Genomic DNA, 57,671 nt, shown 5'->3' with positions numbered 1-57,671 from the left:
GTCAACTCAACGGCTGTACTGATGTTCCCCCGCGGCTTTCGGCGCCGATCCGGTACCCGCCAGATCGGATCCGTCTGGCGATCAACCCCTGGATTCAGGAGGATCCCTCTCGGCAGGCCGGTGCACCGGGTGTACTGACCCTCCAGTGGCCGGCTTGCTGTTGCAGAAGCGTGTGCCCTCCGGGGCTAGAATTGCAGAGTTCTGCAATTCATAAGGTTCATGTGAGCGTGTGGGGGTGGCGGTGTGTCCCGGTTCGCGGAAGCGGTGAGGGAGCGTGTGTGGGCGGCGCGGGCTCGAGCGGCGGCTGCCCAGGAGGCCGGTGATGTCGTGGGGGAGGCTGAGGCGGCTGACGAGCTTGATGATGCGCTGCGTATGGCCCGCGAACATGGCGTAGATGTGGACGCCGCCGGGTGAGCCGCTCCGTAAGCCTGGTGTGCGACACCACGGTTGGAGTTTCGCTGTGGAACGGTGCCCGCTGGTGCTGGCCGAGGTGTGCGAGCGTACGGAGTGGAGCTGCGGTGTTTCTGATGATCAGCGAGCCGGTGAGCAAGGTGGTACGGCACGCCGAGCAGTCCCCGGCCGTCATTTTCACTGTGGTGCGGGCCGGCAGTGTGCTGGCAGCCGTACCCCGGCCCTAGGTCGCCGCCCGCTATGCCGGATCCGGATTCGGCAGCCGGGCACGCGCCCGTGCGGAGCGGGCGGTTCGGGGCCGCCGGGGCCGGCCGGACAAGAACGTCGCTGTCCGGGTGGCCAAGAGGTCTGCGTCCCGCGGGAAGAAGGAGTCATGTACGAGATCGGGTACGCCTCTGTGCCCGGTGCGCTGGCCCGGACGCTGGTGGCGGCTGGGCGCGTCTCGGAGACTGTCGCGCAGGCCGACCGGGATGGGGTGCGGGTCTACGTCCGGCCGTGTCCCCCGTGCTCAGGCCGGCCGGCTGCAGGAAGGGAGCCATTGTGAGTAGCGCGAGTCGCGACGAGGAGTGGAAGGGGAAGGGCGTCGCGCTGCGCGCGTTCTTCTGTATCTTCGGCACGCACGTGTTCGCCGGCTTTGTGTGGCTGCTGTTCTACGTGGGCCAGCACGCCCAGAAGTAGCCCGCCGCGCAGGCGGTCGCCCCGTGGTGTCGGACACGGTGATGCTGCTCGCTGCGGAAGCCGGATCGTGGGGCGCGGCAATGGGGGTGGCGGGCTCATCCCGGCTTGACCCCGTGCTGGCGGAGGCCGTGGTCGACACGCCCCTTGAAGATTCTCTGACGCGCCATGTGATGGTCATGCGTCTCTTCGCCCTACAAGGGGAGGGTGATCCAGATTCCTTTGCCGTGGCCGTCGGCGTCTGCGCGGACTACGGTGGTGCCGCCGAGGCCGAGGGTGAGCTCGACGACGGTGGCCAGGCCGCCGTGGTGGGTGGGATGGGCGTGCAGCAAGGCTGGCTGGTAGGGGTGGCGGTCGTGGACTGCGAACGCGAATGTGTCCGGGGCCCCGGCGTAGATCACTGTGATGTTGGGTGAGAGGGCGGCGGCGTGCCGCACGCTGTTGGTGACCAGCTCGGCAAGGATGAGCAGCGCCGGCGCTACGGCGTGGTGGTGGCGGCTGATGCCCCACTCCATCAGTAGTTGTTCGGTGGTCTCGCGCGCTGTCCGCACTGCGGAGCCGACAGCGGGCATCGTCAGCACGTGGCGGTAGGGCAGATCGCTGATCGCAGAGAACATCTCACGGGTTCCCGTTCACCATTTGGAAACCGGTCCGTACCCGGCTCAGCTGGCTCCCCGGATTCACACGGCGCGGTTGGCCGAGAGGCGTTGCGCCGCCCGGGCCGTACTTGGGGACGGTCGGGGCGAGGGCCGCGGTCATCGCCCCGACCGGGCCCGCCGCTTGGAGATCCGAACTGCCGAACGGCTCCGCGAGCGCACCGGCCAGGACTGCAGTTGCCCCGCCCGCTTCAGCTCCGAACCCGGGCGACTGCCTGAAGTCGAGCGCGAAGGGCAGCGCCACAAGCACCAGCCCGGCCTGCGGATCGCGGGGTGGAATCGGTTGCGTGCTTGCGAGACCGCGCGCGGGTAGCAGGCCGGGCACCGGGTCCCAGGGCAGGGGTGTCAGCCTGTTCACCGCGCGGCGACCTCGGATTCCTGCAGCTCCGTCAGCAGTTTGTTCTGACCGGCCAGCATTACGGTGAGGATCCGCCGTGCTGCCCGCAGCAGATCCGCCACATCGCCGCCCGCCAGCGCGTAGACCACCGTTGAGCCCTCCCTGGCCGAAGTGACGATCCCCGAGCGTCGCAGCACGGCCAGCTGCTGCGACAGTGCCGGCGGCTCCACTTCGATCGCCGCCAGCAGATCCCGCACCGGCATCGGCCCGTCCTGCAGCAGTTCCAGCACTCGGATACGCACCGGATGACCGAGCATGCGGAAGAACTCGGCCTTGGCCTGATAGAGCGGAACCGACACCGTGAGGCCCCTTTCTCCTCATTCGCCTCAGATGGCCAGGCGTCCCATCCGGCTGGCACCCGCAGACACCTCCATGATGTATGGAATTGCAGAATTCCGCAATCGTCCGTCCTGGGTGTGCGGCCGCTCGTTCGTCCTGCATCCAGGCGAGGTCGAGAGGTTCCGCTACACGCACCGGGGCTCCGAAACCGGGAGCAACGGGACGCCACGGGCGGCTGCGTTCCGAAACGCACCGCCATGCAGTCCGAGGTGGCAAGAATCGCCTGCCTTGTACCTGCCGAGGGCTTGATCGAGCGGGATCCCGGCCGGCAGCCACAGGGCGCCCCAGGTCCGGGCGGTGGCGGAGATCGGCGCGGCAGCGAGTGCGAACTCGTAGGGCAGTAGCGCGAGCTCCACCCGCGGGTATCGGAGCGTCAGATCTCCCTGAGGGCCGTCCCATGCCCGCCGCTGCTGCCGCACGGCGTCGGTGGCCGGCAAGGGTGCGCTGATGGGGATGCGTGCCCATGGCACGGCAACATGCAGGGTACCCCTGTGACCAGCATCAGCCCGAGTGACTGCCCGTCCTGCGAGACGACGTAGACGCCGCAAGCCCGTGCACCAGCGTCGGACCATGCTTGAGACAGCAGCGTGTCGACATGTCCGCTGTCTGCCGTCTCCGCTCCAGAAGCCTGCGTGTCCTGGAGAGCTGGTTCCTCGAACGTCCGCCGAGCAGAGCGATGATGCGGGCTTCGCGTGTTGCACACCGTCAAGTGCTTGTTCGATCTTCGCGAGCGACGGGTGCAGACGGGTCTCGCGCTCCGTCTCCGGCAACACCGTCTTCCGTCCTGCCGGAGCCACCCGCCCGTGCGCTGGTCACCGCCTCCCCCAGGTGGCAGCCTCGGGGCGCATCCGCCACGCTCAGGCAGGGGTCACCGAGACTCGGGCGCCCGCGGGCGCGTACTGTAGCGCGATCCGCATGAGCCCTCACCTGCTACCGGGATTCTCCCACCCGCCTCGCACACGATGCGTAACTTCACCGTCACCCAATCGGCGGGCACGTGCAGAGCGCAGGTGCCCTGGCGAAGAGTGAGGACGCAGGCTATGGCCAACATAGAAGTCTCTCTCAAGGAGACCGTGACATCGATCGAGGGCAGCCTGGGGGCCGCCCTCGTCGACTACACCAGCGGGATGGCACTGGGCACGATCGGCGGTAGCAAGGATCTCGACCTGACGGTGGCTGCTGCGGGTAACACCGATGTGATCCGCGCCAAGGCCCGCACCATGGAACTCCTCGGCCTCGACGACGAGATCGTCGACGTGCTGATCACGCTCAGCAGTCAGTACCACCTCATCCGGCTGCTCAAAGGCCGCAGCGGCGACGGGCTGTTCCTCTACCTTGTCCTGGACAAGGCGAAGTCCAACCTGGCCATGGCCCGGCACCAGCTCAGCCGCATCGAAGCTCACCTGGAGCTGTAGCGCCTGACCCGTATCCCGGGACGCAGCATGCCCGATAATTGAAGATTTCTTCAATTAGTCACATGACGAATCAGGGCAGTTGCTCATGTACACGACCCCAAAACCGGGTCCGAGCGGATGACACCGCGTGCGGCGGCCATCACGGCCGCCGCACCGGCGTGTCCCGCAGGGACCCGGTTTTGGGGTCGCAGGGCTGGCGCCCGGGGCGCAAATGGCCGGGTCTGATCGCCGTGCATTCAGGGCTCTGAGGGTGAAGGAAACGACGCGGCTGCCGGCAGCGTCATCGAGGAGTTGGCAGGACTCGTGGGGGATCTCCAGCATCATCCGCTCGGCGGGAAGGGCCCTCGGAGCCCCTTCCGAGCCCGGTGCAGGTGCACGTGGCGGCGGTGCGGGACGAGTCCGGCCTGTTCGAGGCGTTTCCGCGCCGCGGTGATCGCCTCCGGGGTGGTTGCATATTCCTGACCGTCCGGCTGCAGCAGTTCCAGGGCCCCGACCGAAGCAAGGACCTGGCGCTGGCCGGGCCGGATCCCGGAGGCCAGCACGGTGACCCCCCGCCGGTGCAGCTTCTCCACCACGTCCTTCAGGACCAAGGCGCCGGTGGCGTCCATCGTGGTGACCCGCGACATGCGCAGGATCACCACTCGCACGTCGGCAACCTCTGATAGCTCCAGCAGGAACCGGTGCGCGCCGGCGAAGAAGACCGGGCCATCGATGCGGTAGGCGACGATGTGTTCGGTGAGCAGGGCGTGTTCCTCGTCGCTGTGTTCCCCGGGCAGATCCGGGCGGAAGTCGACCTGATCGAGACGGGCTTGGAGTCCGACCGCGCGTAGCGCCAGCGCCCCGGCCACCACCAGGCCGATCATCACCGCGTAGACCAGGTCCAGGGCCAGCGTCGCGGCGGCCGTCAGCACCAAGACGGCCGCGTCGGACCGGGTCGCCCGGGCCATGGCTCTCAGCGACCCGACCTCCACCATCCGGACTGCGGTCGCCAGCAGCACCCCGGCCAATGCAGCCAGTGGGATCCGCGACACCAGCGGGGCGGCGGCGAACACGATCACGCCAAGGATCACCGCGTGGGTCAAGGCTGCGAGCCGGGAAGAGGCACCGGTACGTACGTTGACCGCCGTCCTCGCTATCGCCGCGGTCGCCGGCACCCCGCCGAACAGCGGGGCGGCAAGGTTCGCCACCCCCTGCCCGAACAGCTCCCGGTCCGGATCATGCCTCTGGCCGACCGTCATGCCGTCCGCGACAGTCGCCGACAGCAGCGACTCCAGCGCGGCCAAAGCGGCCACCGCCACCGCCGGGCCCAGCAGCGACCCCAGCGCAGAGACGTCGAGGAAGCCAAGCGACGGCGCGGGCAGACCCGACGGCAGCGCACCGATCGGCGCCACCTCCTGAAGGTGGAAAACCTCCACCACGATCGTCGCCGCGATCACCGCGACGATCGAGAACGGGACCGTCGGCCGCCACCGCGCCCCGACCAGCATCACCACCGCCACCCCGACAGAGAGGCCAAGCGCCATCCAGTTCGGCGCCTCAGTGAACGCCACCACTGACCGCCACGCCACCGCCAGGACCTTCTCGCCCTCCGGCTTGTCCACTCCCAGCGCATTCGGGAACTGCTGCAGACCGATCACGCACGCAATGCCGAGGGTGAACCCCTCCACCACCGGGGCCGGCACATACGCCATGTACCGGCCGGCCTTCACCAGCGCCAAGCCGATCAGCAGCACGCCAGCCATCAGCCCGACCGTAAGCACCCCGCCCGGACCGTACTCGGCAACGATCGGGACCAGCACGACGGTCATCGCCCCAGTCGGCCCCGACACCTGAAGGTTCGAACCGCCCAGCAGCGCCGCCAGCGCGCCCGCCACCACCGCGGTCGCCAGCCCCGCCTCCGCCCCCAGCCCCGACGAGACACCGAACCCGAGCGCCAGCGGCAAGGCGACAATCGCCACCGTCAACCCCGCCAGCAGATCCCGGCGCGGATCCCGCGCCATCACCTGGTAGTCAGCCCGGGTCGGCAGCACAGCCCGAACCCGCAGCAGGACCTGGCTCACGACACGACCCCGCTCCCCCGCACAACACCGAGCAACTCCGCCCGCTCGGCACGCACCTCTGTCAGGACCCGCCGGGCCCCGGGCAGCGATTGCCGCACAGCACCCCCGGGCAGCTCGCACACCACCCCCGAGCCGTCCCCGGCGGACCTGACCACCCACCGCCGCAGCACCGCCAGCCACTGCGACAGCACCGACGACTCCACCTCGATCGCCCCCAGCAGATCCCGCACCGAATCCTCCTCCAACAGCACCAGCACACCTCTGCACACCACGCGCGGCAGCATTCGAAAGAAGTGGATCTTCGCCTGCCGCAGCGGAACTGACATCCCGCCTCCGACCCTTCCCGTCGCCCCGCACCCCCAGCACGGGCCGCATCATCACACGCGACCTGGGAACTCAATAATATGAGAATGTAGCAAATTGCAAATCTCTGCAATTAGTGTAGCGGCGATCTCGGCATAGCCGCTGGTCATGAGGCGGCCATCGCGCAACTCTCCGAGTAGGAAAACTCGTTGAGAGAGGTCGCGCGATGGCCTTGTCCCGGCATGACTTACTCCGGCTGATGGAGTCACTGCGTACGGCGGACGGAATCGAGTCGATCAGGGTCCCGGCCCGGCGGATCCTGCAGGAACTCATCGAGGCCGAGCCCACCGCTCACATCGGCGCCGAGCCCGGCGAGCATGCCGAGAGCCGTACGACCTGGCGCAGCGGTCACCGCGACAGAGTGCCGACCCCGCAGGCCGGGGACCTGGACCCGGCCCGTGGTCATCGCCACCGGCATCACCGAGGACGGCGGGCGCGAAGTGCTGGGCCTGATGGTCGGCGACAGCGAGACCGAGGCGTTCTGGAGCGAGTTCCTGCGCTCCCTGCGCGAGCGCGGTCTGTCCGGGGTCCGCCTGGTCATCGCCGACCACCACTTGGGCCTGGTCAAGGCCGTGCGCAAGGTCATGCTCGGCGCCGGCCACCAAAGATGCCGCGTGCACTTCCTGCGCAGCGTCTTCGCGATGATCCCGAAGGGCTCGGCGGAGATGGTGGCCGCGACCATCCGCACGCTCTTCGCCCAGCCCGACGCCGCAGCCGTCCGGCCCGGCTCGACACCGCGTCTTGAACGGCCCGTACGGCGACGTGTGAATGGCCAGGTTGGGGTTCACGCCGACGTCGCGGTGTCCGGCGGTGTCGAGGGCCTGGCGGACTGCCTGGATCGAGCCGTCCGGCACGGCCGTGGGGGACTCGCAGTCCGCTCCGGCGTCCGCGTGCATGACTGCGATGGGGCCCATGAGGCGCGGAGAGCCGGACGGCGCCGTGCAGCGAGCCCGAGTGGGAGATGATCATGGCGTGGTGCTGCAATCAGGCGCTAGGAAGTGCTGGCTGGTGCTACATGTGTGGCCGGGGCTCAGCCTGTGGATTCGCCCGCGTGGGGACTCAGCACACCTGCTCCCACCAGCGCAAACAGTGCAATTCCCAGGACAATCCGGTACCACGCGAACGGCATGAAGCTCCGGGTTGTGATGAACTTCATGAACGTAACTATGTCGATGTGTCCTGAGCGGTTTTGACCTGCTGTTTTCCACCACTTTTCAAGATCGAATGGGAGGGCGGTGGGAGATGGCGCCTTCCAGTGCTCTCTCTCGCCGGCCGCGAAGCGCAGCCACCTGGTTTGCAGCGAATCGGCAATCTCCTGCTCCATGGCCAGGGCAACGTGCGAGTAGAGACCTTCCACGCCGGCTACGTCGCGGCCCATGCGGGTCTCCATGGCGATGCGACTGTGTCGATCTTCATCCAGCCATTCCTTGCCGCTGTGGCGAAGCAGGTACAGCCGCTTTCCGGCGTTCGTGGTCGCGGGGAACCGGCCCCTGACCCGCGGCCAAACTGTCCAACAAGGCACTGGCCGTAGTGCGCGCCTCGGTCGCTCACCAGCCCGGATGAGATTTTCGGCAAGAGCAGGATGCATGAGGCCGACTGGGGCGACAGCGGTGCCCCGGATGAGCTGATCGGCACGTGAAGAGCTGTGCCGCGGTGACCTGCATGCCCTGGCGGTCGCCGGAGGCGCTCCAGCGGTCACTGCACCCCAGCGGGCGCTGGCCGCGTTTCTGCGTCTGCCCGCCGGGTGATCCCCGCACCGGGGCACCGCTGCTCTGGCACTCGTGCCCGTACAGGGCGGTGTAGCCGGTGGTCGGGTGCACGGTCGCCTCAGGTTGTCGGTGCCGTCGGCTAGCGTGCGAGGTATGCGCTACTTCAATACGGCCGGGCCGTGCGACCCCACGCGTCACTACATGGTGCCGGCCCAGGAGCGGCTGCCCAGGGCCCGCGGGTACATCGAGCAGGGCCAGTACTTCGTGGTGCACGCGCCACGGCAGACCGGGAAGACGACGGTGCTGGCGGCGATGGCCCGGGAACTGACGGCCTCGGGCCGGTACGCGGCGCTGCACTTCTCGTGCGAGAGCGCGGAGGTGGCTGGGGAGGACTACGGCCAGGCCGAGCTGCTGGTGCTGGAGGCGATTCGGCGGTCCGCGGAGTCCGCTGGGCTTCCTGATGAACTCGCGCCCCCCGCCTCCTGGCCCGACGCGGTGCCCGGGTCCCGGCTCACGCGGGGGCTGGCTGAGTGGGTGCGGAGCTGTCCGCGTCCGCTGGTGCTGTTCTTCGACGAGATCGACGCGCTGCGGGGGGAGAGCCTGCGCAGTGTGCTGCGCCAGTTGCGCGATGGCTTCACTGTCAGCCGTGGCGGCTTCCCGCATGCGGTGGTGCTGTGCGGGCTGCGGGATGTGCGTGACTACAAGGCGGCCTCGGGCGGGGATCCGGGGCGCCTTGGTACGTCGAGTCCGTTCAACATCAAGGTGGCGTCGCTGCGGTTGGGCGACTTCACCGAGGCCGAGGTCGCCGAGCTGTACGGGCAGCACACCACGCAGACAGGCCAGGATTTCACGGTGGATGCGCTGGAGCGTGCCTTCAGCTTTACCCAGGGACAGCCGTGGCTGGTCAACGCGCTGGCCCGGGAGGTCGTCGAGGAGATGGGGGTGCCGTCGGACACGCCGATCACGGCCGAGCACATGGAGGAGGCGAAGGAGCGGCTGATCCTGGCGCGTGCGACGCATCTGGACTCGCTGGCCGCCAGGTTGGGCGAGGACCGGGTGCGGCGGGTGATCCAGCCGCTGATCGCGGGCGAGCTGCTCCTGCCGACGGACACGTACGACGACGATCTGGCGTACGTGCGCGACCTGGGGCTGGTCGCTCCCGACGCGCCGGTGCGGGTGGCCAATCCGATCTACCAGGAGGTCATTGTCCGGGTCCTGGGAAACAACACGGAGGGCCAGGTTGTCGCCGCCCCGAGCAGCTTCCGGCTACCGGACGGCCGGATCGACATGGACAAGCTGCTGTGCTCCTTCGCCGAGTTCTGGCGGGAGAACGGCGAGATCCTGGCCACCGCCTCGACCTACCCGGAGGCCGCAGCACAGCTGGTGATGATGGCCTACCTGCACCGGATCGTGAACGGGGCGGGTTTCATCGACCGGGAGTACGGGGTCGGCCGGCGGCGCGTGGACCTGCTGATTCGCCAGCCGCACACCGCTGCCGACGGTTCGCGGGCGGTGCAGCGCGAGGCGCTGGAGCTGAAGGTGTGGCGCCAGGGCCGCACAGACCCCCTCGCCGAGGGGCTGACACAGCTGGACGACTACCTGGACCGCATGGAGCTGTCCACGGGCACCCTCGTCGTCTTCGACACCCGCCCGCAGGCAGCCCCGGTCCACGAGCGCACCGCCTTCTCGCAGCAGACCACGCCCTCCGGGCGCATCGTCACCCTGCTGCGCGCCTGACGGCCGGGAGACCTCAGCCAGGAGCGCCCCCGGATCTTCCTCCCGTGGCCGTGTTCCCGGAGCAGCACGGGTTCGGTGCGGGAGCTGGAGGGGCTTGGCAGCCAGGAATCGCGGCAGTTCGGTGCTGACACGTCAGCACATGAAACCCTGGGGGCGGGCCGCGGCACGTTCTTCGACAAGCGCGCCGACGGCACCTTCGGTCCCGTGGAGGACATCAAGATCGATGTTCCGACACCCCCGAGGAGTGGGACGCCCTGGGCCGCATCAGCGCCCCAGGTAGCCCCGCCTCCGGTGCCCAGAAGGCCATGGCAGCCGGGGCCGGTCTCTCGACCAGCTATGAGGCGGCAGAGCACCCGTTACCTCGTCCCCGGAACCACGGTCAGGAGTACGCCAACCCTCGTCAGTGTTCCGAACCGTCGTGTGGGGACGGTGGTGACGCGGGCCCTGGAGGTTGCTGCGGGGGCTCTTGATGCTGCGCTGCTCGAGTGAAACGGGTGGCGCGCTGTCGCTCCAGACAGGGTACGCGCAGCGACCAGCGGTCTTCGGCGCGCGTTGGGAAGGTTGCGCCGAAGACCGCATCCAGCTCCAGGCAACGTCAGCACTGTCCCGGCCAAGAGCCCTCAGCCACTGCCTTACCTACTGACGAGGCAACAAGGTGAGGCGGCGCGCACGCTGTTGAGCTACATGGCCTCACTAGAACTGCCTGGTGGCTTTGTCAGTGATCTCCTTGCCAAGGTGTACATCCTCGACGGCGGCGGCCGTGATGCTGGATCGCGGCATCACTGGGCCGGGCAGTTCGCGGCATACATTCCGACGGGGTCGGCCGGCAGGGGAGCGAGGCAGCTCCGGAGGTTCCGACGGCGCCGGCTCGTCGTCCGGCTTCCCGGTGACCGAAGCGTCCTCGGGGCAGGGCATGGGCATCCGTGCGCTGTGCGGCTGCGGACTGGGGCGTTGGTTTGCGGCCGCTGTGGGTTGAGAGCGGTGCCTGCCCGGCACCGGCTGCCGTTTTGTGAGCCCGGCCTGCCAGGGCTGTCAGCCCTGCGCGGTGTGCGGCTGTCGCAGCGGCGACGGCGCCCCCGGTTTGGATGGCCGGTGCGGGGATCAGACGGTCATGTCCACTGTGGTGGTGTAGCCGGACCGATCTGGTCGTTGTTGGGGTAGATCTTGTCCATGCTGCCTTCGGGGAGGTAGCGGCCGAGCATGTCGGCGACGGTGTCGAGCTGGGCCCGGACGGCTGCGGCGTCGGGCTGGGCGAAGGTCGTGCGGATGGTCGCGGCCACCATTTCCGCGGAGTCCTTCGGGATCATCGCGAAGACGTTGCGCGGGAAGTGAACGCGGCATCTTTGGTAGCCGGCGCCGAGCATGACCTTGCGCACGGCCTTGACCAGACCGCTGTGGTGGTCGGCGATGACCAGGCGGACCCCGGACAGACCGCGCTCGCGCAGGGAGCGCAGGAACTCGCTCCAGAACGCCTCGGTCTCGCTGTCGCCGACCATCAGGCCCAGCACTTCGCGTCCGCCGTCCTCGGTGATGCCGGTGGCGATGACTACGGCCTGGGACACGATCTGATGGTTCACGCGGGCCTTGCAGTACGTCGCGTCCAGGTAGATGTAGGGGAAACGGGTGTGATCCAGCGGCCGGGTGCGGAAGGCGGTGAGTTCGGCGTCCAGCCCGGCGCAGAGCCGGGACACCTCGCTTTTGGAGATGCCGCTGTCAGCACCCAGGGCCCTGACCAGGTCGTCGACGCTGCGGGTGGACACTCCGTGGACGTATGCCTCGACGATGACGGCGTAGAGGGCCTGGTCGATGCGGCGGCGGCGTTCGAGCAGGCTGGGGAAGAAGGTGCCGGTGCGGACCTTGGGGATCGCCAGGTCCAGGTCCCCGGCCTGCGTGGTCAGTACTTTGTCGCGGTGACCGTTGCGCCAGGTCGTACGGGTGTCGGCGTGCTCGCCGGGCTCCGCGCCGATGTGGGCGGTGGCCTCGGCCTCGATGAGTTCCTGCAGGATCCGCTGGGCCAGGACCCTGATCAACTCGATTCCGTCCGCCGTACGCAGTGACTCCATCAGCCGGAGTAAGTCATGCTGGGACAAGGCCATCGTGTCACCTCTCTCAACGAGCTTCGCTACTCGGAGAGTTGCGCGATGGCCGCCTCATGACCAGGGGCTATGCGGAGATCGCTGCTACACCACTCGGCGGGACACCATCAGCAGCGGGGAGTCGTGGCGGTTGGCGCCGGCCAGGACGCGGCCCAGCGGAATGCCGCATCCGTCCGTCATGCCGGAGCGTTCGAGGCCCTGTTTGCCGCGGTCGACCGGTGAGCGTCCGGCCGCCTCGCCGCCTCCGGGAGCCTTGGTGATGGAGCCGTCGACGGCGATCTGTTCCAGGACGAGGCCGACGATCCGGTCGTAGGAGGCCAGCGCGATCTGCTTGAGCCGGGTGAAGACGCCGAGTCGTATCCACTCGTCGCGGCGGCTGCGGATCGTGGTGGCCGAGCAGGTCGTGTCGGCGATCGCCTCGTAGGAACAGCCGAAGCGCAGCAGTTGCAGCATCTTGTCGAAGACGATCCGGTCGCTGACGCGCCGCCGGTGGCAGCCAAGTGGATGGTCCGGGCGGTACTCCGGCCGCTCGGGAAGCAGGGCTGCGAACTGGTCCCAGAGCGGTTCGGTGAGCCATGACCTCATGTATTCAGCTACGGCCGTGGCTTGATGCCCCGACAGAAGAAGGGTGCCTCCCACCTGCGGTGATCTGATTGCTGAGATCAAAAACCGTCGCAGAGAAGAGGCACCCAAGAGGTGCAGGCTACCGAATGGGATCACCGGCTTGCCGTGCGGGCCGATGGCAAGAACCTGACCGGCCACGCGGGCGTGGTGCTGCTGCGGAAGGTCGCCGACCGCGTCGGCCTGGCCACCGTGCTCAGCGCGGCGCTGCCGAAGGGCACCGGGCCTGGCTGGCGTGACCGGGGCATGGCGCTGGTCCAGCTGGCCTGCGCGATCGTGCTCGGCGCGACGAACATCCTGGAAGCCGAGCAACTACAGCACCACTGGAAGAGCCTGTTCCCGCGGCCGGTCTCGGACAGCACCCTGCGCCGCACTCTGGAGGCGATCGACGGTCCGGTGGCGGCGCGGATCGAGCGCGTGCGCGCCGTGGTCCGGCGCATGGTGTGGACCGTGCTCGCCCTGCGCCCCGGCGGCTTCCCTTGGATCGCGGTGTGCGGCAGAGAACTCACCGGCTGGTACGTCCTCGACCTCGACGCCACCATCGTGACCTGTAGCAGCAAGAAGGAGGGTGCGGCCGGCACCTTCAAGGGCAGCTTCGGCCACATGCCGCTGGGAGCGTGGGTGGCCAACACCCGCGAGTGTGTCGCCATGCTGCTGCGACCCGGCAACGCGCCGCCGAACGATGTCGACGACCACAAGAGTGTCCTGGCCTCGGCGTTTGGGCAGCTCCCGCTGCCGCTGTGGTCGAAGCTGCTGATACGGATCGACGGCGCGGCCTTCAGCCACGACGTCCTCGGCCACCTCCAGAGCCTGACCACCAGCCGGCGCCGGGTGCGCTGGGTGACCGGCTGGGCCATCAACGACGCCGACGAGAAGGCCATCACCCGGCTGCCGGAGAAGGTGTGGACGGCGGCGCTGCGGCAAGACGGCCAACTGCACGAGATCAAGGGCCCCGACGGCGAATGGCTGTCCTACCAGGTCGCTGAGCTGACCTGGGTCCGTGACCTGACCGGCTGGCCCGAGGGGATGCGGTTGATCGTGCGCCGGGTCAAGCCCTCGCGCCGGGATGCGAAGAAGCTGACCGCCTTCGAGAAACGCACCGGCTGGCGCTACCGGATCGTCGCCACGAACATCCCCTCCCACCAGGGACTTTCCGGGGTACCCGGCTCCGGCCAGGTGTGGTTCGTCGACGCCCTGTACCGCGATCACGCCGAGGTCGATGACCGGGCGCGTACAGGCCGCGGGCAGTCGTGATGGTGCGCGTGAACACCGAGATGGCACACTTGCCGGGCAACGGGACCCCCGAAGCAGGATTACTTGGTCGTTCTCCATCCTTCCACCGGGGGTCCCGTTCCAGCTCCACCCAAGAGCCTTGCCTCGTAGCGACGTTGGCCTACGCTCCGAACCATCACGACGCCATGACCACGACCACTGGCGCCGATTTGACCTGCGGCGTTTCCGCTTAACTTCCGGGCATTGAGCCCTGGACGGCAGCGTTCACCGCCGCCTGGAAGCACGCCACCGAACTCCCGGCCCGTACCTGACGACCGGCCACCACCCCGACGACACCGGAGAGGAGAGGACCGCAGCCCCCCGGGGCCCGTGGAACCCGACGCCCCGCAGCGTCACGCGACAGCCAGTCCCGATACGGCATGGGACATACCGGGCAGCCAGCCGCACACGGCGAAGCCGTCACTCCTCGGAAGAATCGAGGCTGAAGCTCTCATACAGGTGCTGGGCTCAGTCAAAGTGCAAGGTCGCCACAGGAAGGCCGGGATGTACGGACCCGTAGTCGTGGCACGCTTCCCAGTGCTCTATTGACTTCGCCAGAGATCCATCTGCGCATCGAGCCGGTGAAGGCATCTGCACCCGAGCAACCTCCAGAGGCGACTTCTCGATGCGCTCAGCCGCCTCCACGAGGCCCGGTACCTTCATACAGCTCTGGTGTTCCAGCACGACTCTTGCCGCTTGGCCTGCGATCTGGCGCCTTAGCTTGTAGGCAGCGGCAATCTCGTGCTCCGTCGCCTTCTCGGACAGCAAGTCCAGGTCTCCGAGATTTATGTGAGTACCCCGCAGTTGCAGATTGAGAATCGGCGCGTCGTGGGGATGAACCATGGGAATCCGCACAGCACCCGCCTTTCGGTCAAGTTCCAGCGCCCGATCCCGCTGGGCCTCGCACGCCGCTTCCCGCTGGCGTTCCTGTCGTTCCGACCAGTTGATACACGAGGGTATGCCAACCATCATAAGGATTGCCAGGCAGGCAAGTCCGATAAGCGTCGCGCGTCCCTGCCGCCGATCTCTCCGCTCCTCCCTGGCGGCCTTGTCGCGTTCAACTTCGGCATAGGCTTCGAGTTCGCTCTGCGTCACGTGATACCGGCAGGCCTGGCCACCCACCTGGGGGAGTCGGCAGGGCGTGCCCTGGTTGGTCAGGCGGCCACAGCGCGGCGTCATGGCAGGTATCCCGGAGAGGGCTTACCAGTGACACGCCGTGCGTTCCGCGACAGCCACTGGGACCTGGCCGCATCCCTCTTCGAGTGCGTGAACGGGGCGCAACCGCGAACGAACTCCTCAAGCTCTCCGGTGGCGGACACGATCAGCGGTTCTGACCCATTTCCTGTGGATCGGGGCCTGGGTATCAGCATTTCAATCCCCTCGATATGTGGAGAACTTGCAAGCGGCCAGCATAGGGCGGCGTTGGCCCGGTGGACGTGTCCGTAGTCGATCAGGCTGCGGTACCCGCACACGATGTGTGGTCGAGCGGGTGTTGCGGAAGCCGGTGATCCACGTGGCGATCTCCCAACCGGGCCTCGGCCGCCGCTTCCTCCGATCGGAGTCCCAGGGCGATCGCCCGGAACCGGACCCGGTCCTCCCGCCACGCGACCGTTGGCCGGCCCGGCGACGGCATTTGTCCCCCTGCACTCGCGAGCCCTGCATCGCTGCGGGCCGACACCCGTCGCACCACCTCCGACCACGAGGTGGTGCGACGATCAGTCGGAACCACCCTCCGACCCCCTGTGAAAGACCACGAACCTGACGTCGCCGCCGCGGGGGCAGCAGCCATGTACAGCGAGACCGGAAGAGATCGGCATCGTGGCGCTCGCCCATCGCGTAGCCGAGGCAGACTGAGCGAGAACAGAGGAGTCCCTCAGGGCGCCTTCCTCACCGGGGTGCGACATCGCCCGCACGCTTGAGCTTCTGCCAGCGCAGCCGGCCGCCGGTCATGGCGGTGACGCAGGAGTGGATGAGGACCAGGTACATCAGCTGCCGGTAGGCGATCTGCTGGAGCGGCATCACCAGTAGATGGCGGTACTGCTCCTTGTCGATCCTGAAGGCGTACCCAGCGCAAGCCAGTTGGAGGCCGAGTACGGCGAGCCAGGCCAGCAGCGCGGCCTTGAAGTCGATGAAGGTCATGGCGTAGATGGTGAACACGTCGATGAGCGGCGTGACGATCTGGAAGAGGACAACCAGCGGCATGCCGATCCGTCCGAAGCGGCCCGAAGCTCCCGTGTCCGTGAGCGACTTGCGGTGCTTCCACAGTGCCTGCATCGTCCCGTACGACCAGCGGTAGCGCTGCCGCCACAGCTGCTGGACCGAGCCCGGGGCCTCGGTCCAGGCGCGGGCATGTTCCTGGTAGACGACGCGCCAGCCCTGCCGGTGCATCGCGATGGTGATGTCGGTGTCTTCGGCGAGGGTGTCCTCGCTCATGCCTCCGACGGCGAGCACGGCGTCCCGGCGGAAGGCGCCGACGGCGCCGGGGATGGTCGGCATGCAGTTCAGCAGGTCGTACATCCGGCGGTCGAGGTTGAAGCCCATGACGTACTCGATGTGCTGCCAGGCCCCGATCATTTTGCTGCGGTTGCCGACCTTGGTGTTGCCCGCGACAGCGCCGATCTCCTCGTCGGCGAAGGGCTGCACCAGGTGTTTGACGGTGTCCGGCTCGAAGACGGAGTCGCCGTCCATCATCACGATGATGTCGTGACTGGCTTTGCGTACACCATTGTTGATGGCGGCCGGCTTGCCCGCGTTCTCCTGCCGGATGCCCCGGATGTTCGACATGCCCAGGCTCGCGGCCGCGGCGGCGGCGATCTCGTAGGTGCCGTCCGTCGAACCGTCGTCGTCGACGACGACGATCTCGATCGGATGGGTGGACCGCGCCAGCGACTCGAGGGTGCTGGCGATGCACTCCTTCTCGTTGTATACGGGCACGATGACACTCACCGGACGGGTGATCTCCGACCCCCACGAATAGCGCCGCCCCCTGTCCCGCGGGTTGCGGATCCTGTAGTGGCGACGAGCGAGTACGAGCATCATCAGGAACCGGCCGATGACGGCGAACCCGATGACGGCGAGGCCGACGGACAACCCTGGCACCACGATCTCGGCGACGGCCACCGCGCCGAGGAACGCCTTGCCCTGCCACTGGCTGGTGCCGGACACGGGCCGGTGGGCGGAAGCCTCGCCCATGGCACCGCTGACGGTGGTGAAGGTGTAGCCCCTCTCCTTCATCTGCCTGATGTACGTACCGAGCGCGTCGATGGTCTGCCGGCGGTCGCCGCCCGCGTCGTGGAAGAGGACCGTGGCACCCTTGCCGTCCTCCGGCATGGCACTCTCGATGATCTTCTTCACACCGGGCTCCTGCCAGTCCTCGCTGTCGGTGTCGGTGAAGACCGAGGTATAGCCGTCGGCGCCGATCTTCTGGTAGACGGGCCAGCTGTGGTTGTCGATCGCATCGATCTCGGAAATGTAAGGGGCGCGGAAAAGCGTGGTGTTGATCCCCGCGGCTCCGGCCAGCGCCAGCTGGGTCTGGTTGAGTTCGCGCTGGATACGGCCGTCGCTCTGGTACGAGGGGTCGACGTGGGTGAAGGTGTGGATACCGATCTCGTGGCCCCGCTCGACCATCTGCTTCACCACAGCCGGATAGCGGGACACCATGGAGCCCACGACGAAGAAGGCGGCGGGAACGTCGTGCTCCTCCAGGACCGCGATGGCCTTCTCGCTCCACTCGGGGTCGGGGCCATCGTCGAAGGTGAGGACGATCGTCTTGTCCGGAACGGTACGGGTCCGGGCCTTGCCTCCGCGGAAGGTGAGGACGGGGGGCCGCCCGACAGGACCTCTCTGGGTACGTCGTTGTAGTTCGCGTCGCTGCGCACCCGGTCGTCGCTTCCGACCTCGGAGCGCAGATAGCCGTCGAGCAGCATCATGCAGGTCAGCGCCAGCAGCAAGAGCAGGGCAAGGACGACCCGCGGCTTGGGGACAGCCTGCCGGCCGACGCGTTCGATCCGGCGGGGCTTGGCGTGCCTGGCATGCCGGGACGGCGAATGGGGAGTGCTCGTCGTCATGATGTCATCTCGCGCTTCCTGCCGTTGCAGCAGTTTCGGAAGAGCACGGGGGTGCGGCAGGAGCGCCCGATGGCGGGGTGCCCGTGGGCACGCTCTTGGCCGGGACGCTTGAGGGCTGCGGGTTGGGCATGGCCGTCAAGGAGTCGCTCCACCACACGAACACCATGCCGAGCACGGCGACGTAGCCGAGGCAGAGAACGCCGATCAGCATCCCGGCGCGGCGCAGCCGCCTGGCGCGACGGCCGGAGGAGTCGACGAAGACAGGGGCTTTCCGGGGTTTTGGACCCGCGCGCCGCCTCGATCAGCGCCTCGGCACATCGGGTGCGGTAGAAAGTATTGAGTTCATCTACGCATGCCATTCACGGGTTGCTTTCCCAGGTCTCTGGATGTGGATATCTCTTACACGTTGCCGATCGCGCCTTCCTGCAGGAGTGTCACGGGGCATTCAACGGGGCCGCGACGTCCGTGCGTACTCAAGTGTGGTTAGCCTCGCGGTGCGGAACTGGCCAGGAGGACCTGGAGGTTGAGGTCAGTGTCCGCGACGAATCTGCCACCTTCATCGCCCCATGCAACATGGCGCTGGCTCGAAAACGACTTCCGTTCCTTGGTACGGCCGGTGCGGCTCCCTTGGCGTACACGGTCGGGGGCCGCCTCAACACGGCACAGGCGGCCAGGGCGAGCACGGCGGCCAAGCGGTGGCGCCGCTCCGCCCGGAAGATGCGTCGGGCACCTCGGCAAGCCGCTCCAGCTGCCCCGGCAGCTATTCGTAGTGGCGCAGGTTCAAGCTGAACCGGTGGTAGAGCCACGGGCAGTGGGAGATGACCTCCGGCGAGAAGCGGAAGCCCCGATACGCCGACATGTACACGAGGCACCCCTCCAGCGATCCGACCAGACAGATGATCATCACACCGGAGAGGGCTCCCGCTCAACCTGACAACGCCCGTCGCAGCCCTATCTCACTTCTTCATCGGCGGGTTGTATTCCCAGTGCCATGGTTCACCTTTAGCTGGAGTTCCTGGAATTGCCTTGTATTCATAGAAGCCAAACCTTTCCGCATTTCGCAGCATCCACTGGTATGCGGCGGTCGTCTTGTGCTGAGGGAGGTACTCGGAATCGGTTGGGTATCCGTTGTTGAAATCGAGTGCCCTGCCAGAGTGGTGCGCACTTCCCCCCGGCTTCGCCACCCACAGTCTTGCCGTGGCCTCGTCGCCATACTTCTTCAGCGCCTCCGCCCACTTGGCCTCTTGGATGCCCGAGTCTCGCGGGCGGTAGCCGTCACCCGGCACGAGGTAGGGAGCCGGAATTCCATCCGCTCGTGCGGATGCCACCAGCTTCTGCCACTGCTCTGCCACAAGCTTGTGAAGGTAGACGCCCGTCCCGGGATACTTGACCAGGTCCGCCGGGTCGGGGCTGCTCTTGTCCTGTATGCGGCCACCTCCTGGACTTTCCATAGCAGGCGGGACTTCGTCACTGGCCGCTGAGCCAAAAATGTTCGGGGGGGCCAGCGGCGAGAGAGACAACGTCATACCCCCCAGAAGATCTATGGATGACCGCCACTCGATCTGGAAGGTGATCGGTGCGAGGACGAATTCCGCGGTACTTCCCTCGCCAGCCGCCGAAGTGAAGGAATCTTCCGTTGACTGCGTGGGCTCCTCCGGGGCCGCGACTGCGAGATTCCCGATGCAGGCGTAGCACTGGGCGAGGGGTGGCGTGGATGCCGACACATCTGGAGTCTCAATTTCCGGGATCTCGATGTCCGGGATTTCGAAGCCCGGCCCGTTGCCGCTCTCCCCGAGGCTGGGGTCGTAGCCGGTGGGGTCGGTGCTGTTGAGGGGGTTGTTGTTGACGTAGCTGTAGGGGTTCCACCGCTGGCCGAACAGCGGGTTGCCGTTGACGGGGTCGGGGGTGGTGAACCTGCGGGTGGCGGGGTCGTAGAGGCGGCCCTTCATGTTGATCAGGCCGAGGTCGGAGTCGTGCTCGTGCCCGGTGAATCCGCGCCTGACACCGCCGGTCGGGCCGGTGGTGGGTGCGCCGTCCGCTTCGGTGGTGTGCCCGAAGGGCTCGTAGAAGGTGGTGCTCACTTGCCCGCCCGGGGCGATGACGGCGGAGGTGCTGCCGAGGGCGTCGGGCTGGGTGTAGGTGACCTGCGGCTTGCTCCCCGCGGCGTAGGCGATCTCGGCGACGGGTCCGTCGGGCCCGCTGACGTGGTAGATGTGGCTTGCCTTGTCGCCCTTCTGACGCTTTTCGTAGATGCCGCCGATGTAGGTGGTGGTGTGGGTGCCGTCGGACTTGGAGAAGCGGCTTCCGTCGGCGTCGTAGGTGAACCTCCACTTGGTGTCGCCGGCGGTGATGGTGGAGGGCAGGAGGTTCAGGGAGCGGTAGCTCCAGGTCCGTCCGGCGCCCGTCTTCTGGCGGCCGAGAGCGTCGTAGGTGTAGGCGCCGACTCGGGTGGGGCCGGCGTAGCCGGTGACGGCGTCGGGGTGGGAGGGGTCGGTGTAGCTGTTGGCCTCGACGATGTCGCCATTGATGGAGACCTGGGTGAGGTCGCCGCCGATGGTGTAGCCGTAGCGGACGGTGCGGCCGCCGACGTCGGCAGAGGTGGCGTCGTCGGTGTGGGTGGCCAGGGTCCAGTCGGTGAGCCGGGCCATGGGGTCGTAGGTGAAGCTCTCCTTGCGGTGGTTGCGGTCGTCGACGCGGGTCTTGGTGAGTCCGTTGCCGTAGTAGGTGTAGTGCAGGTCCATGACCGGGGTGTCTTCACCGCGGGTGACGGTGATGCTCTTGAGGCGGCCGCTGCCGGGTTCGTAGGCGCGTTCGACGTCGGCCTCGTCGCCGAAGGTGTCCTGTTGGCCGAGGGTGCCGTGTTCCAAAGCCAGGTCGTCGGTACGGGACTTGACCGTCCACAGGTTTCTGAGGACTGGGACGGGCGTTCCGCCCGGTGTGGCGTCGGCGATCGACGTCAGATGCCCGTAGGGGTTGTAGGTGTTCTTGATCGTGAGTCGTCGGCCGTCCTCGGCCGCGGGGTAGACGAGGGTCGCCGTCTTGCCGGTGTCGGGGGTGTAGGTCTGGTCGACGCTGTAGACAGTCCCGGCCGGGTCGGTGTAGTCGGTTCCGGCCACCCGGCTGTAGGAGTCGTATCGGTAGGCGGTGGTGACGTCATCGGGGCTGGTGGTGCTGGCGAGCTTGCCGATGCCGTGCGGGCTGCTGTCCCATTCCCAGGTGGTGGTGGCAGCGGTGTCCGCGCCGTGGTTGGCGTAGTCGACCACGGCGGTCTTACGGCCCAGGTCGTCGTAGGTGTAGGTGCGTCCGATGCCGCCGTCCTCGGAGCGGGACTGGCGGGTGGGGTCGCCGAAGCCGTTGTAGGCGACGCCGGTGGTTCCGGTGTTGGGTTCGGTGACGCGGGTGGCCCGGCCCAGGGTGTCGAACTCTCTGACGGTGACCCGGTTGCCGGGTGCGGTGACCTTCTCCTGGACGTCGAACGGCTCGTACTGGTAGGCCGTGGGCACGTCCTTGCCGTCGTGGCCCTTGATGTTCACGCTGGAGACGGTGCGCCCGTCCAGGTCCGTGGTGATGCGGCGTTCGTTGTTCTCCGCGTCGAAGGTGCGTGTCTCGAAGAAGGTGTGGGTGTTGCGGACGGTTCTCCCGTCCGGGCCCGTGGTGGTCAGCAGCCGGTCCAGGGAGTCGCGGACGTTCTTGGTCCACTTCGACGGGGACTGGTTCGCCGGGTGGGGCCTCGAGACCAGCTCGACGCGGCCGAGCCTGTCGTAGAGGGTGTCCGTTTGCAGCAGGGCGCCGTCGAAGCCCTGGTTCAGGGTGGCGACCGTGCGGCCCAGCGCGTCGGTGACGATCCGGCTCTTCTCCTGTCCGCGCTCGGTCGTGGTCTCCACACCGCTGACACCCTGGTAGCTGTCGGAGTGGGCGGCGTACGAGGTGGCCACGGGCGTCTGTCCGGCGGGCCGGCTGCGGACGACACGTCCCAGGTCGTCGTAGTGGGTCGAGGTCTCCACGCCGTTGGCGTCCATCTCCGCCAACGGCACGCCGAAGCCGGGATGGGTGATGGTCCAGGTGCTGGGCCGGTACTCGGCCTTGTCGTGCGAGGACCACACCTGGGACGGGTAGATCTTCTCATCCGGGCCCAGAAGCGGCGCGTACTCGTGGTGCGTCGACCGGGCCGGAGCGCCGGGGGACTCGTCCTTGACGTGCCGCACTTCGCCCTGGTCGCCATAGGTGGTGGTGGTGGTGCGGCGGACCCCGGGGTCGGGGTTGCCCCTCTCCACCCACGTCGTGGTCGGCCGGCCCGCGTCGTCGTAGTCGTGCTCGACGGTACGGGTGGTGCGATGGGGCTTGTCCGGGGTGTCGTCGGCCTCGATCCGGGTGGTAGCGGTCTTCGTGGGCAGACCCAGCAGCCAGTCGCCGACCCGGGTTTCGTAGTCGGTGGCCATCTCCTCGGTCACCCCGCGCTTGGAGGCCTCGGCGTTCTCGGTCCTGCGCTGGCTCTTGCGGACGTTCCCCCACCCGTCGGTGTCGCTCGCGTAGTAGGTCACCCGGGCAAAGTCGTGGGCAGCCGGCAGCCAACTCACGTCGTAGATGTGGGTGCGGGGAGCGGGACTGCGTTCATCGTCCAGGTTCCAGTCGATCGTGACCGGCTGCTCCCACTCCTCGACCTTCTTGTTGTACTTCTTGCTGCCGGATTCTCCGTCCAGCGCGCTGTCGGCCGGGTGCGTCCAGTAGGTCTTGCCGCCCGAGTTGTTGACGGCGTACGTGAAGGTGGTCCGGGTCACGCGGGCGTTCGCCTCACCCGGATTCTTTATCTTCCGATCACCGTCCAGGATCGGCGTGGCCGTGGTGACCGTGCGCGGCACCTGGGCGAACGGGTAGTACTTTCCACTCACACGCGTGAGGTTGTCGTACTCGGTCACCGTCTCCGAAGGGCGCTGGGAATCCCACACACGCACACTGCCGAATCCCAGGAACCCGCGGCCGCGGAGATCCAGCATCGGGTTCTCGTACGAGTACTCCATGACCCGCGTCTTCGACGCATCCAGCTCCGCGCTCGCCGGATGCAACCAGTGCGCGCGGGACTCGACCTTCCGCGCGAACATCATCCCGCGTTGACGCAACGGCACCGTCGGGTAGGCGCCGGGCGCCGCGTTCACGGCACGTGGCTGACTGGACCACTCCGTGGCGTAGGTGATCTTCTCCCGAGGCCAGGAGCTGTGCTCGTCGGACACCTCGGTCAGCAGATCCACCGCCTGGCCGCCGTTGGTGAGCACGTCCAGGCCGCCATCGTCGTAGGTGACGATATCGGTCCAGCCGTCGCCGTCGAAATCCCCGAGCTGGGAAAGCCTCCAGCCGCGGAAGGACGTGGCAGCATCGGTCAACTGCTTGCGAGCGCCCGTCGCGTACAGAATCGTGATGCCCGCATAGTTCTCCCCCCACGGATTGGACTCGGTCTTGCCGTGGAAGATGACGAAATCGTCCCGGCCGTCGCGGTCCATGTCCGCGACGCGCACCCCCATGTCTCGTTCTGGCCCCCAGCGGGCTTGCGGGAATTCGGGAAGCACGGAAAGGCGTACAGCCGGCCCGAAACCTGCACCTGTGCTGTAGCGGACGCGTATCTCGCTTACTCCATCTTCGTCCGTCCAGTGAACCGACGCCGCGTCCAGCAGGCCGTCGCCGTTGACATCGCCCCACACGAGCGTGTCAGGGGCTGTCGCGAGAGGGGTGGAGTCGGGAAGCGGAGTGGCGGGCACCGGGTATCGCTTGCCCGCGGGGTCGTTGCGGATCGATCCGTCGTCTCTCAGCCCGACGACCCGCGTTCCGTCGTTGATGTCGATCCGCCCGTCCCCATCCACGTCCACGAAGGACAGGCGCTTATTGCTCCCCTGGAGTGGAAGGACTCGAGAACTGGAGAATTTCGTCCCCTCGTTGATCTGGAATCTCCACGTCCGCGAATGGTCCTCGTCGGCCTTGCTCCAGATCATATCGGGGAGCCCATCACCGTTGAGGTCCCCGAAGTCGACGGAATCGGCTTTCGGGAGGCTGAACTTATCGAAACCCTTAACCGAGGAAGCCGGCTTGCGGAACAGCATGTCCCACTGAACGAGGTCGAAGGTCCCGTTGATTTCATCCTCGGACGCACGCCTTCGGACAACAAACTCGATCTGCCCGTCAGCGTTGAGGTCCACCGGTCGGCTTGACGCCATGTCATATTCAACGTCGGCTGCGTTTCCGAAGCCGGAGACCATAGGCCATGCCATGCTGGACACAGGGCTCACCGAGCCGGTTTCAGCCTTTTCTCCCCACTTGAAGGTAAGTTCTTCTTTCCCAAACCACGCCGCCCTGCCGTCGGAGAAGGCCAGGTCGTCCGCACCGTCACCTGACATGTCAACGGGTCTCACCATGGGCTGGAAGGGGAGGTCGTCCGTCCCGTCGGGAAAGAACTCGTCCACGACCTTCTCCACCTTGAAGGGGGCGGACTCCTGGTCGCTGTAGCTGAACTTCTTCTTCCACAGGCAGCCGCCGCGGTGGCCGCACTTCTGGACGGAGGACAGGCGGCTGTGCTTGGACCACTGGCCGGTCTCGTAGTCGAGGCGGTAGCTCCACAGCAGTTGCGTGGTGTCGGGATTGGGTCCGTGCATCTCGACGGCTGCCAGGCGCTTGTGCAGGTGCTGGCGTACGCCGGATTGCCAGGCGAAGCCCTTGTCGTCCGGGCGATCTTCGTACTGGAACTTCACGTACCGCCGACGGGTGTTCCCCTGGGGGGTGGAGTAGCGGATCTCGTCGGGGAGGAGTTGCAGGCTGAGGTCGTCGGCGACGCTGTCGAAGGGGGCTTTGTCGTAGGTGTAGGTGTAGTCGATGCTGTTGCCGGAGCGGTCGCTCTCGCGGGTCAGCAGCCATGCCGGTCGTACGGTCGTGGCTGTGGCGGTGTGGTAGGCGTCCTTGTCGGCGGACATGCGTGCGGCGGTCTGCATCCGGTATTCGCGGATCCGTCCGTCGCGGGTCCACACCTGGAACCAGCGGGGTCCGGAGTCGTCGCTGTCATGGGAGACCACCTTGGTGAAGGTCTCCTTCTCGGTCCGGTACTCGGTGCCGGAGGCCCCGTAGTCGCCGTTGACGGCCATGAGTTTCTGGCCGTCCAGGCAGAAGCGGTCGGCGTCCCAGTCGGTGCCGTCCTTGTCCTGGAAGTGGACGCCGGTCTGCTTGCCCTCGGTGGAGAACTTCCTGCCGCAGCGGTTGATGCTCGACAGGCCGCTGATCGACCAGCCCTTGCCGAGCAGGCCGTTGCCGCTGCGGCTGGAGTACGTCAGCTTCAGGGTCGGAGTCGTCTTGCCAGGGCCGTCCGGGACGGTGAGCGGCACCGTGTAGGTCGCCTCGCCCGTGGGCGAGACCTCCAACTCGCCCGGAAGATATCCGGCTGGATCGGCCGGCTGGAAGGTCTTCGTCTTGTAGCCGAAGTTCCTCGGCGGCGCAGGAGGGGTGTCTCCCCCGGCCGCGGCCCAACTCGTGGCAGGCGCCAGCTGGATCGAGGTGACCAGGGCGGCGAAGGAGGCGATCAGAGCGACCGTGATCCGTCCTCGTCGCCTTCCCCGCCTTGCCGCGGGTGAAGGGGACCCGGCGCGCGGGGTGTGCGATGCCGGGCTCCCCCCTTGAGGGGGTGGCGCGGGTCTGTGAGACGACATATGCGTCCTTTCAGAGGGCGATGACCGCGAGTTGGATGCGACGGTGGTCGCAGGACGTGCGCGAGGGTCCGACTGGGGTGGGAAGAGGATCCGTCGGGAACGGAGCAGATGCGGGCGCGGGCTCCGATGCCCCTGGCCTGCAAGGAAGCCTCTTCATCGGCTGTGCGTGGGTCCGTGAGGCCGTGTCGGCCTCGTCCCGCCCGTCCGTTGGGCAGGGGTCCGGGGGGAAGAGGCGAGGTGCGTCAGGAGCAGACCTGGGCGATGCGGCGGGCATCCCGTTCCGCTAGGGGAGCGAGTTGGGATACCTCCCTGGAAGCGGCGACCGGGTCGGAGGCGTCGATGGAAACACTGCGCCAGGCTGCCGACATCTCCCGCAGGGCGGGCTTGGTCTCATCCTCCGCGGTGTCAGCCAGGCGGCCGAGTGTGCTGCCCAAGTCGTGGCTCGCCGCGGCAAGAGCACCGGGGCTGGTGGCGTCCGCGACCTCGGCCTGGTAGCGGGCGAAGGCCGCGGCGGCGGACCCGCACTCGGGGGGCGCGCTGCAGGCTGCCGTCGCCGGCAGAAGGCAGGCGACGGCAACGAGGGTACGGATGCCGGGTGAGGATCGGTTCACGTGCGCACTACCTTGCGGATCGTTCGGGTGGCGGGTGGCCCGACCTCCTTGAGATGGGTGGGCCTCTTGAGAACCTACGGAGCAGACCGGTCGAGGCGCTATCCGAGAACGTGCGCTCGACTGTCGCTTTGTGGATAGACGGCGGCCGGTAGAGACGTGTACGTGGCACGCCTTCCGGCTCGCTGGCGGGGTCGGCACCGGCCCCACGGTGGGATCGGTTCCTGATCTCGTCGTCCCGGGCTGGACAAGGTCACGACGACGGGCTCGGTGCGCGGCCCGGGGGGCCTGGCGTACGACGGTCGGGCCGCCTGCGGCACCCATCTCCCTGACGGTACGTCAGTCTGCAGGGGCGGTGGAGATGGCCATCGGCTCCCCTGCGAGGGACAAGCCCCGAGACCGCCCCGGCAAGGATCGCTGGTGCACCGCTTGGCCGGACGCGATCCTCATGAGCCATCGACCCGCCGCAGTCGACCGCATGCGCGGGTCCGTCCGGCCGCGGCCAGTGCGGTGGTCACCGCCAAGGCGGTAGCAGCCAGATCCACTCGCCTGGGACGTCGAGGTAGACCAGAGCAGCCGTGGTAGCGAGACCCACGCCCCCAGAGGCCATCCACGCCATCTTCGCGGTCCGGTGCGGGGTGTCGCAGGGGACGGGATGGCGGAGGCGGCACCACCCGGCCGTTACCGCCCAGCACACCGTACCGACCAGCACGAACCCGAACCCGGCGAGGAACAGCGGTTTATCCACGGGAGAAGCCTCGGTCCGCTGGACGGCGGCCCCGTGCCGCACCGACACGACCTCGCCGCGCCAGAACTCCCCCAGCACCTGGTCGCCCACCCGAAGATGACGGAAGACGGGCCCGGCGCTGTCGAACCCCGCCCGACCGCCGGTCCCGTCGGCACCGGCCAAACGCACAGAACGCACCATGTCCTTCCCCCGCCTACGCTCATGCCGCTCGGTCACCGTGTACCGCGCGGTGCGGACACAGTCACCATCGGCCCACGCGGCACCCTGCTCGCAGGCCGTGGCACTCCGGTAGCGACTGAGGTCGTCCACCGCACCGGCGGTTCTGACCAGCACCACAAACGCAGCGGACAACGCACAGCACGCGGCCAGGAACATCCATGTCCCCAGGACGCGCGTACGCAGTACCGACCTGCGGGACGTGCGGCCGCTGTCGGCCCGAATCACCACGCCATCCACCCGGTGGACCCCGTCGGCGACTTATCACACCGCGGGACGCCGGACCGATCCGGGTGCGGACCATCGCCGGGGACTTCCCCTGTGGTGAGTTCAGCGCAGCACACCAGAACCTCCCATCCGCAAAAGCAACGTCGATTCCTCCATCGCCGACCAGACCCCCGACACGCCTCGGTGGACGGCACACACGCCCTGACTCCGCCCACGTGTGAACACGCGGGTCTCCCGCGGTCGGCGGTGCCGCCGGTGTCGTGGCGAGGAGGGGGCGTGACGGTTCGACACGGCGGCGGCCATCCGGTCCGGCTACTCAGGGCGCAGGGGCGCTCCGGCCGTAAGGCCCAGGCGGGCCTGTTCCTCCTCGACGATCCGGCGCGCCATCTCGGCGTCCGATGCGTCGACCGCGTCCGGGGTGGCCTCCGCCACAGCGCTGCGGCGGACATACGCGTCGAACAGGCGCGTCTTCCTCTCGAGCATCTCGCGCACGCGTTCGTCCACCCCGCCGGTGGCGAGGAGGCGGTGCACCTGTACCGGCCTGACCTGGCCCATGCGGTGGGCACGGGCCACCGCCTGGTGCTCGATGGTCGGCTTGATCTGGGGTTCGCAGATGATGACGACGGAGGCTGCCTGCATGTTGAGACCGACACCGGCCGCCTGGATCTGCGCCAGCAGCACCGCGGGACCCGAGGCTGCCGCGAAGTCGTCGACGAGCCGCTGCCGCTGTCCAGCCGGGACGCTTCCGGTCAGCGGGCCGAACACCGCCGGGCCGTCGGGGAGCTGGTCGGCGAGCGCCTGTTTCACCACGCCCAGCACGTCCTTGAAGTGGGAGAAGACCACCGTCTTCTGTCCGTTCTCCCGGGCCTCCTGCACGATCTCTTGGAGCCGTCCCAGCTTGGCCGACTTCTCGGGACGCATGTATGCGGCCCTGCGCATCGCCATGAAATTGCCGGCGTGCACGGCTTCGAAGTAGGCGTCCTCGTCCGAGGCGCTCAACTCCTCCCACTCATCCGTCTGCTGGAGGCTGGGGAGCTCCCTCAGCACATCCTTCTGGTTGCGTCGCAGGTAGACCGGGGCGACCGCCTTGCGGAAGGCAGCGGATGTGGCCAATGCGTCCCACTCGTCCATGGACTCGGCGAGGCCGGGGTCGAGCATCCGGACCAGGTTGCGGAACTCGGCGACCCGGTTCTCCATCGGGGTACCGGTCATGAAGAGGGCACGGTCGCAGCGCTCCGCCCATTGGGCGACCGCCTGGGACCGCAGGGCCTTCGGGTTCTTCACACAGTGCGCCTCGTCGACCACGAGCATCCCGACTTCTCCGCCGCCCGGGGCAGGGAACCCGCGCAGCGCTTCGAAGGTGGTCACCGCGACCCCGCCGCGTCCCTTCCAGTCGGCGAACGCGAGGTGCCGGTCGGGGCCGTGGAGAAGCGCGGCGCGCAAGGTGCTGCGGGCTTCGATCTCCCGCGTCCAGTTCACCAGCACGCTCGCCGGGCAGACGACCATGAAGTGGCTCTGCCCCTCGGCAGCCAGGTGCGTCAGCGCGGCTATCGCCTGGATGGTCTTGCCGAGACCCATCTCGTCACCGAGGACCACCTTGCGCTGAGCGAGGGCGAAGCGCGCACCGAACGCCTGGTAGCCGCGCAGGGAGACCCGCCGGTGAGAGTCGTCGAGGCGCTGGGTCCGTACCCGCTCGGCGATCTCGTCCGGGACGAAGCCCTCGGAGGCGGCCGAGTCAGTCACCCGCCCGGAGATCCCCGCCAGCAGGCCGTAGTACTCGGCGGAGCGGAGTTCGAAGTCGACCCAGGCCGCGACGTCGCTCGAAGGTCCCCGCAGCAGATCCACCGACGCCTGGGCGAACAGCCCGGGCACCCCGGCCTGATCCGCCTCGTCCAGCAGCGACCGGATCTCCGCGACGGCCGCCAGCGCCCGGGCCCTCTTGTCCTGGCCCGCGAGCAGTGTCCGGAACCGTCCGGCGACCAGCTGAGCGTCAGCCAGCAACGGACCCAGTCGCGCCGAGAGGACGGCGGCCCTGTCGACCGCGCGCCGGGCGTCCGGGCCGGCCTCCACCAGCACGTGCAGGGCTGTGACCAGGGCGGTGGTCCGCGGCTCCGGCCGGTCCACGTCGATGTGGACGGCGACGCTCTCGTGCGCGGCGTCGGCCAGTCTTCGAGCGGCGGCGAGGAGCTGGTCGACCGTGACCTGCCCGACACCGGGTATCTGCCGCAACCGGTACGGCCCCGCCTGAAGTACACGGCCTACCGTGCGCAGTCCGCTCCTCTCCACGATGCCCAGGCGCAGCCGCGCTTCGGTGGCTTCCTGCAGTCGGGCGACGGGGATGGCCTCGAGCTCCCGTCGCACCTCGGCGTCATGGATCGGCTTCAGAGCCTCCCGTACCGCCCCGACCGCCCTGTCATGGTCGCCGGCCACTGCCCGCGCCGCCTCATACAGTCGCGCTCCCTTCGCGAGCGTCTCCCGCTCCCCACGCCCCACGCGTCCCCCTCTTCCGCCCACCCTCCACCACCGGCAAGGGCCAACAACACTCGCCAGCCAGGTCGAAGCGGCACCGCCGACCTGGGGAACACGACTACCACGATGGCTGCCCGACCGGCTACGTCGCAGGCCACATGGGCTCTCGCCGGGCAGACCCCGACCGCGCAGGCCCCCTTGGTCCCTGTCGGCTGCCCGGCACAGAGCTCTGGTTGTCGCCTCGCAGCCTGGGGTCAGAGCAGTCCAGGGGCGTACCAGGCCGCGAAAACCGATCCCATCGCAAGAGCGAGTGATGCGACGAGAACTCGTTGGCGAGGAAGAGGCGGCTTACGCAGCGTCTCCGTCGACGCCGATGAAATCCGGGCAGCTGCTGCACGTTCCGCCCAGGCGAACGAGGGTCGAGAAGCAACTCGAATCCGCCAGAGGTGCTTGGGGTCGTAGCGCACGACAATTATTTGACCCTTCTTAAAGGTGTCGAGGTCCAGCAAGTCAACGATGGCCTTGCAGCCCGCGCGAAAGGCAGGGTGATCGCCATCAGGCGCAACAGCGACTTCGAGCCGGAGTGTCACATTAGGCCCTTCGCTGAGCGCGTGTGACGATTCGACCTTTGCGAGGGAGAGCTTCATCGACCCCTGCCGGGAAGCCGAGCAAATAGCGCACGGTACGCGATTACCGCAGTCCACGGCAAGAGGTTTACGGCTATTACGCTTGACGCGAGAGCCTTGCTTCCGCTAGCTCCACCGCCACCCCCCCATGAAGGAGTCCTGAAATAAGCGCCGCAATTTCTCCTCCCAGACAGGCGTACGATATCGCCACTACTAGAATCCACACGATCGCCTGCCGCACAGTCTGAACTTGCAGCAACGACCTCGCGAGTGCTCGCTGATGCTCTTTGAAAGGCGACCATCATGAACCTCGGCATTGCCTGGTATCGTCAAATTTTCCATTCAGCCACTTCCTTCTGCGTGCGAAAGTTATTTCAGTCTTCCGTGAGGCACAGATCCTGGATAGGATTCCATTTCGAGAGCTTGGCTGCCGCCTGGTGGGCGGTTTCCGATGTCAGGTGGGACTCACCCGGATCTGTGGATGTGAGGATGATGCTGTGATTGTGTTCCGCTGCCGTCATTGCCGATCTCACGTGAGTCGGGCTGTGCGAGAGGTCGCCCTGCCCGATCCGAACGACGCGCCGATGCCTTTCCGCATGCCCGAAGGGCAGGAATGCCCCCCTCGCCTGGCCCCGGGCACGTATGCGGTCGAGCCGGAGACCCCTTTGAGTAAGTACGGGGTGCTGGGCATCGATATGTCCTGGGTTGTCCCTGCCGCGTTCGTCCTGTGCCCCGGAGACGCGCGAGGTCTGGAACCGGTTCTCGGCAAGGGGCGACGCTCGGGCTGTTGCGGGCCGGCTGGACTGGACGGCCCGAATCTGGCATGCGAACGGTGCCATGCGGAGCTCGGCACCGAGATGGCGGACTGCTGCACGTATCAGCAGATAGCTCTGCTTGCCGATGCGGTGGAACGTGCAGACGCAGACCCGGACGAGACGAGCGCGTAACCGCTGTCGGGTTGCCGACCCCACCACGGCTGGCCACTGCGTACTCTGCCGGTTCCTGCCGCACTTCCGGCGCCGGCCAGGACTCGGCCAACTAAGCGATCACGACGAACGCGGTCGGGGTGTCCGCCTCTGAGCGTCTGGGAGGGCGTGTGGCCGTAGACGCTCTTGTAGAACGCCGCAAAGCGGCCCAGGTGGGTGAATCCCCAGCGCAGGGCCACCAGTGTGACGTCTCCGGCCGCGTGGCCGCCGGCGATGGCAAGCAGGTCCTGGTGAGCGTGATCCAGTCGAACGCGGCGCAGGTGCTGCAACGGCGTCGTCCGCAGTTGTGTACGGAATTGCCGTTGGAGGGTCGAAAGGGGCACCCGAGCGGCCAGAGCGATGTCGGCCACCGAGATCGGCTCGTGGGCGTGCTCCTCGCAGTAGGCCACGGCCCGGCGCAGTGCGCTGGGCGTGGCCCGGTGCAGCAGCCGGGTCTGCGATGCGAGCTTGCGGGTGAGGGTGTGTTTCTGCGTATCGACCAAGGCGTGGACCAGTGTCTGCTCGAAGCTGCCGGCTGCCAGGGGAGAGCGGTGGAGCAGGCCGCTTTCCGCGGCGTGGGCCATCGCGCGCAAGATGGCGAGAACGGGCTCTGCCCCATGGTGCACTTCGGTGGCGAATCGCACCGATACGGGAGGGGCGTCGCCAAGACGCAGACGCAGCGCCTGCTGAACGGCGGACGCGTCGATGATCGCGAACAGGATGGCGCTGCCGGCGCTGTTGTCGAACCGTACGGACTGTTCCGGGCCGACCAGATGGGCGGGAGTCCGGACGGTGTGGCCGTTCACTTCGGCGCTGATGCGTCCTGCGGTGGCCATGCGTAGGCCGAAGACGGGCAGGTCTATGGGCCAGACCTCCGTGGCAGCACTGCATGTGACATCGAGCAGGGACACGGCGCCCCGGTGCAGCCTCCTCAGTACCGCCGACCGCGGTCCCGGGCCGGTGCGCATGCGGTTGGGGCCGAGGTGGAGGTTCGTGGCCTGGTGGAAGGCTTCGAGGTCGTCACCCCGGTAGAGGACCTCGTTGCCCCGGGGTGGGGTTGTGTGGATGGACATGGCACTCCGAGTAGCGCAGCTTGCTGGTGGGAACTGGATCACTCCGGGTCTTTGGGGGAACTGATCCCTGGTGGCGCGGCGAAGGGTTGTTTCCGCAGTGCCCTCTCTCGCACTCGGCCCGCCCGGGAACCGGCGCCACGCCATCCCCGAGCAGTCGCTCGTCTCACGTGTGCGTGGGCACCGAGCTCTTGGCGGCGTGCTCGACCGCCGCGGCCGCCAGCGCCCGGATGATCGGGTGGACCCGGGTTCCGTCGCCCGCGAGCTCGGGCTGGAACAGGGTCGCGAGGAAGAACGGGTGGCCCGGCAGTTCGGCGATACGCACGTCACCTGCGTCATCGGCGCCGCTGAAGCGCAGACCGTGCGCGCGCAACGCATCCAGATGGGGCGTGCCGAGTCCGTACGAGCAGTGGTACCGCTCCAGGGTCCGCTCGGCTCCCAGGACACGCTCCGCCAGTGATCCCGCCTCTACCGTGACCGCTCCCTCGTGACCGACCAGGGAGCACGCCAGAGGAACGATCAGCAAGTCCTCGGCCTCCGGCTGGTTCTCCGCATGTTCAAGGCCGACGAGCCCGCAAACGTCACGCGCGAACTCCAGGACCGCGTGCTGGAAACCACCGCAGGTACCCAGAAACGGGATCCCCGCCTCACGGGCGGTGCGGACGGCCGCGATCGCCCCGGCTTCGCTGTCGTACGGGCTGCCCGGCACCAGCCAGACGGCATCGAACCCGGCGAGGGAGCCACCGGATTCCGCTTCCCGGGTCGGAATCCAGTAGGCGTCCAGGGCGAGCTGGTCGCGCTGGACCAGTGCGTCGAGGAGTTCAGGGATACGGGCGTGGGCTCGCACGCCGGGCGAACGGTCGCCCACCAGGGCGAGACGGGCTGTCCAGAAGTTCCCGGGTTGAGGCATGCGCACATCCTGCCCCAGTCATCGAGTTCAGCACCAACGATTAAGATTCATGGTTCGATAAGCAATACTGATGGACATGGATCCGCACCTCCTCCGCACCTTCGTGGCCGTGGCGCGCTGCGGTTCCTTCTCCGAGGCGGCTCGTGAGCTCGGCTACACCCAGTCGGCCGTGTCCCAGCACATCGCCGCGCTCGAGAACGACCTCGGAACACTCCTGCTGCAACGGCGTCCGGTCTCTCCGACGGTCGCAGGCATCCGGCCACTGGAGCACGCCGGGCCGCTGCTGCTGCGACTGGACGCCGCCCGCGCGGACATCGCGCGTCTGACTGCGGCACCAGCCACCCGCATCACCCTCGGTGTCTCACCGCCGGCCATGACGTCACGGCTCACCCTCCCTCTCGCCGGCATCCGCCGGACGCAGCCCCTCCTGGAGGTGGCACTGCGGGTGCTTGGCCGCGAAGCCGTCACCCACGAACTCGCGACCGGCACCCTGGACCTCGGCCTGATCGACGGCATGGCCGCCCCCAACGACCCGCAGCCCGCGCGACTCCGTCCCATCCTGCCTTCACCTGCGTCTCTCGCCACAATCTCGGCGATTTGACAGGAGTTGACCGAGCCGTGGTGCGCGCCGGGTGAGGCGGAGCTGTACGAACGGCACGGACACCGGCGCTTGAGGGCAGCGGGAGCCGGTCTTCACCGGCCACGTTGTGCTTGCCTTGCCCCGTTACCCGCGCACCAACCTGCCGCGTGAAGCACTGTCGGAGCTGTGCGACGTCGGGCTCGATCGTCAGCGATGCGATCGCGGAGTCAGGCCTCTGCTCACCCGACGCGGCTGAGCCCGGCCCGATCGGCCGGCGACTGCGAACCCCGGCCGATGTCTTCGTGCACGCCGCCGCCGACGGTGTCGTGCTGCGGATCGACGACATGGACCGTGGGGCGAGTACTTCCCGGAAGCGATCGCCGTCCCAGTCGTACGCCTTCAAGCCACTGGTCGCGGCCCGAGGGGGACGGTTACTCGCCGCCGGGTGTACGCGGATGATCCAAGCGGGAGAGCCAGTTGGTGAGCAGCGTTTCAAGCGACTTGGCCTCGGCAGGCGTCAGCAGATCCAGCAGGTAACGTTCGTTACGCATGTGGTCGGTGAAAGCTCGGTCGATCAGTTCGCGTCCGGGGCTGGTGAGGGCGACGATCCGACCGCGTTGGTCGCCGTCGGAATGGCGGCGGGTGACGAGTCCGGCTCGCTCCAGGCGGTCGATTCTCTTCGTCATCGCACCGGTGGTGACAATGGTGTGCACGGCGAGCTCGCCCGGCGCCCGCTCATAGGGCTCACCGGCGCGGCGGAGGGCGCACAGAACGTCGAACTCTCCCTCACCGAGACCGTAGCGGCCATAGACGAGACAGAGTTCCTCGGTGAGCCGGTCGGCCAGGCGGTGCAGTCGGCCGATCACTCCCTGCGGGCTGACGTCGACGTCGGGTCGCTCGCGGCGCCAGTCAGCCTGGATACGGGCCACGCGGTCCAGCGGTTCACCTTGCTCCATGCGCCTCATAATAGCTTCCCGGGAAGTTATATTAGCTTCCATGGAAGCTAATATACGGTGGGTGGCACTGACCGCAGTCGCGCCGACGGCCTGGGGGACCAACTACTTCGTCACCCACGAGTTCCTGCCGGCTGACCGCCCGCTCTACGGGGCTGCCCTTCGGGCGCTGCCCGCAGGCCTGGTCCTTCTGGCGTTGCGCAGGCAGCGGCCCCGCGGCGGGTGGTGGTGGCGGTCCGCGGTGCTCGGGCTGCTCAACATGAGCGTGTTCTTCGTCCTCGTCTATGCCGCCTCCCAGTCGCTCCCGACGAGCGTCGCCTCGACCGTCATGGCGGTGTCCCCACTGACAATGATGCTCATCGCCTGGCCCCTGGTGTCCGAGCGACCTCGGACCGCTCACCTGGCCGGCGCCACGATCGGACTCGGCGGGGTCTGCCTCATGCTGCTCACCGGCGTGGAACGGGTGAGCGTGCCGGGAGTCCTCGCCTCGGCCGCCGCCGTGCTGGTGTCGTCGTTCGGCCACATTCTGACCAAACGGTGGGGTGCCGGCGCTGATGTTCTCGCCTCGACCGCCTGGCAACTCACCGCCGGAGGCCTGCTCCTCCTCCCGGTCGCCGCAGCCGTGGAGGGCTCTCCGCCCGCGCTCTCCACGCCTACGCTCCTCGCGTTCGGCTACGTTGCCCTGATCGCCACCGCGCTGGCCTTCGCGGCCTGGTTCACCGGGCTGCGGCACCTGCCCGCGGGGACAGTCGGACTGATCGGGCTGCTCAACCCCGTTACCGGTGTGCTGCTCGGCACAGCGGTCGCAGGAGAGGTACTGACCGTTCAGCAACTGTGCGGGCTGTTTCTGGTCCTGACCGGAGTCGTCCTCGGCCGGCCCAAGCGCGCGGGCAACTCCGGTGCCGGAGATGATCTCGCGGTCCGGCGTGAGGTGGCAGATTGAGGAGGACAACCGCGAGGCGAAGCAGCTGCTCGTCCGGATGCTCGCCACTTCCTCCGACGCGAACATCCGCCTCCTCGTATGCGTCCGCCCGGAACTCACCGAGGAACAACGCCTCCACATCGACTACCGCGTCTCCCCGGAAGACCGTCTCTCCCCACTTGCCTGGGTACTCGAGGAAGGCCGACACGATACCGATCTCCTGCGTCGCTGCGCGAACTCCGCACACCCGTGGCTCCGTCGCAGCGCAGCGGCTTGCCCTGCGCTTCCAAACGACCTCGTCGGTCAGCTCGCCCGCGACAATGACTTCGCCGTACGCCTCCTGCTGGCGGAGAACCACCCCGACGCCCCCGCCGATCTCCTTCTCGATCTCTACCTGACCAGCTCCCACCGCGCCGTAGACCTGCTCGTCCGGCACCCCAACTTCCCCACTCACGACCTCGCCGCCCGCTTCGCCCAAGCCCTCGATCCCGTCTATCGACGCCTGGCCTTTCTGGACCCGGGCCTCGATCCGCAAGCCCTGGACGCCCTCAGCCGACACCCGCACACCAGGGAACAGGCAGCCGCGGACCCCCGGCTCCCCCTGCCTCGTCTCCGGCAGATGCTCGCCGACCCCGACACAAGCTACGCAGCGGCGGCCAACCCCTCCCTCCCCGCCGCGGATATGTACCGCTTGCTCGATGATGCCGGAGTGTCCCGCTGGGGGCCGTCGATGAATTAGTGAGGCGACCCGGAAGCCGGCCAGGGCACTGACCACGCGGGCGCGGTGGCCCATGCGGCGTTCGAGTTGCTGGGGGCTCCGGTCCAGGAGCCGGATGGTGTAGGTCGTCGAACGGCCGGCGGCATAGGCCAGCATGTAGCCGGCGAAGAGGCCGCCGCGTCGAGGCTGTTGGTGTTGCCGCCGTTCGAGCAGCAACAGCAGTGCCATCGCGCCCACGTCCCACAGTGACTTGTACGGAGACGTCGGGTGGTACAGCGCGATGCTTGGGCTGCCGGCGGGCCGGTTCGCGATGTTGACGTGCGCCGCCCACGTCGGCCATGTGTCCGTGGCCAGCTCTATGGCGGCGTACCTGCTACTCGTTCATGTGTACGCAGATAGACGGGAGTTGTACGCTGCAAAGGTGGAGGGGGACACGTATCGCTTTGGGGAGTACGAGCTGGACACGGCTCGGCATCAGCTCCGGCTGGCCGGCGAACCGGTGCACGTAGAGCCCCGGGCCCTTGACCTGCTGCGACATCTGGTCGAGCATCGTGACCGCGTGGTGCCGAAGAATGAGCTGCTCGACGCGGTGTGGGGAGACCGCTTCGTCAGCGAGGCCGCGCTCACCACGGCGCTGCGGACCGCGCGGTTGGCCGTGGATGACACCGGCAGCCGACAGCAGGCGATCCGCACGGTGCACCGGCGGGGTTACCAGTTCGTGGCTGCGGCGACGGTCCTCGGGGCGGGGGTGCCACCCGACGGACCCGGCGGTGACGCCGGTGTGCAGCCGGCGGCGGGCGGTGGGCCGCTCGGCGCCGATCGTCAGACCATCCGGTTCTGCCGGGCCGGTGACGGAACGCGCATCGCCTATGCCGCCGTCGGCTCGGGCCCGCCCCTGCTCAAGGCGGCCAACTGGATGTCCCATCTCGACCTGGAGTGGACGACTCCGGTGTGGTCGCACTGGCTGAGAGGGCTCGCCCGCAACCACCGGCTGATCCGCTACGACGAGCGCGGGTGCGGTCTGTCCGACTGGGTGGTTCCGCGCTTCACGTTCGAGGACTGGGTCGACGATCTGGAGACCGTGGTCGAGGCCGTGGGGCTCGACAGGTTCCCTCTGCTCGGGGTGTCGCAGGGCGGTGCGGTGGCGGTGGCCTATGCCGTGCGCCATCCGGAGCGGGTCAGCCGGCTGATCCTCGCCGGGGCCTACGCCCGGGGACGGCAGGTCCGGGCCCGAAGCGAGACCGAGGGCGCCGAGGCGGCCCTCGACCTGGATGTGGCCAGGGTGGGATGGATCCACCAGGACCCCAGATTCCTTAGGGTCTTCGCCTCCCAGTTCCTGCCCGACGGCACGCCGGAGGACTGGGACCGGTTCAGCGCTTTCCAGCGGCAGACGACCTCGCCGTCCAACGGGGTGCGCTTCCTTGAGGAGTTCGCCGGGATCGACGTGTCCGACATCGCCCACAGGGTGGCCTGTCCGACGCTGATCCTCCACTCCCGGGACGACGAGCGGGTGCCGGCCTCGCAGGCCAATGAGCTGGCCGCGCTCATTCCCGACAGTCGGCTGGTCCTGCTCAAGAGCCGCAGTCACCTGCTCACCGCGTTCGAACCGGCCTGGGACGAGTTCCTGTCACACATCGACGCCTTCCTGACCGAGTGAGCCGCGTGGCCTCGGAAATCCGGCAGCCGAGGCCACGCCGGGCCTCTGCCAGCACCGGACGGCCGTGACCGCGTCATCAGCCATTCGGGTCGACGAAGGCGGTCCTGGCGACCGGGCGTGCGGGGCAGGCCCGGGTTGCCCCCAGAACTGCTCGGCCTGATTCCCCGGGCGGGCCCCGCGCCGGCCCACGTGCGGGCTGCTCGAACTCCGGCCGTCTGCTGTTGTCGGTGCTCAGGGGCGCGGCCTGCAGCGCGCAAAGCGAACATCCCAGCAGCCGCACCTACTCCGCTGGCGTCCGGTTCGCCGGACGTGGTGCTCGCACGCGCCCGTCAACCCGGCTCGCCCACTGAGAGAAGCACCCTCAGCCCGTCCTCAGCCCGCCCTCAGGCGAGCCTCAGACCTCCACCAAGCCTTGGCCCCCCTGCGGGCCCGATGCTTGAGCGGTGCCGGGCCGAGGAGCAGTCGTGAAGGCAGCCCCCCAGCCCGGCGCTCACCTCAGACACGGGACAACGCGAGAGAGAAGGACAGAAGATGCGACTCGACAACACCAGGACGTCCGGTCAGGCCCGGACTCGCCGGGGGCTGGCGCTGCTGATCGCGACGGGGGCGGGGCTGGGCTCCCTGCTGCTGGGAACGGTTCCCGCGCACGCCAACGCCACCACCAAGCACGTTGCGGCGGACGGGATGTCGGTCCAGTTCAAGACGAGCGACAGCAGCAAGAACGTGCGGGGCGACATCACCTTCACCGTGAACGCGGACGGCAACTGGAGGATCGACGCCGACGCGACCAACCCGCGGCCCGCGGGCCGCAACGTCCACTGGGTCTGTGACCTGTCGTGGGACGCGGCGGACGTGAGGCACTCGACCGGCACGAAGTGGGTGCCCCGCAAGTCGACCCGCACCCTCACCGCGGCCGCGTACGACCCCTTCGTCCAGGCGGACTTCGCCACCATCGCCGCCCGCGGGACGGCCGACTGCGACATCGTCATCGGCTAGTACTCCAGCTGTAGATCGTGATCTTGCTGGGGGCGTGATCGAGAGCCTCAGCTGGCCGATGTGCGTGTTGTGCTGAGGGGTCTGGGGCGTTGGGCCAGTCTTGAGCCCGTCGGGACCGTAGCAGTGGGCCCGCGCCCCAGGTGTCGGTGGCTGCACGTACGGTCTGCGCATGACTGATCAGTGGTGGGTGGGCGTGCGTCAGCGGCTCGTGGTGGCGGGTGCAGGGCCTTCCGGCAGCAGGGTGTTTGGGGCATTGGGGCACAGGTGGAGAGGACTTCGACGACATCGAGGACTTCGACGACGCCATCGAGGCTTGGGACGAGCGGTGGGAGGCCATCATGTTCGCCCCGGAGCGCACCGCCGGCGCCATCGTGATCTCCCACCTGGGCTGCGCCCAGAGAGAATGGCTGATCATCAACGGCAGCCACCGTGGCACGATCTGGTCCGATTGCCGGGTGGACGACGTCGACCTCGCCCCGCTGCTCGACGACGACGGTACGCCGGTGACGTTCGCCCGCTGGTACACCGACTGGCTGGAGAAAGCCGAGCGCACAGCCCTGTCGGCACCGTAGGCCCATCGGCCTGTGCTGTTGAGCGTTACGGTGAAACGGGCTAAGCAGGGCCCTCAGCCAAGGTGGGCCGGTGTGGAGACGGGTGCGGCCACCGTTGATCATCGTGACTTGTGTGGAGTAACGATGAGACGGTGGCCGCAGGTCACAGCATAGATCCCGTCCGTTGGCGGGATGCGTTCGAGGTGGCCATGGGCCGGATCGCGGGCCGGTTCGTCCGGGTCGAACCACGGATGCGGGCCGGGCGGTTGGTGCTGGGCCTGCTGGCGGACCTGCCGCGCAAGAACTGCTGGACGATCGCGGAGTGGGCCGGGGAGACCAGCCCGCACGGCATGCAGCATCTGCTGTGCCGAGCCGTTTGGGATGCCGACGGCATCCGTGACGACGTGCGCGAATACGTCGTCGAGCACCTCTATGACGAGGCCGCGGTCCTGGTTGTCGACGAGACCGGCGACGTGAAGAAGGGCACCCACACGGTCGGGGTCCAGCGCCAGTACACCGGCACCGCCGGCCGGATCGAGAACTCCCAGGTCGCGGTCTACCTCGTCTACGCCGGGACGCGCGGGCACGCGGCGGTCGACCGGGAGCTGTACATCCCGCGCTCCTGGACGTGCGACCCGGACCGCTGCCGGGCAGCCGGACTCGGCCAGGACACCGTCTTCGCGACCAAGCCGGAACTGGCCCGCACGATGATCGAACGATTCCTGGACGCCGGACACCACGTCGGCTGGGTCACCGGGGACGAGGTCTACGGCGGCAACCCAAGACTCCGTACGGCTCTGGAGGAACGCGGCATCGGCTATGTCCTCGCGGTGGCCTGCTCGGCCGAAGTGCCCACCGGCGCAGGCAAGTTCCGCGCCGATGCCCTGGCGGCGAAGGTGCCGAAGCGGGCCTGGCAGAAGCTCTCGGCCGGACACGGCGCGAAGGGGCAGCGATTCTACGACTGGGCCGTCATCGACCTCGCCGAGGCAGCCCCGGGCCACCACCAGCTGCTGATCCGCCGCAACCGCAGCACCGGTGAACTCGCCTACTACCGCTGTCACTCCACCACGCCGGCATCCCTGGCCACCCTGGTCAAGGTCGCAGGTTCCAGATGGCGGGTGGAGGAGACCTTCCAAACAGAGAAGGGACTGGCCGGGCTGGATGAGCACCAGGTCCGCCGCTACCCCTCGTGGGCCCGCTGGGTCACCCTCGCGATGCTGGCCCACGCCTTCCTCGCCGTCGTCCGCGCCGACGAACACGCACACCGACCCACGCCGGACGACCTGATCCCGCTGTCCTGCAACGAGATCTGCCGCCTGTTCATCGCGCTCGTCGTCCGGCCCGTCCTCGACGCGGCCCACCGGCTTGCCTGGTCCGACTGGCGCCGCCGCCACCAGGCACGATCACGCACCAGTCACTACCGGCGGCAAGCCGCATCCCAGACATGAAGATCACGATCTACAGCTGGAGTACTAGTCGTTCTCCGTTCGCGCGGGCCGGCACGCCGGCGCGACACGATCATCGGCGTCCGTGAAGTCGTCCGCCGACTTCACGGACGTCCTGTCAGAACATCACAGGGAAACACCCAGCGCCGGGTTGCGTCTGCCCGGCGGTACGGCTGTGCACCGCGCCCCGCGGGGCCCGTCCTCCCTCCCGTCGCCGCAGGCGTTCCGGCTGCCGGGCTACTCGGAGAGGAAGTTGTAGAGGTGGGTGAGGAAGGTGGGCCACGCGGGGTCGTCCGCCGTGAACAGGTGGTTGCGGCTGTCGAGCAGGACCAGCCGGCTGTCGGGGATGAGCGTGGCCAGTTCCAGGGACTGTGAGACGGGAACCCGCGCGTCGTCACGGGCGTGGATGATCAGCGTGGGACAGGTCACGTCGTGAGCGATGCCCGAGATGTCGATGCGGGTGAACTCCTCCAGGAAGCGCAGACCGTTGGCGGGCGAGGTCGTCTGCCGCTGGTAGGCGGCGAACGCGTCCCACTCCGCGGGAGTGGCGTCGGCGAGGAACTGGGAGGCGAAGTAGCGCAGGAAGCTGCTGTCCTGCGAACGCCATCCGGCGCGGGCGATGTTGAGGTCGACCTCGGCGGCATCGCGCTCGGCGTCGCTGCCCGCACGGATCTGCTGCCCCCGGGCATAGGCGGAGGTGAGGATGAGATGGCTGACGCGCTCGGGGCGAAGAGCGGCGTAGGCGACCGCCACCGCGCCGCCCTGGGACACCCCGAGCAGAGGGAAGTGGTCGAGGCCGACGGCGTCGGCCACGGCGTCGAGGTCGGCCACCAGGTCGTCGAGGGTGAAGCTGCCCATGTCCCATGAGGAGAGGCCGCAGCCGCGCTCGTCGTAGCGGATGAGCTGTCGGCCGCGGGTGAGCCCGTCGAACCAGTGCGCCCACATCGGGTTGGTCCGGTCGAGGTCGAGGTGGGTCAGCCAGTTGGCGGTCTTCACCAGGGGCGGGCCCTCGCCGGTGCGGGCGTAGGCGATGCGGGTGCCGTCGGCGGACCGGCAGAAGCGGATGACCTCGTGGTCCGCCTCCGCCCCTGCCGGGATGCCGGGGGCCGTGGCCGAGGAGGCCGGAGGGGTGGCAGCCACCGTCGTCGGCGCGACGAAGCGATAGCCGTGCGGGTGCATGGTGCGAATCATCTGCTGTCGTGTGTCGCTGTCACCGATCGCTTGACGGGCCGTGCGAATCAGGGCGGCGAGTGTGGCCTCGCCGACCGCGCGTCCGTGTCCCATCATGTCGCGCAGCTCTTCCGCCGGCACGACGCGGCCCCGGTGCTCGACCAGATGACACAGGAGCTCCAGAGCCTCGGGCTCGACGTCGGCCCGCCGTCCGTCAAGGCTGAGGCGACGGCGGTCCGCGTCCAACGCGTACTGCCCGAACCGAAAAACCGCGCTGTCCACACGAAAACTTTACAACGTCCCTGCAATCTGCGGCAGTTGGGTACCCGCCCAGGGCACCCTTAGTTTGCGATTTATGGACAATGCCGTTGACTTTAGGGATCCGGTGGCGGTTTCACGGCTGGGATGATCTTGACTGCTTGGTGTGACGTCCTGGTCGGTTGTACAGGTTTGGGACGGCCGGGGTTCCAGGCTGGGAACTTGGACATCTTGCGTTTGACCTGGCGTAGGACGGTCCGCAGCCGTCGGGGTGGGTTGATTTCCTGCCACAGCTCGGTGCAGAAGTGGGTGATCTCGGCGGTCAGGTGCTCAGGGGGGAAAAGCGCCGGTCAGCGAAGTGACGCTGCGGCGGGCGGCGCGCAGGGCGGCGGCGAAGGACAGCCGGTCGGGATCGATCGGGGTGGCGTGGTGGAGGGCTGCGGTGTGCATCAGGGACCGCAGTGCGGTGTGAACGGCCAGGTGCGCGTAGATCTCTTGCTCTACCAGGTCGGGGCTCTTGCTGGTCAGCACGTTGCCGGAGTCGATCTGGGTGGTCTTCCATTCGGCCAGGGTGGTCTCCGCTTCCCACCGCTCCGCGTACAGCGCGGCCAGTTCTCGGCCTGGGGCCGCGGTTGGGTCCATGAGCGTGGTGGCGAGTCGGTAGTGCTCGTCCGGGGCGCGGCCGGCATCGTCCAGGACGTACTCGACCACCCGGACGCGCACGTCCTGGACCGGTTGCCTGCTGCGGCCCCGGCCGCCGTGCACGGTGGCGATCCACGAACCGTCCGCGAGGACCTGTTCGGGTGTCAGTTTCCACAGCTTGGGCACCCGCCACAGCAGGTCGGCGCCGGTTGCCGCGAGCTGCTTCCACAGATGCACCCCGGGCAGGCCCCGGTCTGCCAGTACCAGCATCCCCGGCCGCAGGCTGCGGGCGAGCTCGGCCGCCAGGCCCCGTTCACCGGACCGGTAATGCCCGACCTCGGCATCGGTGACCACATGCGTCCCGGACTCGATCAGCGCCACCACCCGGGCCAGTGGGTACCCCGACGGTCCCCCCGTCCGGGCCGCCGGCCGACCCAACGCCTCCTCGTTGGCCGCAGTGTCGGCCGCCTCGAGCGTGGTGCCGTCGATCGCCATCAACCGCAGTCCCCGCCAGAACGCCCCCGGCGTCGACTCGTCCGCCACTCCCGGCCCCACCTGTGCCAACAGCTCACGCAACGGGGTGAACCGCCCCGTGTCAGGTAGAGACTCGATTCCGTGAAAGGCGCGATGGTGCGGCTGCACGGACACGGCATAGTGCACGGCGACATCAAGCCCGAGAACATCCTGTTCGGCCACTATGCCGACGAAATCTTCGAGCGGCCCGCCAGTTGGCAGACCTGGCTCTGTGATCTGGAGACCATGGCGCCGACTGGTCAACCCACCAGCTCGCGCATGACACCGGCGTACGCGGCGCCCGAACAGGCGCACGGTGCCCTCGCGGTGTCAGCGATGGACGTCTGGGCCTGGGGAGCGAGCTTCCGGGACGGCCTAGCGGCCGCCGAGCCAGCAGACCGGGCCGACTGGGAATGGCTGCTTAACTTGGTGAGGCGGACGCTTGTGACCGCGCCAGCGGACAGGCCCAGTGCCCAGGAGATCATCGACACCTTCGCCCGCCACCTGGCCTTCGGAGACCAGGCCGACTTGGCCATCGGCGCTGGCGCGGAAGCCGTGACACGCTATCCGCTGGATTCGATGCCGATGCTGCCCAACTCCTTCCCCCGGCGTCCCGGCAGCCACCTCGTCTCCGCGAGTTTCGGCTGGGCGGCCTGGCTGCCGGAGTGCGGCCGCCTCTACGAACTGCAGACCGTGCCGGCGCTGCTGCGCATCGAAGAGCTCTCCAGCCGTGTCCTCGGAGACCCGGCAGATCCCTCCTCGGCCTGGGCCGTGCTGCGTAAGCGTCCCAAGGCGGCAGCCGTCCCCGCGGGTCCCGGTGCCGGCTTGACCATCCGACTGGTATCGGCACCGGGGAGCTCCACGGAGACGAGTTCGATGCCCCGAAGCGTCGCACTGACCTTCATGCGGCATCTGACCACGTCCCTGGTGGAACTGGTCGAAAAGACGGGTGGGCAGGCCGAGTTGGACCGGCTCGGTGCGGTGGCGCGGGCCTGGGACTCGCTCGGGGAGTTCGAGGTTGAGTCGGACACGGCGATCCTCGCCCAGGCATGGCTGAGCCTCGACGACCTCGAACGCGCGCTGCCCTACATTCGACGCTCCTACACCGCGGACCCGACTAACCCCTCGGCCAAGGCTGCGATGCGCCTCTACTATCTGCTGACCGGCGACAGCGCCACGGCCGCGAAGGTCGCCCTCCAGCCCAATCGCAGCCAGGATGACGGACTGGCCCTGCGCTGGCTGGTGCTCGCCATGCGGGACCTGCTGGAGGCGGGGGATCTCAAGGAGCTCGGAGCGCTGCTCGACCTGCTGCCCGACTCCAGGATCGACACCGTCGAACTCATCCGCTGCGTACGGGCGGGACGGCTCGGGAGGGTCAAGTCCGATCCCCAGTGGCCCGGGCTGCGGGAGCATTTCTCGACCGTCGCCGGCACAATCTCGGTCCAGACGCTCCGTTGTCTGGTCGAAGCCGCGTTCCAACGCGGCGAGCTCGACTATGCCCGCAGGCGGGCCGCCGTCGGCCGGACCCTGCCCGCCCTGAGGCTTCCGGTCAATCACCAGGACCGGGCCGCGATCGAAGCGGTGGCCCTGGGCCGGAATCCGGCGGAGCGTGGGCTGACGGCGCGACTGGAGAACCGTGCGGAGCTCTGGGCTGCTGACGGCCGCCCCGAGGACGACCCGCTCACCGGGATGTGCCTGGAGGCCGCGGAACGCTGGGTGCACGGAGCGGGACGCACCACCATCTCTGCGGGCACGGAGGAGCTGGTGCGGCGCAGTGGGCTGCTCCTGGCGGAACGTGCCGAGCTGGCGCGGCGCAGCGAGCGGCACTGCGCCGTCTGCCGCTCCGGGGAACAGGTCGCCGAGCTGTCGGTCTGCGGGGCCTGTCACCGGGTGTTCTGTTCGCGCTGCGTCGACTTCGCCAAGCTCCGCCGACGCTGCGCCTGTGGCGGTGATCTCGTGCATCCGTGCCCGCCATTCAGCCGCCTTACGCGGAGATGACGCAGAAGAAGGCGTCGTCGTCCCGGGCCACCGACATCCGGCCGTACGAAGAGTCGGTTGGCGGCACCAGGGTCTCGCCTCCCGAGTCGACGATCCGGGCGGCGGCCATGTCAGTGTTGGTCACCGCGAGGCAGGCTTCCCGATCGCGCAGAGCGTATTCGCCACCGCGATGTTCACAGCGACGTGGTCGGTCCCGTATCTGGCCCTGGGCGTGGTGAGGTGGCCAGCCGCGGCGATCGGAGTTGCGATCGCGGGGGTGGACTGGGCCTGAGGGCACCTCACTTCACCATGGACGCCCTCCAGCGACCAGCCCGAGCACCCTGAACCCCGTGCACACCAGCCCACCTGAACTGCAGCTTTCACGATGCACACTGCCCAGTGGGGCGGCGCCACCTGGCGCCGCCCCACCTTCACCGAACCGCTACAGCCGTTCGGCTAGACCCACGTCTTCCCCTTCGCGTTCGACTTCAACTTGTGCTTCTTGACCTTGTCCTTGCAGAGCCGGCACGCGGTCTGCTTCGCCTTGCCGTAGGTCCAGGCAGTGATCTTTCCTCCCACACTCCTGCCGACCGTGTTGTTGTACGAGTCGGCCTTTGAGTCGCGCTTCGCCGCGGCGGACTTGCCGGCGTTCTTCTCGTGCGCGTTGCCGAGGGACTTCGCGAGGTACGACCCGACCGACCAGGTGAGCATCGCCTGCCAGATGCAGTGGCGGTAGGCGTTCTGCTTCGCTCCGTTCGAGTACCTCTTCTTGGCCTCGCTCAGTGCCCAGTTGGTCACGTAGATCATGTCCGCGCACCACAGGAAGAACAGAGCGCAGATCGCGGCTTCCGGTACGAGCCCGCCGATGGCGTAGTTCCCGCTGATGTCGTAGCAGTTCACCGGGTCGCCGAAGCAGTAGTCATAGGAGCTGGCGTTGCCTCCGACGATACGGTCGGTGGAGAGGAATCTGCCCGTGGCCGAGTCGTACAGGCGCACCCCCATCAGTGTGGCGGTGCTCGGCGTCTCCGACGAGCGCCGCTCCGCGCCGATCCAGCCGTACCGGGCCGGGTCGGTGCCGGGAAGGCGGTTGCCGAACTCGTCGTAGCTGTTGACCACCGGAGTCGTGGCGTCCACCAGCGGAAGCTGCGTGGCCACGTCGCCGTGGATGTTGGTGAGCTGGAGGACCACGTCACCGGTGGCGCCGGTCGTGGCGATCAGGTCTCCTGTCAGGTCCGACAGGTTCCGGGTGATCCTGCTGTCACCCTCGTTGATCCACGTGGGGTTGTCCCCGTCGGCCCCATAGTGGTTGCGCTTGGTCGAGGCCGTCGACCAGGTCCCGTTGTCATCCTTGTTCTCGGTGGTGAATGAGGCGAGCCTGCCAGCCGCGTCGAGGTCCCAGGTGGTGCGCTCGGAGCCTGCCGTGATCTGGCGGACGAGATCGTTGGCGAAGTAGGAGTTCTGGGCTCCGCTGCTCTGGGCGGTGGTGCGGCCGAAGGCGTCGTAGACCGTACCGGTGGAGATCAGCCTGTCGGCGGTGTCGTACGTGGAGTTGACCGTCTTCGTGGTGGGCGCGCCGCCGTCCACGTCGTCGACCGTGGTCACCAGGGACGTACGGTTGGTGTTGGCGTCGAACCCGTAACTGCGGTGGGTGGTGACGCCGGCCTGGGTGTCGTCGGCCTTGGTCAGGCGGCCTGCCGCGTCGTAGGTGTAGCTCTGGTACGCTCCGCCGCCCGTGTAGGTGGTGCGGGACACGACCTGGCCGTGGATGTTCTCACTGACCGACTCGCCCTGGATGGTCCAACCGGACTCCCAGTGCCAGTAGCGCGAGGTCTCGTTCCCCGTGGGGTCGAGGTTGTATTCGACGTCGATGTTCCATGGCAGCCGCTGCTTGTAGAGGCGGCCGTCGGAGTCGTAGGAGGCGCTGACGTCGCCCGTGCTTCCGAGCGCCGAGTCGTGCATTCCGGTCGGCTGGCCGGTGAGGCTCTGGTAGCTGTAGGTGGTCTCCGAGGGGACTGAGTCGGTCCTCCGCGTCACCCGGTCGCGGCGGTCGTACTCGGTGCGCGTGACATTGCCCGCACCGTCGTCGTACGAGATCTCACGGCCCAGCCTGTCGGTGACGTGGCGCACCGTGGTGGCCCCGTCGGAGACGGTGACCGCCTGCCCGTTGGCCGGGTCGTAGGTGATGGTCTGCGTCGGTACGGCGTTGCCGGCTCCTCCCGTGATCGTGCTCTTCGTACCGCGCCCGACGGCGTCATAGGTGGTGACCGTGGTGCGCGTCACGCCGTTGGCGGTCTCGGTGACCTTTGTCACCTGGCCCAGGCGGTTGTACTCCAGGGTTTTGGTGGGCAATTCGTCGGGGTTCGAGCCGCCACCGGTGATCTTGCCTGCGGGGCCGCTGGAGCAGAGCAGGTCGGCCCATTCGGGGCGCCCGGAGCAGGCGCCGGTCCCGTCCGCGGTCCAGTAGCGGGAAGCCACCGTCCCCGCGTCCGCGCCGTTGGACTTGGGCTGCATGCTCTTCAGGATGCGGCCCTGCGCGTCGAACTCGGAGGAGCGGGTCAGCTTGATCCCGTTCGGGTCCGTGACCGTGGCGGTGGGCAGGCCCTTGACCCAGTCGTAACGGGTGTTGGTGGTACGAACATCGCCGTCGTTCGGGTAGCCCTCGATGAATGCGCCGGTTGATGCGGTGGTCGGCTGGTCCGAGACCCGGGCCGACCCGTCGGTGGGACGGCCTTCGTCGTACCGGGTGATGGTGTGCTGGCGCGCCGCCACTTGGGTTCCGGCCGCGATGGTGGGGCTGTCGGAGTCGCCCTGGAGCTGCTGGGTCAGGGTGACCAGGTGGAGCGGGCCGTACTGCTGCAGTTGCCGCTTGCCGTCGGCGGAGAACTCCGAGACCGTGGCCAGCTTGCGGGCACGCTCCGCCGGCGAGTCGGCGAGAATGCCGAGTTGGCTCTGCGTGGTGACCTGGTAGTCGGCGTTGCCGAGTGCGAGTTCCCGGTTGGTGGCGCCCAGCTCCAGGACGACGTTGCCGAAGGAGTCGTACTGGGTGGTGGCCAGGTGACGGCCGGGCAGGCCCGTGTTGACCTGTAGGCCCGAGGCGTTGGTGTAGGTGGTGGTCGCCTTGTCGTAGTCACCGGCGTTGAGGTCGTTCCCGTTGTGGGATGCGGGCACCTGGTCGGCCGGGAAGACGGCGGTGGCGTCCGTCGGTGCGTCCGTCTGGCCCCATGTCAGGGCCTCGGCCGGGGAAAGCTGATTGGGTGCCTTGGCACCAGTGAGGGGTACGTCGTAGACCAGCGAGGCGGCTGCCGTACCGCCGTCGGTCTCGTCCTTGCTGCCCGGCTTCAGTGTCGGCCGGGACGCGGAGAGTAGCATGCCCTCGCCCGCGACCGTGCTGGAGCCGGCCTTCCCGTACGAGAAGGTCCACGGCAGCTCGCCCGGCGGGGTCTGGGTGACCACGCGGCCCGCGCTGTCGTAGGTGTAGGTCGTCTTCAGCGCGGGGGAGACCCTCGGGTCCCACTGCTCACGCAGCCGCCCCGAGGCGTCGTAGGCGTAGTTCGCCACGACCGCGGCCGTGGCGTTCGCCGCGCCGGGATCGGTGGACCACAGGCGGATGCGGGCGACCTGCCCGGCGTAGTCGCCCGGCGTGCTCCCAGTGGCCGTGGTCGTGGTGGCGTACTGGTACTCCAGGATCCGGCAGCCCTTGGTGGAAGGGGTGCTCGCACACGTGGCGTTGGTGACCGCCGAGGTGGGAGCGATCACGTACTTCGGGCGGGCCAGGACGGCGCTGCCCACGACGACCTTCTCCGAGATCAGAGAGGTGGTGGAGTTGTCCGTCGGGAGGCTGCTCTGGGAGAGCTGCCAGATTGTGGCGGCCGCATCGATCTTGGTGAACTGGGAGACGGTCCCCTCGGTGTCCTTGAGGGTGAAGGAGCCGGTCAGGCTGCCCGTCAGCGTGAGGGCCTCGGCGCCCTCCTCGGGCTTCCAGCCACCTCCGCTCGTCGCCGTGAATCCGGTCTCCTCGCCGTCGATGTCCACCACCGCGACCGAGGTGTTCGACGTCTTGCGCAGGTACAGCGATTCGGTGGCGGAGAGCTCCGCGGCAGCGCCCGCGGTCCACTGGGGACCGAAGATGGCCACCTGGCCCTCCTGCTGTCCGCCCTCGGAGGGACGGCGCGAGGAGGCCGTGCGGCTGGCCGTCAGGCCGAACGCCGAGCTGTCCGTCTCGGTCAGCACGAAGTCGCCGGTGAGCATGTTGACGTCACCCGGACCGGCGGCCTGGGTGGGCGCGGCGCCCGCCTTCCGGTCGACGGTGATCGCGGTGGCGGGGGAGGCGTCGGTGCTGGAGCCGTCGGTGAAGACCGCGCGGACGTCGATCGGGCCGTCCTCGGTGAGGCTGCTGGTGATGTTCCACACCAGTGCCTCTGACAGGCCACCGCTCACTGCGGCCGGCCAGGAGGCGAGGGCGGTGTTGTCCGCCCGGCGACGCACATCGGCGAGCGGGACGTCCTTCCAGGCATCGGTCTCACCGCGCCGGTACTGGTAGCGCACCCCGGTGTCGGAGGTCTTGCCCTGACCGGTCAGCACGGTCCGCCGTGCCGGACGGTCGCCCTGGCCCGGCGAGAGCAGGGCGGCGCCCGAGCCGGCGAAGAAGGTGAAGGCTGTGGTGGCGGAGACGTTGCCGGCGGCGTCCCTGGAGCGTGCCGCCAGGGTGTGCTTGCCCGCGCGGAAGACCGGCGTGGCCGTCACCGGCGAGCCGGTGGTGGCGATCGACTGCCACGCCCCGCCGTCCAGCTGCCACTGGACCGACTTCACGTCCGTGGCCGGGGGAGTGAAGGTGAAGTCACCGGTGAAGTCGCCGTTGCCGTCCGGCGTGCCGGACCACTGACCGGCGGGGAAGCCAGCCGAGGCGACCGTCGTCGCGGCAGGCGCCGTGGTGTCCACGACCAGTGTGCGGAACGCTGACCAGGCGCTGGTGGCGGAGCCGTCGGTGGCCCGCGCCCGCCACTTGTAGGAGCCGGCCGGCAGCGCGGCGGTCCAGTCCGCCTGGGCGCCCGAGGCGACCGCCGCGCTGTTGCCGGTGCGCAGGGCGGATGTGCCGGTGGAGGTCCACACCTCGTAGTTGAGGGTGACCTGCGAACCGTCGCCGTCCAGGGCCTTCGCCGACAGCGTCGGCGTGGTGTCGTTGGTGGCGGCTCCGGCAGCTGGGGCTATGAGGGTCGGCAGGTCGGGAACCGAGTTGTAGGTGACCGAGAGATAAGGAGTGTTGGAGGCGGCGTTGCCGGAGTTGAAGCGCTTCCAGCCGGCCGGCTCGTTCTCGTTCGTGGCCCGCAGCCCCAGGTGGTTGCTTCCGTTGCCGTTCCCCGCCCACGCCGTGGCCAGAGAGGTCACGTCCGCGTTGACCCAGCCGTCGTTGCAGGCGCTGGAGAAGCCCTTGGTCTGGGTGCTGGTGGCGTACTTCGTCGTCCAGGCCGGCTGTGCGGTCCAGCGTGATCCGGTGCCGGCGGCCCCGGTCGACCACACCTCCCAACTGGCGGGGGTGCAGGACCAGGAGTGGTACGCGAACAGGTTGAGCTTCGCCGCGGTGATCAGCTTGCCCGTGATGTTCTTCATCGGGAACGAGAGGAACGACCGGGCCACCTGCGAGGAGCCGTTGTTGCCGAGCTTGAGGTCCGTCGAGGTCGACTGGTCGGTCGTGTAGCCCTGTTGGACGAAGGTGTCGAAGCTGGCCCCGACGCTGATCGCGGGGTCGATCGTCACGGGGAACTGTGTCGCGGGGTCGGCCAGGAACTTCGCGTCCGGCGTCAGGGTCAAAGTGACGGTGTCACCGTCCTGGACCACCTTCACCGCCACCGGGACGGTGCGCTCGTGCTCACCGGACGACGTGTCCACCCTCGCGTCCCACATCACCGGCGCGGGCATGGCGCCCACGGGCCTGCCCTTGGAGTCCTTGAAGGAGACCGAACCGTCCGGCTTCGCCTCGGCGGTCAGGCCCTTGGCCGTGAGGCTGTAGGCAATGGCACCGCTCGCGTCGACGGCGGAACGATCCTTCAGTTCCAGGAACTGTTCGTAGCCGCTGCGCGTCGACTCGATCAGGAGGTCCGTCGCAGGGAGGGCGTTCCGGTACCGGGCGACGGTGTTCTCCTCGCCCTCGATCTGCGGCGCGGGCAGTGCCCCGTACCAGCCCAGCTGAATCCGCTGACCGGTCCGGCCCTCCAGCGTCACCAGGGGAACGCCAGCCGAAGCGGTCTTCCTGCCGGTACTCCTCAGCCCCTTGGGAGCCGCGCTCCGGCCAGCCAGGCGCAGTCCGTGGGGATGCCTGCGGGCCCCGACCGAACCGTCCGAGAGCTTGTGCAGGGAGATGTCGACGTCCTGCCATGCGCCCCGGTCGTCCTTGAACCGGATCGGTCCGGTGTGCGCCTCCTCGGTCACCGAACCGTTGGGGTTCACGTGGACCGTCGAGGTCTCGGTACGCGCGTCCAGTGCCTCGATCCGACGGTTCTGGATCTTCGCCTTCAGCCGGGCGGCAGCCACCGACCCCGCGGTCGCCGGCCCGAGGTCCTTCGCGTCGGCGGCCTTGTCGGCAGGAACGGCCGTGCGCTCGACGCCCATCGCCAGATTGGCGGTTCCGACCATGACGGTGGCTTCAAACGCCATCGTCAGCACGACGGCCGCGGCCACCGGGCGCAGGCGCCTCAACTGAACGGGCGGCAGGAAGGGCTGAACGGACGGTGCGTTCGGTCGTTTTCCTGGCCACGGGAACTTGCCTGTCACTCTCACTCCTCGCACATGGTGCGGGTGTACCCCGCATGCACATGGGATCCTCACATGTCGCACACAGGTGTCAATGAGTCAGTAAGCGGAGTAAGTGCTTCCCCGGCGGGTGCCCAGGGCTCACGAGGGGGCATCCGGGGCGTCCGGCCGGAAAGGAGGGGTCGTTCGTGGCGAAATAATCATTCGAGGAGCGTGGCGAGCGGCTCACTCTTTGCTCATTCTTGACCCTCCCCGTGCCCCTTCTTCACACGGAAAAGCCGCGCCCCTGGCTCGATGAGCCATCAGATACCGGAGCGCCAGGTGTAGTTGAGTCACCTGGCGCCGGAGGTCTCTTCCGGGGCGAGGCTGGTGAGGGCCGGGTGGTGAGCAGTACAGGGTTGTCGTGGACCTGTTTCAGTCCGAGCAGTCCGCGGGTGAGCCGTCGGCGGCCGCGGTGATTTCCACGCGGTATCCGGATCCGGAGCCGAACTCGGGGCCGGGATTCCGCTCCTCCGCCTCCAGGATCTCCTTGGTCAGGAAGTAGACGTCCAAAGCGGTCGCCCGGTCTCCTTCGGCCCTGGTGAAGCAGAGGCCGGCGAACTGTCCGTCGTTCGATGACTCCTGGTCGGGGCGGTCCGGCTTCCAGCCCTCTTGCTCCGCCACGGTCCGGTAGTGCGCGGCCACTTCGGCCTTGTCTCCCCGGAGGACGTAGGTCCGCGAGGCGTACAGCTGCGCGTCGCCGCTGTCCTGCCAGCAGCCGGACTCCAGCTTCTCGAAGCCCTTGGGTACGACGGCTCCTTCAGGCCGTGAGCCCAGGACGCCGTACGACTCCAGCTTCTCGACCCGGCTCTCGGTGCCATCGCACCCCGAGGCGGACGCGGCGTCGGCGATCGACTGGCATCCGGTGAGAGCTCCGGCTGCCACCGCCACCGTCAGGAGCAGGCCGGCACAACGGCCGGTTCCCGTGTGAAGTGACAAGTCGACTCCCCTAGTTGATAGGACCGGGCGGCCGGATTTCCGCAGGCCCCGGGGGGCGCGCACGGCCGGTCACTTTAGCACGCTGCTCCTCGGCTCTCCCGGCGAGAAGAAGAGGTCCGGTTCCCATCTGACCTTCAGTGAGCAGTGTGTATCGTGAAAGCTGCAGTTCAGGTGGGCTGGTGTGCACGGGGTTCGGGGTGCTCGGGCTGGTCGCTGGAGGGTGTCCATGGTGAAGATCGTCTGACCGGTCGGTCGGGAGGGTTCTCTGGTTCTGCTGCGCCTGTGCGAGCGGGCCGCCTACGACCCGTCACCGCGTCGATACGCCACTCGCTGCCGCGTGACGGACTCGTCGAACGGCTGCGGGAGTTCGGTGCCACGCCCGTGCTCGACAACGAAGGGATTCTCGACTTCTTCTCTGCCGATCATTCGCGCGGACTTCGCCCTGAGCGAGCTCTCTCCCGAGTACGGATACGACCGGCCACTCCCCGTTCCCGTCCTGGCACTGGGCGGAGCGGACGATCCGCTGGTCACCGAGGACCAGGTGCGGGCCTGCTCCCTGCACACCGCCTCCCGCTTTCAGGCACAGATGTTCCCCGGGTCCCACTTCTTCCAAGCCGAGAACGAACAGCTGGTGATGGACCTGCTCCGGTCCGAACTGCGCTGGCTCGGAACGGGTCATGTCCCCTGTGGTGGTGTAGTCGATCAAGCTGGCGGAATCCCCAGGCCGCGACGCGAATCGCCCTCGCCGGAGGCCCCGTTGAGGCTCATCGAGCCGGGACCAGCGGTGATCGCACGACGGCCTGCAGCGGCAGGTACCGGACGGCTCCGAAGCGGAGGCCACGGACCGTGATCGGCTACACCACGACGGGGACATAACCGAGATCTCCGCGGATCCGGCTTCCCCAGCACCCCGGTGCGCGCTCTGCCTTCGGGCAGCAGCGGCGCCGGGGTGCTGTGTTTTTTCTTCTTCGTGGCTCACTTTGCTCGCCCCGTGAAGGCGGTGAGTGCAAGGGATCAGCGGAGCTGATCCGGGTCTGGCATTGAAGAACATCCTCGTCATGCCAGGAGTCGAGCCATGAACTGCCCGAACTGTGCCAGCGACATGGAGTCGAGCGCCTGTGGCGTCCGCTCTGACCAGAAGGTCAAGAAGGTCACGCACACGTGCTCCGAGTGCGGCTACAGCGAGACACGCTGAGCCGCTGTTCCCTGCCCTTCGACTGCGGTCTCGCAGGATCCCTCGCTCTTCGTTGAGGTGTCCAAGGGTGCATCCCCCGGACGTTGCCCGCCCTTCAGGACTACGCGCTCAACCTGGGCGCGCGGGCCGACCGACTGGCGGAGCTGGAGTCCCTGCCGACGGCCAGCACTGTCCTCACCGAACTGGATGCGGTACGACGGCCGCCGGGAAACCTGGGCTGGGACGAGCGGCGCACCGCCGAGATCGCGGTCGCAGCCTCCACCCGAGCCGCCCTCACACCCCGACTGGAGATCTACCCGCGCGACTTGGACTTGGTGCGTGCGCTGAGGATCACTCAGGCCGGTGTGGTCGCCGTGCAGCCGGGCGTTGAGGAGGAGCGGCAGCCGGGCCTGACGGTTGACGCCCTGCACAAGCGGGTCGCCACCCGCTTCCCTGACCTGGGCACCGATCCGCTGGTGCCGCGCGAGCTGCCCACGGGCAGTGCACTGGTCCGCGACCTGAAGCAGGCCGGCTTCGAGCTGAAGCTGGCCACGCGCTACGACAAGGTGCTCCGCCTCATCCCGGACCGTCCGTTCGGGGACGCCCGCCGGTCTGACCTCGGCGAGCTGGGGAGCCTCGGCGGCCCGCCGATCCGCCCCCACCCAGTACGACGCGGACTAGAGTTCGCCGGTGACGCCGGCCTCCTCGATCGGTTTCCCCTCGGCGTCGACGAGCATCCCCTCGGAGCCGGGATGAGGGGCGCCGATGGACAGCCGTACGGTCTCGGCGGGAAGCGGGTCGGGTACCTCGGTCAGCGAGCACGACATGCACTCGGTGTGCCCGAAACTGTCCAGCACCCGGATGCCGGGCCGCAGTTTCCGCAGCCGGCGCAGTTCCGGCAGCGGGAACTCCTCGCCGGAGAAGAGGATCCCGCGCAGGGCGGTGAGGCTCGCGAACCTGTCCGGCTCGTGCCGCAGCACCTGCCGCCAGATCGACGGAACGCCGTTGACCTGAGTGACAGCGGTCTCCTCCAGGAAGCGCAGGAGGCGGCGCGGCCAGCGCAGCAGCGCGCGCGGGACCGGTACGCAGCACGCGAGGCTGCCCAGGGCCATACCGATGTCGAACAGAGACAGGTCGAACTGCAGGGGAGCGGTGGTGGCGACGCGCTCGTCCGGGGCGATGTCGCTGTCCGCGATGAGCATGCGGAAGTACGAGACGATGCCACGCTGCGTCATGACGACGCCCTTGGGCCGCCCCGTCGTACCGGAAGTGAAGATGATGTAGGCGGGGTCCGTCTCGACGACCGCGCGCCGGTGCCGGACGCGTTCGCGCGGCCGGGTCCACAGCTCCACCCAGGCGGGCCCGAACCGGCCGGTGCCCATGCCCGCCGGCGCCTGGATCCGGCAGGTTTCCGCGGTGGTCAGAAAAAGCGCGGGCTCGGCGAGTTCCATGATCGTCGCCACGCGCCGGGCCGGTGTCTCGGGGCTGACGGGGACGAACGTCAGGCCGAGCCGGGAGCAGGCCAACAGCAGGGCGATGGCGTGCGCGGAGGTGTCGGCCTCCAGCACGACACGGTCGCCCACGTTGAGGCCGAGCGGGTCGAGCAGGTCTGCGTAGGCGTGGACGCGCCGCTCCAGTTCGCGATAGCTGACAGCCTGCGGCACACCGCCCTCGTCCACCTCGTATACGGCGGTCCGGTCGGGCACCAGGGAGGCGCCCGTCAGCAGGAACTCGTGCAACAGGCGGGCCTCGGGGGAACCCTCGACCGCGCGAGTGAGCGTGGGGGAGGGGCCGGACGTCCTCACGGACGGTCATCATGCCGGTCATCGGTCCTTTCGCGGAGCGGGGTGGAGCGGAGTACGGACGGGGAATGCGGGATGCACCGGGGCACGGACGGGACGCGGGGCGCCGCTCAGATCCAGAAGGGAGCCGGCGGAACCTCGTCGGCGCCGGAGGCGATGAGTCCCGTGCCGGGGGAGCGGCCGCTGAGCCAGGCGAGGAGGTCGGCCTGCCGTCCGCTGACGGTGGGGCCACCGGTCCCCAGGGCGTGGACGAGATCGGTGTCGGTCGCCTCCAGACGCAGCGAAGGGGTCTTCGGCCGCCGGGCGAGTGCTTCGACGATGTCGTCGATGATCCACCGGGCGGCGTCGGCCGGTATGTCCGAGAAGCCGTAGCCGGCGTTCAGATCGGCGTGGTGGATCTCCAGTTCGCGCAGCCGGGTGGGGACCAGAGTGGAGGGCGTGCGCAGTTCGCCGGTGCGCATCCGCACTTCGGTGTGCCAGGCCGTGGGGGGCAGGGCGCGCACCGCCTCTTCGAAGCGGGCGGCGGTGTCCCGGACGTCGGCGACCAGGTCCGCGACCGGCCGCCGGGCTCCGGCCTCGATCTCGGCGGCCCGGGTGTCCATGCTCGCGTACTGCGGTGTCTCCACACCGGTGCGTGCCCAGGTGAGCAGTCGGCAGAGACTCTCCGCGGCGCGGGCGACATGGGTGATGACATGGCCGCGGGTCCATGGGGACACCAGCGTGTCCCCGGCGACCTGGGCGTCGGTGAGGGAAGTGACGGTGGCGACGAACCGGTCCGTGGACGCGTTGATCGGGTCCAGAGCCCCGAGGTCCTGCATGACGCCCCCTTGGGAATGTCCGTATTAGGGAAATGGATTTCCGTAGTACGGAAATTTTGTCGACTGTAAGTGCGATGCTTCCGTGGCGTCAACCGGCTTATGGAGTGGGCTGGTTGAAGAATGTGATCTGGATCACTGGGCATTGTCCTGGTCGGTGAGGCATGGCTAGTGTGATGTTGCAATGCGGATGAAATATTCCGCATGCCGGAAGTGGGTGCTGTGTCGAGCGCAGACCACTTCCCGGCAGCGGTGCTGAGCGGGGCCGAGCGGCAGGCCCGTGTGCAGGAGCGCACGGGCCGACAAGGCCGCTCCCATGGCCCGTCGTACCGACATCGACCGGTCGCTCGCGACCGACCCGATGGGGGATGTGTGCAGCACGACGGCGAAGAACACCGGTGCCCGGACGCGAAGCGCCGGCTCCCGGCCCTGTCTG

At 68.2% G+C, this 57,671-nt stretch carries 34 protein-coding genes and 7 pseudogenes; 13 read left to right on the top strand and 28 right to left on the bottom strand.

The window, feature by feature from the left end:
* Window positions 1-951 precede the first annotated feature (951 nt).
* Window positions 952-1,089 (top strand): DUF6126 family protein, encoded by a 138-nt coding sequence (locus tag V1460_RS21615; protein ID WP_338675287.1) that lies wholly within the window; start codon window positions 952-954, stop codon window positions 1,087-1,089.
* 191 nt (window positions 1,090-1,280) lie between these two features.
* Here V1460_RS21615 and V1460_RS21610 read toward each other — a convergent pair whose 3' ends face one another.
* The 3 genes from V1460_RS21610 to V1460_RS21600 are packed head-to-tail and all read right to left on the bottom strand — an operon-like array spanning window position 1,281 to window position 2,438.
* Window positions 1,281-1,703: an ATP-binding protein gene (locus V1460_RS21610; protein WP_338675286.1), complete on the bottom strand. Its 423-nt coding sequence runs from the start codon at window positions 1,701-1,703 to the stop codon at window positions 1,281-1,283.
* A 1-nt stretch (window position 1,704) separates the two neighbouring features.
* Window positions 1,705-2,100, bottom strand: coding sequence for a hypothetical protein (locus tag V1460_RS21605; protein ID WP_338675285.1), 396 nt, complete (start codon window positions 2,098-2,100; stop codon window positions 1,705-1,707).
* On the bottom strand, window positions 2,097-2,438 hold the full coding sequence (locus V1460_RS21600; protein ID WP_338675284.1) for a metalloregulator ArsR/SmtB family transcription factor: 342 nt from the start codon (window positions 2,436-2,438) through the stop codon (window positions 2,097-2,099). Before V1460_RS21600 ends, V1460_RS21605 begins: the two co-directional genes overlap by 4 nt.
* Window positions 2,439-3,518: 1,080 nt before the next feature.
* Between V1460_RS21600 and V1460_RS21595 the strand changes: the two genes are divergently transcribed.
* Complete coding sequence (locus V1460_RS21595) at window positions 3,519-3,893, top strand: hypothetical protein (protein WP_338675283.1); 375 nt, start codon at window positions 3,519-3,521, stop codon at window positions 3,891-3,893.
* Between the two features lie 320 nt (window positions 3,894-4,213).
* Here V1460_RS21595 and V1460_RS21590 read toward each other — a convergent pair whose 3' ends face one another.
* Entirely contained in the window at window positions 4,214-5,893 is a 1,680-nt protein-coding gene (locus V1460_RS21590; RefSeq protein ID WP_338678140.1) for a SulP family inorganic anion transporter, read from the bottom strand.
* Window positions 5,894-5,949: 56 nt separating this feature from the next.
* The gene (locus V1460_RS21585; protein WP_338675282.1) at window positions 5,950-6,279 is read right to left on the bottom strand and encodes a transcriptional regulator; all 330 of its coding nucleotides are present in this window, start codon (window positions 6,277-6,279) and stop codon (window positions 5,950-5,952) included.
* A gap of 203 nt (window positions 6,280-6,482) precedes the next feature.
* On the opposite strand from V1460_RS21585, the pseudogene V1460_RS21580 reads away from it, so the two are divergent.
* Window positions 6,483-7,038 (top strand): annotated as a pseudogene (locus V1460_RS21580) (transposase); the annotation flags it as partial.
* A 63-nt stretch (window positions 7,039-7,101) separates the two neighbouring features.
* On the opposite strand, the pseudogene V1460_RS36480 reads toward V1460_RS21580, so the two are convergent.
* Together V1460_RS36480 and V1460_RS21575 are read right to left on the bottom strand one after the other, a co-directional pair.
* Window positions 7,102-7,212: pseudogene (locus V1460_RS36480) on the bottom strand (porphobilinogen synthase); the annotation flags it as partial.
* A gap of 134 nt (window positions 7,213-7,346) precedes the next feature.
* Window positions 7,347-7,484, bottom strand: a pseudogene (locus V1460_RS21575) (undecaprenyl-diphosphatase); the annotation flags it as partial.
* Between the two features lie 694 nt (window positions 7,485-8,178).
* Here V1460_RS21575 and V1460_RS21570 point away from each other — a divergent pair.
* On the top strand, window positions 8,179-9,762 hold the full coding sequence (locus V1460_RS21570; RefSeq protein ID WP_338675281.1) for an ATP-binding protein: 1,584 nt from the start codon (window positions 8,179-8,181) through the stop codon (window positions 9,760-9,762).
* Window positions 9,763-10,940: 1,178 nt separating this feature from the next.
* On the opposite strand, the pseudogene V1460_RS21565 reads toward V1460_RS21570, so the two are convergent.
* Both V1460_RS21565 and V1460_RS21560 read right to left on the bottom strand, forming a co-directional pair.
* Window positions 10,941-11,858 (bottom strand): annotated as a pseudogene (locus V1460_RS21565) (IS256 family transposase); the annotation flags it as partial.
* 108 nt (window positions 11,859-11,966) lie between these two features.
* A pseudogene (locus V1460_RS21560) lies at window positions 11,967-12,443 on the bottom strand (transposase); the annotation flags it as partial.
* A 111-nt stretch (window positions 12,444-12,554) separates the two neighbouring features.
* Here V1460_RS21560 and V1460_RS21555 point away from each other — a divergent pair.
* Window positions 12,555-13,733, top strand: coding sequence for a transposase (locus tag V1460_RS21555; RefSeq protein WP_338675280.1), 1,179 nt, complete (start codon window positions 12,555-12,557; stop codon window positions 13,731-13,733).
* 486 nt (window positions 13,734-14,219) lie between these two features.
* Here the strand turns inward: V1460_RS21555 and V1460_RS21550 are convergent, their stop codons facing one another.
* From V1460_RS21550 to V1460_RS21510, 9 genes and pseudogenes are all read right to left on the bottom strand, one after another.
* A complete protein-coding gene (locus V1460_RS21550; RefSeq protein WP_338675279.1) occupies window positions 14,220-14,846 on the bottom strand; it encodes a hypothetical protein in 627 nt (208 codons plus the stop codon).
* 792 nt (window positions 14,847-15,638) lie between these two features.
* Window positions 15,639-17,818 (bottom strand): annotated as a pseudogene (locus tag V1460_RS21545) (bifunctional polysaccharide deacetylase/glycosyltransferase family 2 protein).
* A 760-nt stretch (window positions 17,819-18,578) separates the two neighbouring features.
* Window positions 18,579-18,725, bottom strand: coding sequence for a hypothetical protein (locus V1460_RS21540; RefSeq protein ID WP_338675278.1), 147 nt, complete (start codon window positions 18,723-18,725; stop codon window positions 18,579-18,581).
* Window positions 18,726-18,774: 49 nt separating this feature from the next.
* Window positions 18,775-25,497 carry an RHS repeat-associated core domain-containing protein gene (locus V1460_RS21535; protein WP_338675277.1) on the bottom strand — a complete coding sequence of 2,241 codons (6,723 nt, stop codon included), beginning with the start codon at window positions 25,495-25,497 and terminating at the stop codon, window positions 18,775-18,777.
* Window positions 25,498-25,739: 242 nt separating this feature from the next.
* Window positions 25,740-26,108: a hypothetical protein gene (locus V1460_RS21530; protein WP_338675276.1), complete on the bottom strand. Its 369-nt coding sequence runs from the start codon at window positions 26,106-26,108 to the stop codon at window positions 25,740-25,742.
* Window positions 26,109-26,619: 511 nt separating this feature from the next.
* Window positions 26,620-27,300 (bottom strand): hypothetical protein, encoded by a 681-nt coding sequence (locus V1460_RS21525; protein ID WP_338675275.1) that lies wholly within the window; start codon window positions 27,298-27,300, stop codon window positions 26,620-26,622.
* Window positions 27,301-27,609: 309 nt separating this feature from the next.
* Window positions 27,610-29,790 (bottom strand): DEAD/DEAH box helicase, encoded by a 2,181-nt coding sequence (locus V1460_RS21520; protein ID WP_338675274.1) that lies wholly within the window; start codon window positions 29,788-29,790, stop codon window positions 27,610-27,612.
* 1,479 nt (window positions 29,791-31,269) lie between these two features.
* On the bottom strand, window positions 31,270-32,430 hold the full coding sequence (locus V1460_RS21515; protein ID WP_338675273.1) for an AraC family transcriptional regulator: 1,161 nt from the start codon (window positions 32,428-32,430) through the stop codon (window positions 31,270-31,272).
* Window positions 32,431-32,593: 163 nt separating this feature from the next.
* Window positions 32,594-33,337, bottom strand: a complete 744-nt coding sequence (locus tag V1460_RS21510) for a glutamine amidotransferase-related protein (protein ID WP_338675272.1) — start codon at window positions 33,335-33,337, stop codon at window positions 32,594-32,596.
* A 76-nt stretch (window positions 33,338-33,413) separates the two neighbouring features.
* Between V1460_RS21510 and V1460_RS21505 the strand changes: the two genes are divergently transcribed.
* Window positions 33,414-33,938, top strand: coding sequence for a LysR family transcriptional regulator (locus V1460_RS21505; RefSeq protein ID WP_407077504.1), 525 nt, complete (start codon window positions 33,414-33,416; stop codon window positions 33,936-33,938).
* Between the two features lie 410 nt (window positions 33,939-34,348).
* On the opposite strand, the gene V1460_RS21500 is transcribed toward V1460_RS21505, so the two are convergent.
* Window positions 34,349-34,873, bottom strand: a complete 525-nt coding sequence (locus V1460_RS21500; protein ID WP_338675271.1) for a MarR family transcriptional regulator — start codon at window positions 34,871-34,873, stop codon at window positions 34,349-34,351.
* Between the two features lie 52 nt (window positions 34,874-34,925).
* Between V1460_RS21500 and V1460_RS21495 the strand changes: the two genes are divergently transcribed.
* Together V1460_RS21495 and V1460_RS21490 are read left to right on the top strand one after the other, a co-directional pair.
* Window positions 34,926-35,813 carry an EamA family transporter gene (locus V1460_RS21495; protein WP_338678139.1) on the top strand — a complete coding sequence of 296 codons (888 nt, stop codon included), beginning with the start codon at window positions 34,926-34,928 and terminating at the stop codon, window positions 35,811-35,813.
* Window positions 35,797-36,531 carry a hypothetical protein gene (locus V1460_RS21490; RefSeq protein WP_338675270.1) on the top strand — a complete coding sequence of 245 codons (735 nt, stop codon included), beginning with the start codon at window positions 35,797-35,799 and terminating at the stop codon, window positions 36,529-36,531. Before V1460_RS21495 ends, V1460_RS21490 begins: the two co-directional genes overlap by 17 nt.
* 75 nt (window positions 36,532-36,606) lie before the next feature.
* Here V1460_RS21490 and V1460_RS36475 read toward each other — a convergent pair.
* Window positions 36,607-36,738: pseudogene (locus V1460_RS36475) on the bottom strand (prolipoprotein diacylglyceryl transferase); the annotation flags it as partial.
* Between the two features lie 193 nt (window positions 36,739-36,931).
* Here V1460_RS36475 and V1460_RS21480 point away from each other — a divergent pair.
* The 4 genes from V1460_RS21480 to V1460_RS21465 all read left to right on the top strand — a co-directional run bounded on the left by V1460_RS21480 (window position 36,932) and on the right by V1460_RS21465 (window position 41,162).
* Window positions 36,932-38,167: an alpha/beta fold hydrolase gene (locus V1460_RS21480; protein ID WP_338675269.1), complete on the top strand. Its 1,236-nt coding sequence runs from the start codon at window positions 36,932-36,934 to the stop codon at window positions 38,165-38,167.
* 531 nt (window positions 38,168-38,698) lie between these two features.
* A complete protein-coding gene (locus V1460_RS21475) occupies window positions 38,699-39,163 on the top strand; it encodes a hypothetical protein (RefSeq protein WP_338675268.1) in 465 nt (154 codons plus the stop codon).
* 245 nt (window positions 39,164-39,408) lie between these two features.
* Window positions 39,409-39,735, top strand: coding sequence for a hypothetical protein (locus V1460_RS21470; RefSeq protein WP_338673492.1), 327 nt, complete (start codon window positions 39,409-39,411; stop codon window positions 39,733-39,735).
* Between the two features lie 188 nt (window positions 39,736-39,923).
* The gene (locus tag V1460_RS21465) at window positions 39,924-41,162 is read left to right on the top strand and encodes an IS701 family transposase (protein WP_338675267.1); all 1,239 of its coding nucleotides are present in this window, start codon (window positions 39,924-39,926) and stop codon (window positions 41,160-41,162) included.
* Window positions 41,163-41,396: 234 nt separating this feature from the next.
* On the opposite strand, the gene V1460_RS21460 is transcribed toward V1460_RS21465, so the two are convergent.
* Window positions 41,397-42,611, bottom strand: a complete 1,215-nt coding sequence (locus V1460_RS21460) for an alpha/beta fold hydrolase (RefSeq protein WP_338675266.1) — start codon at window positions 42,609-42,611, stop codon at window positions 41,397-41,399.
* Between the two features lie 306 nt (window positions 42,612-42,917).
* A complete protein-coding gene (locus V1460_RS21455; RefSeq protein ID WP_338675265.1) occupies window positions 42,918-43,805 on the bottom strand; it encodes an IS4 family transposase in 888 nt (295 codons plus the stop codon).
* Between the two features lie 39 nt (window positions 43,806-43,844).
* Between V1460_RS21455 and V1460_RS21450 the strand changes: the two genes are divergently transcribed.
* A complete protein-coding gene (locus V1460_RS21450; RefSeq protein ID WP_338675264.1) occupies window positions 43,845-45,740 on the top strand; it encodes a protein kinase domain-containing protein in 1,896 nt (631 codons plus the stop codon).
* On the opposite strand, the gene V1460_RS21445 is transcribed toward V1460_RS21450, so the two are convergent.
* From V1460_RS21445 to V1460_RS21420, 6 genes are all read right to left on the bottom strand, one after another.
* A complete protein-coding gene (locus V1460_RS21445) occupies window positions 45,727-45,864 on the bottom strand; it encodes a hypothetical protein (protein WP_338675263.1) in 138 nt (45 codons plus the stop codon). The genes V1460_RS21450 and V1460_RS21445 overlap by 14 nt on opposite strands.
* Before the next feature lie 311 nt (window positions 45,865-46,175).
* Window positions 46,176-52,487 (bottom strand): DNRLRE domain-containing protein, encoded by a 6,312-nt coding sequence (locus V1460_RS21440; protein ID WP_338675262.1) that lies wholly within the window; start codon window positions 52,485-52,487, stop codon window positions 46,176-46,178.
* Between the two features lie 393 nt (window positions 52,488-52,880).
* Window positions 52,881-53,444 carry a hypothetical protein gene (locus V1460_RS21435; RefSeq protein ID WP_338675261.1) on the bottom strand — a complete coding sequence of 188 codons (564 nt, stop codon included), beginning with the start codon at window positions 53,442-53,444 and terminating at the stop codon, window positions 52,881-52,883.
* Between the two features lie 1,176 nt (window positions 53,445-54,620).
* Window positions 54,621-55,280 carry a hypothetical protein gene (locus tag V1460_RS21430; protein ID WP_338675260.1) on the bottom strand — a complete coding sequence of 220 codons (660 nt, stop codon included), beginning with the start codon at window positions 55,278-55,280 and terminating at the stop codon, window positions 54,621-54,623.
* 15 nt (window positions 55,281-55,295) lie between these two features.
* A complete protein-coding gene (locus tag V1460_RS21425) occupies window positions 55,296-56,423 on the bottom strand; it encodes an AMP-binding protein (protein WP_338675259.1) in 1,128 nt (375 codons plus the stop codon).
* Window positions 56,424-56,530: 107 nt separating this feature from the next.
* Window positions 56,531-57,238, bottom strand: a complete 708-nt coding sequence (locus tag V1460_RS21420) for a maleylpyruvate isomerase family mycothiol-dependent enzyme (protein WP_338675258.1) — start codon at window positions 57,236-57,238, stop codon at window positions 56,531-56,533.
* Between the last annotated feature and the right edge of the window lie 433 nt (window positions 57,239-57,671).

The sequence above is a fragment of the Streptomyces sp. SCSIO 30461 genome (assembly GCF_037023745.1).
Taxonomy (GTDB): Bacteria; Actinomycetota; Actinomycetes; order Streptomycetales; family Streptomycetaceae; genus Streptomyces.
This window is presented reverse-complemented; position numbering and strand designations above follow the sequence as displayed.

Excerpts from the sequence above, each read along its gene's own strand:
- V1460_RS21610 (WP_338675286.1), bottom strand. The coding sequence starts at position 1,703 with ATGTTCTCTGCGATCAGCGATCTGCCCTACCGCCACGTGCTGACGATG.
- V1460_RS21595 (WP_338675283.1), top strand. The coding sequence starts at position 3,519 with ATGGCCAACATAGAAGTCTCTCTCAAGGAGACCGTGACATCGATCGAG.
- V1460_RS21590 (WP_338678140.1), bottom strand. The coding sequence starts at position 5,893 with ATGGCGCGGGATCCGCGCCGGGATCTGCTGGCGGGGTTGACGGTGGCG.
- V1460_RS21585 (WP_338675282.1), bottom strand. The coding sequence starts at position 6,279 with ATGTCAGTTCCGCTGCGGCAGGCGAAGATCCACTTCTTTCGAATGCTG.
- V1460_RS21570 (WP_338675281.1), top strand. The coding sequence starts at position 8,179 with ATGCGCTACTTCAATACGGCCGGGCCGTGCGACCCCACGCGTCACTAC.
- V1460_RS21535 (WP_338675277.1), bottom strand. The coding sequence starts at position 25,497 with ATGTCGTCTCACAGACCCGCGCCACCCCCTCAAGGGGGGAGCCCGGCA.
- V1460_RS21515 (WP_338675273.1), bottom strand. The coding sequence starts at position 32,430 with ATGTCCATCCACACAACCCCACCCCGGGGCAACGAGGTCCTCTACCGG.
- V1460_RS21510 (WP_338675272.1), bottom strand. The coding sequence starts at position 33,337 with ATGCCTCAACCCGGGAACTTCTGGACAGCCCGTCTCGCCCTGGTGGGC.
- V1460_RS21505 (WP_407077504.1), top strand. The coding sequence starts at position 33,414 with ATGGATCCGCACCTCCTCCGCACCTTCGTGGCCGTGGCGCGCTGCGGT.
- V1460_RS21500 (WP_338675271.1), bottom strand. The coding sequence starts at position 34,873 with ATGGAGCAAGGTGAACCGCTGGACCGCGTGGCCCGTATCCAGGCTGAC.
- V1460_RS21475 (WP_338675268.1), top strand. The coding sequence starts at position 38,699 with ATGCGACTCGACAACACCAGGACGTCCGGTCAGGCCCGGACTCGCCGG.
- V1460_RS21465 (WP_338675267.1), top strand. The coding sequence starts at position 39,924 with ATGGGCCGGATCGCGGGCCGGTTCGTCCGGGTCGAACCACGGATGCGG.
- V1460_RS21420 (WP_338675258.1), bottom strand. The coding sequence starts at position 57,238 with ATGCAGGACCTCGGGGCTCTGGACCCGATCAACGCGTCCACGGACCGG.